Raw genomic sequence first — 54,615 nt, forward strand, 5'->3', positions numbered from 1 at the left:
GGGCCGTCCGGGGCGCCGCGCAGGGCCAGTTCGAGCGTCGTGCCGCCGGTGCCGGCCAGCAGCGGCAGCGGTCCGCGCAGCGGGTCCACCGGGCGGCCGCCGACCTCCAGGAACTCGTCGCCGTCCCGCACGCCCTGGGCGGCGAGCGGGGCGCGGGCGCGCGGGTCGGAGGTCTCGCCGGGCAGCACCCGGTCGACCAGCCAGCGGCCGTCGGGGGAGCGGTGGGCGTTGGCGCCGAGCAGGCCGAGCGGCTGCTGGGCGAGCACCGGGCCCTCGGCGCGCCGGGAGGGGGTGACGTAGGCGTGCGAGGTGCCGAGTTCGCCGAGGAGTTCGCGCAGCAGGTCGGCGAAGTCGTCGGGGGAGCAGACCCGGTCCAGCAGCGGCTCGTACTGGGCGACCAGTGCGGGCCAGTCCAGGCCGGACATCCGCTCGTCCCAGAACTGGTCCCGGACGATCCGGGCCGCCTCGTGGTAGGCCTGGCGCCACTCGGCGGCCGGGTGCACGGTGTGGGTGATCCGGCGCAGGTCGACGGTGGTGCCGGCGGCGGGGGCGGCGACCGGGACCACCCGCAGCGTCCCGGCCGAGTAGACCGCGATCGAGCCGCCGTCCCCGGAGACCGCGTAGCCGTCCAGCTTGTCGACCAGCGTGCTGCGGGTGCCCCGGGCCAGGTCGAAGTGCTCCAGCGAGGGGCGCCCCGAGGTGTCCTCCGGGCTGGCGAAGGTCTGCCCGAGGGTGCCGGAGATCGGCCAGCGCAGCCAGACCAGCCCGCCGCGCACCGCGTCGGTGGCCGAGTACTTGGAGGCGATCACCGGGAACTGGAGCAGCCGCTCGCCGATGCCCTCCGGGTCGACCCGGACGGTGCCGTCGCCGCCGTCGCCGTGCGCGGCGCCGTCCTCGGGCGGGGCGGTGAACGGTGAGGGGGTGTCGGCGGCGAGCGGGACGAGGTACGGGCGGCAGCCGAGGGGGAAGGAGAGGTCGCCGGTGTGCACGTCGTGGACCGGGTCGAAGCCGCGCCAGGACAGGAAGGCCAGGTAGCGGCCGTCCCGGGTGAACACCGGCTGCTCGTCCTCGAACCGGCCGTCGGTGACGTCGGTGGTCGCCGCGGACGCGTCGGCGCGGGTGAGCCGGATGCGGCGCAGCGAGCGCCCGGCGACCGGCTCGGACCAGGCGGTCCAGTGCGAGTCGGGGGAGAAGCGGGCGCCGGTGACCGGCCCGTAGCCGGAGGCGGCCAGTTCGCGCACCCCGCCGTCGGCGGCGGAGACCAGCAGCAGCCGCCCGTCCGAGGTGGTGGCGGCGAGCCGGCTGCCGTCGGGGGAGGCGGTGAGCTCCAGGACGCGGCCGATCCGCCCGGCGGCGAGCACCCGGTGGCGGTGCTGCTCCGAGCGGGGGTGCCCCGGCAGCGGCACCACCTCGATCGCGTCGGCGCCCTCGGCGTCGGTGACCCAGGCCGCCTCGCCGGTGTGCCCGAGCACCACCGGCAGCCGGGTGCGCACCCCGGGGGTGTCGGCGAGCGCCCGGGCCGGGCCGTCCTTGTGGGTGAGCCAGTACTGGCTGCCGCGCACGGTGACCACCCCGGCCCGGCCGGTCTGGTCGCAGGCGAGGTCCTTGACCTGGCCGGCGGCGCTGACCTGGTACGGGCGGCGGCCGGCCCGGGCGCCGCCGAGCGGGACGTGCAGCCGGCGCGGGGCGGGGGCGGCCAGGTCGTCCAGCAGCCAGAGGTCGCCGGCGTGCTGGTAGACGATCCGGGTGCCGTCGGTGGCGGCCTCGCGGGCGTAGTAGGAGGCGTGGTCGGTGTGCCGGCGCAGGTCGGTGCCGTCCGGGCGGCAGGAGTAGACGTTGCCGATGCCCTCGTGGTCGGAGAGGAAGGCGATCCGGTCGCCGAGCGGGCCGCCGACCGGCATCGGCGCGGCGAGGTGCCCGGTGTGCCCGGGCAGGATCCGGTCGCCGTCCACCCAGAGCCGGCCGGTGGCGCCGCCCCGGTAGCGCTTCCAGGCGGCCGGCCCGTGCGGGGCGGCGCCGGTGAGCAGCACGGTCCGCTCGCGGCTCATCTGGGCGTCGCCGACCGGCCCCCAGGGCATCCGGCGGCCGGGGGAGCCGTCCGGCGGCAGGGCGTGCGCCCAGGTGTAGTGGCCGAAGGGCTCGTGGTAGGAGGTGACGGCCAGCACCTCGCCGTCCGGCAGCCAGCCGCGCACCCGGGTGTCCTGGCTGCCCCAGAAGCTGAGCCGGTCCGCCGGGCCGCCCTCGACCGGGGCGGTCCACACCTCGGGGGTCAGGGCGAGCCAGCTGGTCCAGGCGAGGGTGGTGCCGTCGGGGGAGAAGCGGGGGTGGCTGACCCGGGTGCGGTCGCAGCCGACCCGCCAGGCCCGGCCGGTGCCGCCGCCGTCGGCGTCCAGCGGGGCGATCCAGACGTCGTCCTCGGCGGTGAAGGTGAGCAGGCCGCCGTGCAGGTGGGGGTGGCGGAGGTAGCCGGGCGGGGTCACGCCTCCATCCTTCGACGGGGTGTCACCTCCGGCAACCGGAGGCAACCGGGGGTGGCCGGGGGCGGCCGGGGGCCGGTGGGCCGGGGCCGTCCGAACCGGTCTGGACCATTGACACCTCCCGGCCGGATCCACTTCAGTGGTCTAGTCCAACTTGGGTGCCAGGCCGGGCCGTTCCCCCCACTGGCCCGTGCTCCGGCGTGCCCTCGGACGTCCCCCACGACCGCGCCATCGCAGGAGCACCCGCATGCGCAGAACCCTTCCCGGACAACGCCGCGCCACCATCGCGGCCGGCACCGCCTCCGCCGTCGCCGCGGCCACGCTGGTCGGCGTCACACTCGGCCTGGCGCCCACCGCCTCGGCCGGCGAGTTCCTGGTCAACGGCGGCTTCGAGTCCGGCTCACTCGGCCCCTGGAGCTGCTCCGGCAACTCCGGCAGCGTCGTCACCAGCCCGGTGCACGGCGGCGGTCGCGCGCTCGCCGCGGCCGCCACGGCCGGCGACACCGCCCAGTGCGGCCAGACCGTCACCGTCGCCCCGAACACCACCTACACGCTCAGCGCCTACGTCAACGGCTCGTACGTCTACCTGGGCGTGGACGGCGGCGGCCCGAGCACCTGGACCCCGGGCACCGGCGGCTCGTACCAGAAGCTCAGCCTCAGCTTCACCACCGGCGCCACCCAGACCAGCGCCACCGTCTACACCCACGGCTGGTACGGCCAGGGCACCTACTACGCGGACGACATCTCGCTGGACGGGCCGGGCGCGCCCAGCCCGACGCCCACGCCCACCGGGACGGCCTCGCCGACCGCTTCGCCGACCGGGACGCCCACGGGCTCGCCCACCGGCACCCCGACCGGCACGCCCACGGGCACCCCCACGGGGACGCCCACCAGCCCGCCCGCCGGCAGCCACGCCCTGGTCGGCTACCTGCACGCGAGCTTCGCCAACGGCGCCGGCTACACCCGGATGGCCGACGTCCCGAACTCCTGGGACTTCATCAACCTGTCCTTCGGCGAGCCCACCTCCGTCACCTCCGGCGACATCCGCTTCAACCGCTGCCCGGCCACCGAGTGCCCGACCGTCGAGTCGGACGACGAGTTCAAGGCCGCCATCGCCGCCAAGCGGGCCCAGGGCAAGAAGGTGCTGATCTCGATCGGCGGCCAGAACGGCCAGGTCCAGCTGACCAGCACCGCCGCCCGGGACACCTTCGTCAGCTCGGTCTCGGCGATCATCGACAAGTGGGGCCTGGACGGCCTGGACATCGACTTCGAGGGCCACTCGCTCTCCCTCAACACCGGTGACACCGACTTCAGGAACCCGACCAGCCCGGTCATCGTCAACCTGATCTCCGCGGTGAAGACCCTCAAGGCCAAGTACGGCCCGGGCTTCGTGCTGACCATGGCGCCGGAGACCTTCTTCGTCCAACTCGGCTACCAGTACTACGGATCCGGCCCCTGGGGCGGCCAGGACCCGCGCGCCGGGGCGTACCTGCCGGTCATCCACGCGCTGCGCGACGACCTCACCCTGCTGCACGTCCAGGACTACAACTCCGGCTCCATCATGGGCCTGGACAACCAGTACCACTCGATGGGCGGCGCCGACTTCCACGTCGCGATGACCGACATGCTGCTCAAGGGCTTCCCGGTGGCGGGCAACGCGAACAACGTGTTCCCGGCGCTGCCCGCCTCCAAGGTCGCCATCGGCATGCCGGCCACCACCAACGCGGGCAACGGCTACGTCGCCCCGGCCGAGGTGAACAAGGCGCTCGACTGCCTCACCAAGCTGGCCAACTGCGGGACCTACGTGCCGCGTTCGGGCGCGCAGCCGAACCTGCGGGGGCTGATGACCTGGTCGATCAACTGGGACCGGTTCGGCGGCCAGGAGTTCTCCAAGAACTTCAACGGCTACTTCGGCCGCTGAGCAGCCGAGTCCCGGGCCGGCTGATCAGCTGACCCGACCGCCCGCGGGACCGTGCTTGAATCTGACACCGGTGTGAGGTCCAAGCATGGTCCCCATGGCGACCACACAGCTCACCACCCCGGTACCCCCCAAGCCCTTCCCGCTCCCCGCCCTGCTCGCCCTGGCCACCGCCGTCTTCGTCACCGGCCTCACCGAGAACCTGCCCGCCGGGGTGCTGCCCGGGATGAGCGAGGCGCTCGGGGTCAGCGAGTCCGCGGCCGGGCAGACCGTCACCGTCTACGCGATCGGCTCCGCCGTCACCGCGATCCCGCTCAGCGCGGCCACCGCCGGCTGGGGCCGCAAGCGGCTGCTGCTCACCGCGATGGCGGGCTTCGCGGTGGCCAACACCGTCACCGCGGTCTCCACCAACTACCCGCTCACGCTCGCCGCCCGCTTCCTCGCGGGCGTCGCGGCCGGCCTCGCCTGGGCCCTGCTGGCGGGGTACGCGCGCCGGCTGGTGCCGGTCGACCAGCAGGGCCGGGCCATGGCGGTGGCGATGGCGGGCGTGCCGGTCGCGCTGTCGCTGGGAGTGCCGGTCGGCACCTTCCTCGGGCAGGTGCTCGCCTGGTGGGTGCCCTTCCTGGCCATGACGGCACTGGCGGTCGCCGTGATCGGCTGGATCGCGGCACTGCTGCCGGACCAGCCCGGGCAGCCGGCCGGTGAGCGCGTTCCGGTCCGGGACGCGCTCACCGTGCCCGGCGTCCGGCCGGTGCTCACCGTGACGGTGCTCTGGGTGCTCGCGCACACCATCCTGTTCACCTACATCGCGCCCTTCCTGGACCGGGCCGGCCTCGGCGGCGCCACCGGCACCGTGCTGCTGGTCTTCGGGCTGGCCTCGCTGGCGAGCGTCTGGCTGGTCGGCGCCCACATCCACCGCCGGCTGCGGCAGCTGACGATCGGCGGCGCGCTGCTGGTCGCCGTGACCGCGGCCGTCCTCGCGGTGGCGTCCGGCAGCACGCCGCTGGTGTACGCCGCGGCGCTGTTCTGGGGCCTCGGCTGGGGCGGCGCCCCGACCCTGCTCCAGACCGCCCTCGGCGACGCGGGCGGGGAGCGGGCGGACGCCGCCCAGGCCGTCCTGGTGACCCTGTGGAACGCCGCGATGGCGGGCGGCGGCGTGCTCGGCGGCCTGGTCCTGAGCGGCCTGGGCACCGGCGCCCTGCCCTGGACGGTGCTCGCGCTGATGCTCCCCGTCCTCGCCGTGGCCACCGCCGCCCGCCGGCACGCCTTCCCGTCGGTGCGGGGTTAGCCCCGCATCAGCCGGTTCACCTCCTCGACCACCTCGGGGGACGCCTTCGCGAGCGCGCCGGAGTCGTACGGCGGCTGGGGGTCGTACTCGATCAGCAGCTGGATCGCCTGGGCGACGGTGTCCCCGGCGATCCGGCCGGCCAGCGTCAGCGCGAGGTCGATCCCGGCCGAGACCCCGGCGGCGATGGCGTACTTGCCGTCGATGACGACCCGCTCCGTCCCGGTCGGCTCCGCCCCGTACCCGGGCAGCCGGTCGAGGACGCCCCAGTGGGAGGTGGCCCGGCGGCCCTCCAGCAGCCCGGCGGCGCCCAGGATCAGCGAGCCGGAGCAGACCGAGGTGGTCCAGGTGGTGGTCGCGTCGATCCGGCGCACCCAGTCGAGCACGGCCCGGTCCTTCAGCTGGGCCTCCGTCCCGGGCCCGCCGGGCACCAGCAGCAGGTCGGCCGAGTCGACCTCGTCCAGGGCGGCGTCCGCGGTGAGCGCCAGGCTGTGCACGTCGTTGCGGACCGGCCCGCGTTCGGCGGCGGCGAACACCACCTCGGCGCCGGGGAGCCGGGACAGCACCTCGTACGGGCCGACCGCGTCCAGGGTGGTGAACTCGGGGTAGAGCAGGATGGCGATGCGCATCAGTGACCTCCAGTGGGTTCGGGTCGGAAGCGGCGTCGGTACTCGGCGGGCGGGGCGGCCAGGGCCCGGACGAAGGCGCGCCGCATCGCCTCCGGGGTGCCGTAGCCGCAGGAGCGCGCGATCTCCTCGATGCCGTGGTCGGTGTCCTCCAGCAGCCGCCGGGCGGCCTCCAGCCGGACCCCGTCCACGTACCGGCCCGGGGTCACCCCCACCTCGGCGGCGAAGGCCCGGGCGAAGTGCCGCGGCGACAGCGCCGACCGGTCGGCCAGCGCCTCGACCGAGAGGTCGGCCTCCGGGTGCTCGGCGATCCACCGCTGCACCTCGCGCAGCGGCTGCCGGGCCGCCACCTGGGCGGCCAGCTGGGTGCTGAACTGGGCCTGGTTGCCCGGCCGGCGCAGGAAGACCACCAGGTGGCGGGCGACCAGCAGGGCCGTCTCGCGCCCGAGGTCCTCCTCGACCAGGGCCAGCGCCAGGTCGATCCCGGCGGTGACCCCGGCCGAGGTGGCGATCCGCCCGTCCCGGACGTGGATCGGGTCCGGGTCCACCTCGACGTCCGGGAACCGCCGGGCCAGCTCCTCGCCGTAGGCCCAGTGGGTGGTCGCCCGGCGCCCGGCCAGCAGACCGGCCTCGGCGAGCAGGAAGGCCCCGGTGCACACCGACACCACCCGCTCGGCCGCTCCGGCCAGCTCCCGGATCCGCTCCACCAGGGCCGGGTCCGGGCGCCCGGTGTCCATCCCGCCGGGAACCAGCAGGGTGTCCACCGGCCCGACCCCGGCCAGGTCCGCGTCCGGCAGCAGCCGCAGTCCGCTGTGGCTGCGCACCGGCCCGCCGCCGGGGGAGGCGGTGGTGACCCGGTAGGCCGCGGGCTGCCCGGCGGCCCGGCCCGCCCCCGCGAACACCTCCAGGGGGCCGGTCACATCGAGGCTCTGCACGCCCTCGAAGAGGACGATGACCACGCTGTGCGCTCTCATACGGCCAGCCTCCCAACGGGGAGCGGTGGCAGCAATGACCTGCTTCCCACCTTTCCTGCCATCCGGCGCGTGCGGGGGCGAGGGCGGGGGCGCGTGCGGCGGCGCGGGACCGGAGGGGCGCGCGGGCGGACGGCGGGACCCGTACGGGCGTACGGCGGAAACCGCGCGGGCGTACGCCGAAACGCCGGAAGGCCCCCCGCTCTCGCGAAGGGCCTTCCGGCTGTCTGTGCGCCGCCAGGGACTCGAACCCCGGACCCGCTGATTAAGAGTCAGCTGCTCTAACCAACTGAGCTAGCGGCGCCTGCTGACGTGGAGAACATTACCTGGTCAGCGGCTGAAACTCACAATCGGCCCGGGGTGGGGAGCCCGGCGCGCTCACATGGTCAGCACCACCTTGCCCCGGACGTGCCCGGAGCCGACCAGCCGGTGGGCCTGGGCGACCCGCTCGATCGGGAACGACTCCTCGACCTCCAGCCGCAGTGCGCCGGCCTCCCAGAGCTTCACCAGCTCGGCCAGCCGCCCGGCCGTCCGCTCGCCCCGCAGCGCCCGGACGCCCAGCCGCTCGGCGCCCGGGTAGTCGACCACGGTGCCGATCCGGTCCCGGTCGGCGACCAGTTCGACGGAGGCCTCCAGGGCGCCCCGCCCGGCGGCGTCGAAGGCCGCGGTCACCCCCTGCGGCGCCGCCGCCCGGACCCGCTCCACCAGCCCCTCGCCGTACGTGACCGGTTCCGCGCCCAGTTCCCGCAGGTACGCGTGGTTGCGCTCGCTCGCGGTGCCGACCACGGTGGCGCCCCAGGCGCGGGCCAGCTGGACGGCGACCGTGCCGACCCCGCCCGCGGCGCCGTGGACCAGCACGGTGTCGCCCGGGCCGACGCCCAGCTCGGTGAGCGCCAGGTGCGCGGTCTGGCCGGAGGCGGAGAGCGAGCCGGCCTGCTCCCAGGGCATCCCGGCGGGCTTGGCGACCAGCCGGCCGGCGTCGACCACGACCCGGTCGGCCTGGCAGCCCAGCACCCGGAAGCCCAGCACCTCGTCCCCGACCCGCCAGTCGCCGGCGTCCGGACCGAGGGCGTCCACCACCCCGGCGAACTCGTTGCCGAGGACGAACGGCGGCTCGACCGCCAGGCCCGGCGGACGGAACCCCTCCCGGATCGCGAGGTCCACCGGCTGCACCCCGGCCGTGTACACCCGTACCCGTACCTCGCCCGGCCCGGGCTCCGGGTCGGGCACCTCGGCGACCCGTAGGACCTCAGGACCGCCGCTCCCCGTCACGGTGACCGCTTTCATGCCTTTTCCCGCCCCTTCTCGATCCTTCTCGAACCTTCGTGAGCCTTCTTGATCCATCCGTTGTCGACGATCCTCGGGCCTGAAGTGCGCTTGAGGTCAAGCTTTTGTTCAGCGTGTCGACACTGATGGGCGCATTGTCAGATTTATCCTGGACGGCGCTCAGCCGTCCGTCGTCGAGAGGAACCTCCCCGTGGGCCAGCTGCCCCTGTTCTTCCTGGTGCTGCTCGCCTCCGTGGTGACCATGCCGCTCGGTCGGAAGACCGGAGTGCCACAACCGGTGCTGATGACCCTGCTCGGCATCGTCATGGCGCTCGTCCCGCAGATCCCGGACGTCAGCATCGAACCCGAGCTGATCCTCCCGCTGGTCCTGCCGCCGCTGATCTTCGCGGTGGCCCGGCGCTCCTCGGTGCGCTACTTCAAGGCCAACGCCCGCTCGATCCTGCTGCTGGCGATCGGCCTGGTGGTGGTCACCACGGTCGCCGTGGCCGGTGCCGTGCACTGGCTGCTGCCCGCCCTGCCGCTGGCCGCCGCCATCGCGGTCGGCGCGCTGGTCTCCCCGCCCGACCCGGTCGCCGCCGTCGCGGTGGCCGGCAGCGTCGGGCTGCCCCGCCGCCTGGTGGCGATCCTGGAGAGCGAGGGGCTGTTCAACGACGTCACCGCGATCGTCATCTACTCGCTGTCCATCGAGGCCATGGTCAGCGGCGACTTCTCGGGCGGCGACGCGGTGCTGCGCTTCGTGCTGTCCGCGGTGCTGGCCGTGGTGGTCGGCGTCGCGCTCGGCTGGGTCAACACCAAGCTCGCCGAGCGCCTGGACGACCCGACCCAGCAGGTCGCGCTCAACCTGCTGGTGCCCTTCGCCGCGTACACCCTGGCCGAGGAGATCCACGGCTCCGGCGTGCTCGCCGTCGTGGTCTGCGCGCTCTACCTCGCCGAGCGCGCCTCCGACGCGGACGCCGTCGCCTACCGGCTGGTCGGCAACGCCTTCTGGGAGGTGGTCGAGATCCTGATCACCGGCGTCGCCTTCGGACTGATCGGCCTGGAGCTGGCCACCGTGCTCAAGGAGGCCGGCCGCGGCTGGACCGGCTTCATCGGCGACGCCGCCGTGGTCATCGCGGTGGTCGTGGCGGTCCGGCTGCTCTGGCTGCTGCCGGCCGGCTGGCTGTCGAAGCGGCTGCGCTCCGGCGACGAGGAGGACACGCCGTTCAGCTGGAAGGAGAGCGTGATCCTCTGGTGGTCCGGCATGCGCGGCGTGGCCACCGTCGCCCTGGCGCTCGCCATCCCGCTCACCCTGCACTCCGGCGAGGACTTCCCCGAGCGCGGCCGACTGGTCTTCATCGCCTTCAGCGTGGTGCTCTTCACCCTGTTGGTGCAGGGCCTCACCCTGCCCTGGCTGGCCAAGCGGTTCGAGCTGGACATCGACCAGGACAAGCACGAGCAGGCGGTGCGCCAGCTCTGGTGGCGGGCCGCCAAGGCCGGGCTCAACCGGCTCGGCGAACTGGAGGAGCAGGACCGGCTGCCCGCCGAGGTCGCCGACCGCCTGCGGGACCGTCAGCACGACCGGCTGGCCCGGCTCTGCCCGGAGAACTACGCCGAGGAGGAGGCCGCCGAGGCCAAGCTGCGGATGGCCCAGTGGCGGGCCGCCCGGGACGTCGAGCAGGAGATGATCGCCGCCTCCCGCCGCGAGATGCTCGCCGCCCGCAGCGAGCCCGGCGCCGATCCGGAGCTGGTCGACGAGGTGCTGCGCGGACTCGACCTGCGCTCCGAACGGAAGTGACGGGGCGGCAGTCGGGGCCGGGCGGAATGCGCACGACCGGCCCCGGGGTTGCATAGGCTGAACCCGGGCAGGCCGTCAACGGAGTCGGCGCACCACCAGTACCCGCACGACCTCGGCGAACCCTCACGCCTGGCCCTGCCGGTTTCTGCACCCAGATGAATCGAGGACCCACCGATGTCGGAGACCCGCGCCGACGCCCGCACCCCGCTCGACCGCACCCCGCAGTGGGCCGCCCTGGCCAAGCACCGGACCGAACTGGGCGCCACCCACCTGCGCGAGCTGTTCGCCGCCGACCCGGAGCGCGGCCGCCGCTACACCCTCCAGGTCGGCGACCTGCACGTGGACTACGCCAAGCACCTGGTCACCGACGAGACGCTGGGACTGCTGCGCGAGCTGGCCGCCGCCACCGGTGTCGCCGAGCTGCGGGACGCGATGTTCCGCGGCGAGAAGATCAACAACACCGAGCACCGGGCGGTCCTGCATACGGCGCTGCGCGCCCCGCGCGGCGCCGTGGTCGAGGTCGACGGCGAGAACGTGGTGCCCGCGGTGCACGCCGTCCTCGACAAGATGGCCGCCTTCGCCGACCGGGTCCGCAGCGGCGAGTGGAAGGGCCACACCGGCAAGCCGATCCGCACCGTCGTCAACATCGGCATCGGCGGCTCCGACCTCGGCCCGGCGATGGCCTACGAGGTGCTCCGCTCGTACAGCAAGCGCGACCTCGACGTCCGCTTCGTCTCCAACGTGGACGGCGCCGACCTGCACGAGGCGGTCCGCGACCTCGACCCGGCCGAGACGCTGTTCATCGTCGCCTCGAAGACCTTCACCACCATCGAGACCATCACCAACGCGGTCTCCGCCCGGGACTGGCTGCTCGGCGGCCTGGACGCCGGCACCGAGGCGGTGGCCAAGCACTTCGTCGCGCTGTCCACCAACGCCCGGGGCGTGCAGGACTTCGGCATCGACACGGCCAACATGTTCGAGTTCTGGGACTGGGTGGGCGGCCGCTACTCCTACGACTCGGCGATCGGCCTCTCGCTGATGACCGCCATCGGCCCGGACGCCTTCCGCGAGATGCTGGACGGCTTCCACCTGGTCGACGAGCACTTCCGCACCGCCCCGCCGGAGCAGAACGTCCCGCTGCTGCTCGGCCTGCTCGGCGTCTGGTACGGCGCGTTCTTCGACGCCCAGGCGCACGCGGTGCTGCCCTACTCGCACTACCTGTCCAAGTTCACCGCGTACCTCCAGCAGCTGGACATGGAGTCCAACGGCAAGTCGGTGACCCGCGACGGCACCCCGGTGGACTGGCAGACCGGCCCGGTGGTCTGGGGCACCCCCGGCACCAACGGCCAGCACGCCTACTACCAGCTGCTGCACCAGGGCACCAAGGTCATCCCGGCCGACTTCATCGGCTTCGCCAAGCCGGTCGCCGACCTGCCCGCCGGCCTGGTCGCCCAGCACGACCTGCTGCTGGCCAACTTCTTCGCCCAGACCCAGGCGCTGGCCTTCGGCAAGACCCCGGAGGAGGTCGCGGCCGAGGGCGTGCCCGCCGAGCTCGTCCCGCACAAGACCTTCCAGGGCAACCACCCGACCACCACCCTCCTGGCCGGTGAGCTCACGCCCTCGGTGCTCGGCCAGCTGGTCGCCCTCTACGAGCACAAGGTGTTCGTCCAGGGCGCGATCTGGAACATCGACTCCTTCGACCAGTGGGGCGTCGAGCTGGGCAAGGTGCTCGCCAAGCGGATCGAGCCGGTGCTGCTCACCGGCGAGGGCACCGAGCAGCTGGACAGCTCCACCGCCGAGCTGGTCGCCCGCTACCGCGTGCTGCGCGGCCGCTGAGCCCGTCGTCCCGGGCCGTCCGCTCCGGCGGGCGGCCCGGGACGCTCCTCCGGCCGTGGAAACCCGGAACGCCGGAAACCCGGAACGCCGGAGCGTTGAGACGCCGAAACGCCGGAAGGCCCTTCGCTCTCGCGAAGGGCCTTCCGGCTGTCTGTGCGCCGCCAGGGACTCGAACCCCGGACCCGCTGATTAAGAGTCAGCTGCTCTAACCAACTGAGCTAGCGGCGCCTGCTGACAAAGAAGACTCTAGCAGCGCCGTGCGGCCGAGCCAAAATCGAATAACGGCCGCCCCGCGTTCACCCCCCGGTCACGACGGCCGCCCCGGCGGGAACCGGCGCGCCCGGCTCGCGCGCCGCCCGGACGCAGGCCCACAGCACCACCGCGGCGCCGGGCAGCCGGGGGTCGCGCCGCTCCGGCGCGACGATCCACCGGCCGGCGCCCTGCCCGGGGGAGTCCGGGCTGTTCACCATCCGCTGCAGGGGCGGCACGGTCACCGCGTCCCCCTTGCCGTGGCACAGCAGCGGCGGCACGTCCCGGGCCCACTCCTCCCAGGCCAGCAGCCGGCGCAGCCGGGGCGCCGCGCCCGGCTGGACGAACAGCAGCAGCCGCCCCCGGTGGACGGCCACCGGCCCGCAGCCAGGCCCGGACGCCCACAGCTCGTCCAGCACCCGGCGGCCGAACAGCGCCGGCATGCTGATCACGTCGAAGGCGCGCCCGCAGGGCAGTACCGAGGGCGCCCAGGGGCGGCTCTCCCACAGGGCGCGCATGCTGCGCGGGTACTCGCTGGCGGAAGCGAGCCAGGCCTCCCCGGCCGCGCCGACGCACTCCACCGACGGGTGCATCACCGACGGGTACGACACCGACTGCTGCGTCACCGATTGCTGCGTCCAGATCTCCACGGAGAGCAGCCTGTGCGGCGCACGCCCCCGGTGCGACGGAAAGCGCGGTTCGCCGGACAGCGCGGCGGGGGACGGCGTACCCTTCCCCGCCGCGCATATGCCAGGGGCCCGTGTCCGGCCGCGGGCGCTCAGTCCTCGTGCCGGCGCGGCTGGAGCAGGGTGCGGCCGTACTCGATCATCTTCGCGGCGTAGTCCGGGGTCCAGTCCGCCCGCCGGGCGACCTCGGCGTCGGACAGCGCGTCGAACCGGCGCGGGTCGGCGAGCTGCGCGGCGGCGACCGCCTGGAAGTCCGTGGCCCGCTCGGCGGCGGCCCGGAAGGCCAGGGCCAGCTCCGTGGAGCGGCGCAGCAGCTCCGCCGGGTCCTCGATCGACTCCAGGTCGAAGAATCGTTCCGGCTCGGGTTCGGCGGACTGCGGCTCGAACAGCAGCTGCACCGGACGCAGGCGCCTGGTGGGCTCGGACGACTCTGGGGAGTCGGGCATGGACGGACACCTCCGGGTTTCGGGTGGGGGTGGGGGAAATCTGCTCCGGGCTGCGCCGCCCGGTCGTGGCCGCCGTCCATTGTCTCGCGGCGGGGGCCCGTAGCGGAACGGTGCGCACGCGAGCGCTATTCCCCGGCGCACGCCGGGCGCGCGACTCGTGCGCCGCGCTTCCGGATCGCATGCGAACCGGTTGTCCGGGTGCGCCCGGTGCACCCGGTGCGCCCGGGCTGCCCGACGAAGCCGAGGCAGCCGACGAAGCCGATGAAGCCGACGAACCGGAGAGAACCCCCATGCGTGTGAGAAGAGGCCTGACGGCCCTCGCCCTGTCCGTCCTGTCCCTGCTGGGCGCCCTGCTCGCGGTCGCCGCCTCCGTCGCCCCGCCCGCCGCGGCCGCCGAGACGGCGCTGGTGGTCACCGGGGAACCGAGCGCCCCCGGCGGCGCCTCGACGGCGACCTGCCCGGCCGGCACCCACCTGACCGGCGGCGGCTACCGGCTCCAGCCCGACGCGGACGGTCCGGTACGCGCCGACGGCCCCACCGCCGACGCGCGCGGCTGGAGCGCGCGGGCGGAGCGGGGGTCGGTGGTGGCCTACGCCGTCTGCGAGACCGAGGACTGACCCCGGCGGCCGGCCGGACGGGCCTCAGCGCAGGTGGACCCGGTGGCGGCTCAGGTGCTCCAGCACCTGGTGGTTGGCCTCCCAGCCGTCCGGAAAGGCCACCGGGACGCCCAGCTGCACCGGCTCGGTCGCGGGGTGCTCGTCCAGCAGCTCGGCGATCCCGGCCCGGGCCACCACGATGCAGGCGTGCCGGTGCCGGGAGGCGAGCACGCAGAGCCGGCCGGTCTCCAGGTGGAAGGCGGTCGCGTCGGGGCGCCCGGAGAGCGGGTGCAGCACCACGGTGACGTCGTACTCGCGGCCCTGCAGGCGGTTGGCGGTGTCCACCGTGACGGCCGGACCGGCCGCGCCGTCCACCGGCACGCCCGCCTTGAGCAGGGCCGCGCGCACGGCCGCCGCCTGGTCCCGGTGGGCGGTGCCGACGGCGACCCGGTCCGCGGTGAGCGGGGCCTCGCCCTGCTCGGAGTGGGCGGTCAGCCCCCGCTCCAGCAGCCGGCGGACGGTGGCCGCGACGGCCGCCACGGCCTGCGGGTCGGTCCGTACGGTGTGCCGGGCGGGCAGTTCCAGCAGGGCCCAGCCGTGCTCGGCGGCCCGGTCGATCACCGCGTCCAGCGCCGAGCCGTCCGGGCGGACGGCGGCCGTCAGCCGGCGGTCGTCCGGGCCGGTGCCGGAGCGGAACGGCGTGTACGGGTAGAAGGCCCGCGAGATCAGCGGCGCGGCGCTGGCGGGCAGCCGCCAGGAGACCGGCAGCCGGTGCGGCTCGATCTCCGGGTTGTGCGCCAGCATGGTGACCACCGCGCTGCCGGACGGGTCGTACGACAGCCCGGCCCACTGCTCGGTGCCGACCACGGTGAACGGGTCCAGCTGGCCCGGGTCGCCGACGAACAGCGCCCGCTCGAACAGCCGGGCCACCGCGAGCAGGGCGTCCGAGCGCATCTGGTACGCCTCGTCGACGATCGCGTGCCGCCAGGGCGCCTCCGTCCGCACCCACTGCCACTTGGCCGAGGTGGAGATCACCACGTCGTGCTCGACCAGGTCGGCGACCTTGTCGGAGGGCGTGACGTTGGCGTGCTTCAGCACCTCCGGGCCGGGCCGGGAGTCCGCGGCGTGCAGCCGGCCGATCGTCAACTCCGGTGCCTTCTCGGCCAGTCGGCCCACCAGGTCGTCCACCTGGCCGTTGGTCTGGGCGACGATCATCAGCCGCTCGCCGGCGCCGACCAGCTCGCGGGCGGCCCGCACCACGAGCGTCGACTTCCCGGCGCCGGGCGGGGAGTCCACCACCACGCCGCGCGGGGCGCCGGCCGGCGGACGGACGGTGGCCGCCAGGATCCGGGCCACCGCGGCGTCGGCGGCCGCGCCCGGGGCCTGCTCGGGGATCGAGGCGGTCATCACTCCCACTCCTCGGAGACGGACGGGGCGGGTACGGGCGCGGCGCCGGGCGGGCCGCCGTGGGTCCAGGGGGTGTCGTCCGGCTCGGGCAGCGGCGCGGACTGGCGCACCGTCAGCTCGAACAGGGTGAAGGTGACCGGCTCGCCGGGCTCGGGCAGGCTGCCCGGCTCCGGCTCCTTCCTGCGGCCCATGCCGGAGAGCACCCGCAGGGTGAGGGTGCCCTCGGCGGTGTCCACCGCGACGATCTCGGCCTTCTGCGGGCTCGGGCCGTGCACCCGGTGCACCTCCCGGCCGAGGTCCGCGTGCGGGCGGTCGGCGGTGCGCAGGGTGACCAGCGGGCGCGGCTTGGGGGAGCGGCCGGTGGTGTCCCAGTCCGGCACCACCTCCGTCACCACACCGCTGAACGCCTCGCCGGACAGCCGGTGCTCGGCCATCGCCAGCGGGTCGTCCAGCGCCTCCTGGACGTCCAGGCGGGCCTGCTCGCGCTCGCGCTGGGCGAGCTTGCGGGCGGCGGTGACGGCGTCGTCCTGCCGGGGCTGCGGCGGCTCGCCGGCCGCCAGCCGGTCCCGGTGGCCGGTGTAGGACCAGCGGTCGCCCGTCCAGCGCTCCGCCAGGTGACCGGCCGGCGGCAGGGCGCGCAGCAGGTCCAGGCCCTGCCAGACGTCCCGCCAGGTGGGCAGCAGGACCGACGCCAGCGCCTCCTCCAGCGCCGTCACCGCCGCCCGCACGGCCGTCCGGGCGCGCGCGGCGGCGGCCTCGTCGCGCTGCTCGGCGCTGTGCTGCAGGGCGCCCACGGCGGAGTCGTAGCGGGTGATCGCCGGGGCCAGCACGAACTCGTCGAAGCGCGGGTCGGTGGCCGGGCCGGCCGGCGGGTGCAGCAGCTGCCCCCGGTCGTCCCGGGCGGACTCGGCCAGCTCGGCCGCCCGCGCGCCGGTCAGGCCGTCCGGCGGGCGGTGCCAGGCGAGCCGGGCCGCCAGGTGCTGGTCCTCCAGGTGGCTGTGGCCGGTCGCCCAGTGCCGGGCCAGCAGGCCGGTCATCGGCAGCAGCAGCGAGGAGCCGGGCACCTGGGCGCGGTCGGTGAGGTGGGTCAGCCAGCGGCCGAGCAGCGGCACCCGGACCGGCGCCGGGTACGGGCCCGGCTCCTCGTCCTCGGCGGTGCGGCGGAAGCGGGTCGAGCGGCCGATCAGGGCGAGGTGGTGCACGCCCGCGCCGTTCGGCACCACCAGCTGCGGGGCGTCCGCGCACAGCTCGCGGAACACCTGGGTCTTCTCGCCGGTCTCCGGGTCCTTCTCGGAGCCCTCGATCTGCTCGACGTCCTCGGCGAAGGACTCCAGGTAGGGCAGCAGGTCGGCGGCCAGCTCGGCCAGGAAGTCGAACCGCAGGGTGCGGTTGAGCGGCTGCGGCACCAGGTGCAGCCGGGGCGCGTCCCGGTCGGTGCCGAGCATCACCGCGAGCGGCGCGCCGGACTCGCCGGCGGCCGTCAGCGGGACCAGCACCATCGGGCGGTCGGACAGGTGCCGGTGGCGGACGGTGGCCAGCGGCTCGGCCCGGCCGCTGCGGACGGCCTCCAGCCGGGCGAGGGTGGTGAGCAGGCTCATGCGCGAGCCCCTTGGGTTTCCGCCCCCACGGCGCCGGCGCCCAGGGCTTCGGCGCGCAGGGCGGCCGCGTAGGCCAGGCGCTCGGCGGCGTCGTCCGCGCCGTCCAGGTCCTCGCTCTTGGTGCCGGCGGCGGCCAGCGCCTCGGCGACCGTACGGATGCTGCCCAGCTCGCCGCGCACGCCCCGGCCGAGCTGCTCGACCCGGTCGTCGCAGCGGGCCCGGGCGCGGCAGTGGAAGCCGAGTTCGCAGGTGGAGAGGCAGTCCGGGCTGTAGGCGGCGGGCACCGCCTCGACCGAGGCGGCCAGCTGTTCGGTGGTCCGGGCCGGCGCGCCGTCCTCGTCGGCGGCCAGGTCGAAGTCGGCGTCCGCCGGCAGCGCCGCCAGCAGCCGGCCGATGCCGGTCATCCGGCCCAGCTGGCGGCGGGTGGTGGCCAGTTCGCGGCGGACGTCCACGGCGACCGCGGTCGGCCGGTTGCCGAAGTCCTTCGGGCAGACCAGCAGCACGCTGGTGCGCGGGCTGCCCGGCAGCCGCTGCTCGGTGTACGGGTCCTCGGCGAGCGGCCGCCCGGCCGCCGCGGCGGCGAGCCGCTGGAGCGCCAGCACGTACACGGCGGCCTGCCGGGCGGCGGCGCCGACCTTGGCCGGGTCCGCGCCGCCGTCCAGCACCGGGAAGGACTTGATCTCGACCACGGTGCACCGCCCGCCGTGCACCACCAGCGCGTCCGGCTCCAGGTAGGCGGTGCTGCCGGCCACCCCCAGGCGCAGCATCGGGTGGTCCAGCAGCGTCCAGGCCTCCGGGTCGGCGGCGGCCAGGGCCAGCGCCTCGGCCGTCCGGTCGGCGCGCACGGCCGGGCCCGAGCGGTGCAGCAGGTCCGGCACCAGGAGCGGGGCGTGGCCGTCCACCGGGAGGCCCAGGTGGTGGCGGAGCGGCTCCAGCAGCGGGGCGTAGCCGTCGGCCTTCAGCCGGGACTCGAAGATCACGCCGCGGGCGATGGCGAAGGGGGACTGCCCGAAGGGGGCCGGGCGGCCGAGCCGGGCCGCCAACACCGACTTGTCCACCCCGGCCGCGTCGAGCACGGCGCGGCGGTGGCAGCCCGGGTTGGCGGCCAGCGCGGCGAGGGAGCGGGCGTTCAGACTGCGCTGCGGGGCCGGTCCGCGCAGCTCCGCGAGCCGCTGGGCGAGCGGCTCAGCGGGCCCGCGCGGCGGGACGTTCGTCGAGACGTTCATGGTGCGGCCCAGTGTCGCATCCGGGTCCGACAACGCGGTGCGGACCGGCCGTTGGAGAGGCGGTCCGCGGCCGGAACCGGACGTCCGCCGCCCCCGGTCCGCGGCCGGAACCGGACGCCCGCCGCCCCCGGTCCGCGGCCGCCGGGACGGGCCCCTCGATCGTGGTCGCCGCCCGGGTGGGGGATCATGGAGCCCGGTGCTCAATGGTGAGACCGACCGACCGTTGCCACCGCCCCGTCGCTAGGAGTCCCCATGCCCGCCCGCATCGTGCTGGTCCGCCACGGCGAGACCGAGTGGTCCGCCACCGGCCGCCACACCGGCCGCACCGACATCCCGCTGACCGAGGAGGGCCGGGCGATGGCCCGGGCCCTCGGCGCCCGCCTCGCCAAGGCCCCCTGGAACGGGCTGCCGGACGCGCTCGTCTACACCAGCCCGCTCGGCCGGGCCAAGGAGACCTGCGAGCTGGCCGGCTTCGGCGACCGCGCGGTGGAGCGTCCGGAGCTGATGGAGTGGGACTACGGCCGGTACGAGGGCCGCACCGGCGCGGACATCCGCTCCAGCGACCAGCCCGGCTGGCTGATCTGGCGCGACGGGGTGCCCGGCGGCGAGAAGCTCTCCGAGGTGGCCGCCCGGGTGGACGCCTTCCTGGCCGGCCTCAACGAGGAGCACGGCGTCCCCGCCCCGGACACCACCGTGATGCACTGCGCCGACCGGGACGTGATCCTGTTCGCCCACGGCCACCTGCTGCGCATCCTCACCGCCCGCTGGCTGGGCCTGCCGCCCGAGTACGCCCAGCGGTTCAAGCTCGGTACGGCCGCGCTGTGCGTGCTGTCCTGGGAGTACGGCGCCCCGGCGGTGGAGGTCTGGAACGACCTGTCCCACCTGGAGGGCCTGGCCGCCGGGCACTGAGCCGGCTGTGCCGGGCGGCTCCGGGACCCGTCGCGGCCAAGCCCGGCGGCGGGGCTCAGGCGGCCGCCGCCCGGTCGTAGTCGGTCAGGAACCGGCGCACCTCGGGCACCGCGACGTGCGGGCGCAGCCGCCCGGCGGTGTCCGCGAGCATGCTCCGGATCCGGGCCGAGCGGACGGCGCCGAACAGCGCGACGGCGGCCGAGCCGTGGTGCGCCGCCCCCGCCAGGTCCCCGCGGCCGAGCCGGTCGTGGGCCAGCTCGGCGGTGTACAGCACCCGGTTGCGGACGAAGTGCGGCTTCTGGAGCGCTATCGCCAGCCCGGCCTGCTCGCTGGCGCGGTCCCAGTCGCCGAGCGCCGACCAGCACTGCGACTGGAGGCCGGCGATCTCGGCCTCGCCGAAGAAGGACATCCACTCCGGGTCCCGCCCGCCGGGGCCCCGGTCGAAGAGGGCGTACGCCCGGCCGAGCGCGCGCTCGCAGGAGACGCGGTCCTGGAGCAGCGCCCAGGCGCCGGCCTCGCGCATGGCCAGCAGGGCGAGCAGCCGCTCGGAGCCCAGGCCCCGGGCGGCGACCTGCCCGGCCTGGGCGGCGCGCAGCGCCTCGCGCGGGCGGCCGGCGTCCCGGGCCAGGAAGGCGCTGTTGCAGAAGACGTGCGCCTCCAGGGCGGAGTCCCCGGCCATCCGGGCGGTGGCGAGCGCCTCGGAGTAGAACGAGCGGGCGTCCGCGAGCCGGTTCGAGTCGTGGGCCAACCAGCCGACGGAGATGGCGAGTTCGCCCGCCCCGGTCTGCAGCCGGCGTTCCGTCTCCGGGCTGTACTCGCACTCGTTGAGCAGCACGTACGCGTTGCGCAGCGACCGCCCGGCGAGCTCGTACAGGGCGTCGGCGCCGTGCGCGTCGTCGGCCAGCCGGATCTCCCGGACGGCCTGTTCCACGCCGAGCACCTCGGCGGCGCCGACCCGGCGCAGCGGCCCCACCGGCCCGGGCCGGCCGGGCACCAGCGGTTCGCCGCCGAGCAGCGACGGCGCGGTGAACTCCGCACCGGGGAAGGCGCCTTGGCCGGCGAGCGCACCGGGGGCGCCGTCGGCGCCGGCCTGCCGGCCGGCCGCCGAGGCCGGTCGGTCGATGCCGATCACGGAGGCCAGCGCGGTGGTGCCGCCGGCCAGGAACGTACGGCGACGCACGTCGTCGTTCTCCTCGTCGAGATTGGGCGATCCATCGGGCCCCCTGGGCACCGTCCCGCGGCTCGGCCACGGGGGCCCGTCCGGTGCGGCTGGATCCGTGTACGGCGAGGCAGCGTACGGGAGTTGAGTGGAGAGAGGTGAGCGCGGGGCGGGCGGGGGCGGGAACGTCGGGTGGAGCGGAGGGGGTTCGTTCCACCCGACGGACCGGTCCGCCGGGCGGCGGCGGACGGAGGTCCGGGGGGCGAAGCCGAGGTCGGTGAGCGCGCGGTCCGGCCACATGTGCCGGAACACCCGCTCGTAGGCGTAGTTGGGGCAGCGGATCTCACCGGACTCGACCCGCCCGACGTACCGGGCGTCGCAGGACACGTGCTCGCCGATCTCGCGGGCGGCCCTGCGGACGGCCGTGGCGAACTCGCCGGGAGAGCGGTCGCCGCGCAGTGCGCGCATCACGGCGTTGGGGGACGGACGGTTCGGCTCGGCCGGTGGGGTGGCTGCCATGGCGCCGAGAGTACTCGGAGTCACCGAGCGAACACATTCGGTTGGTGGGACATTTCGTGTCAATCCCGGGTAAAAAGGGCGATGTTGCGGGGTATCCGCCATGAAATGCCATGCCTTGCTGTAATGCGCCCCGTGGCCTGCGCCACGACCCCCGCGTTGTCCTGGTACGAGGAAGAAGCCCACGCCGTCGCCCGGCCCGTCCCAGCCGGGTGGCCCCTCCCAACGGCTGTGCTTCCGGACCCGACGAGGTACAGGAGAGCCCATGATGGCCACCGGACTGCCGCAGTACCGACCCGTCCCCGGGGGAGTGCTCGCCGGCGCGGCCCCCGCCCTGCTCCCCGAACCCGCCGACGACCGGCTCTCCGGCCGGGGACCGGTCGAAGGCGGCCGCCTCCCCCGCGGCGGCCACCGGCGCGAGCGCACCGTCCCCGAGGAGGGCGCCGTCGTCAGCGCCTGCGACACCGTGACCGTCGCCCTGCGGCACGGCCTGGAGGCCGTCGACATCCTGAGACTGCGCCGCGCCTGCGGAGTCGTCCTGCAGAGCCGCAACGGCAGCACCGTCTCCTTCCTCGTCCCGGCCGGCACCTGGGAGACCTGGCACCTGCCCGGCAGCTCCTGTACCGCGGGCGCCCTGCTGCCCGCCGCCACCGACCCGCGCTGGGTGATCCCGCCCTCCGGCACCGGCCGCACCGCCCGCCCCACCGACGCCTGGGTCCTCCGATCCGCCCTCTGCGAGGCCGCCTGCACACTCACCGCGGGCGGCCTCGGCCCGTTCTAGCGGGCGTGCCGCGCGGACCCCGCCGGGCCAGTCGACCTCCGGCCGGGCCCCCGTGGCACGCCCCTGACCAGCGGACGTCCCCCGGCGGCGGCGATAATGGCCGCCATGGGACGAAGCAGCAGAGCCGCACGCGGACCGGAACCCGAGGCCACCACCGGACCGGGCGGACGCACCCACGCCCAGGGCCCGCTCAGCCGCCCCGTCGGCTCCGGCCTCGCCGAGCTGCGCCCCGACCGCGACCGCCCCGCCGCCTGGTCGCTGCTGATCGACGGCGCCCCGCAGTCCCTCGTCGACCTCGCCGACCCCACCCGCCTCGGCTTCGAGTACCAGCGCCGGCTCGGCCACCTGATCGACCTGGTCGCCCCGCCCGGCCGCCCGCTCACCGTCCTGCACCTCGGCGGCGGCGCCCTCACCCTCGCCCGCTACACCGCCGCGACCCGGCCGCGCTCCCGCCAGCAGGTCGCCGAGATCGACACCGCGCTCACCGAACTCGTCCGCGCCGAACTCCCCCTGGAACGCGGCTGGCAGATCAAGGTGCGCGGCGCGGACGCCCGCGGCGTGCTGGAACGCACCCCCGAGGACAGCGTCGACCTGGTGATCACCGACGTCTTCTCCGGGGCCCGCACCCCGGCCCACTGCACCACCGTCGAGTTCACCACCCTCGCCGCCCGCGCCCTCGCCCCCGGCGGCTGGTACGCCGCCAACATCGCCGACGGCGGCGCCCTGCCCTTCGCCCGCTCCCAGGTCGCCACCCTCGCCGCGGTCTTCCCCGAGCTCTGCCTGATCGCCGACCCCGCCGTGCTGCGCGGCAAGCGCTTCGGCAACCTCGTCCTGGCCGCCGCCCACACCCCGCTGCCGATCGCCGAACTCACCCGCCGCGCCGCCTCCGACCCCGCCCACGCCCGGGTCGAACACGGCCGCGCCCTCACCGACTTCGCGGCCGGCGCCGTCCCGGCGACGGACGCCACGGCGGCCCCGTCCCCGGAACCGCCGCCGGGGGTGTTCCGCTGACGGGCCGCTCGTCGCGGTAGGGGGTTCGGCGGTCCTGTGGGTGCTTCTCCGCACCGCTTCTCCGCACCCGCTCCGTCGGCCGTAAAACCGTTTGCCGACGACCGAGTCGCGGTCGACAATGGCGCTGCCGTCCGGCCAGCGACCCGAGGGGGCGTCATGGAGATCAGACCGGCCCAGCCGGAGGAGGCCGGGCTGCTCACCGGCATCGCGCTGCGGTCCAAGGCGTACTGGGGCTACGACGAGGCGTTCATGGCCGCCTGCCGGGCGGAGCTGACGGTGGACGCCGGTGTGATCGAGCGGTCGGCCACGGCGGTGGCCGAGGACGACGGGCGGGTCCTGGGCTTCGTCTCGCTCTCCGGGGCGCCGCCGACCGGGTCGCTGGACCTGCTCTTCATCGAGCCCGAGTCGATCGGCCGTGGCGTCGGCCGCGCGCTGTTCGAGCGGGCGAGGGGCCTGGCCGTGGCACTCGGCCTGTCTCGGCTCATCATCGAATCCGACCCGAACGCCGAGCCGTTCTACCTCGCGATGGGCGCCATCCGGATCGGCGCCGTCCCGTCCGGTTCGATCCCGGGGCGCGAACTCCCGCTGCTGGCCGTGGAGCTGGCCACGCCTTAGGCGGGGGCGGAGCGCTGCCGTCCGGCCCTGGGCCCGGTGATCGGAGGCGTCCCGCCGCCTTCTCGCGGCTGCGCAGCGTCCCCATGCCTACGGGGCGGTCCGCCGCGGCCGGGGCCGCTCAGTGGCCGCGTGGCAGTCCGCGGTGCTTGCACATGGCCGCTCCGGTGAGCAGGAGTCCGGCGGCGATGGGGACGAGGACGGCGGTCGCGGTGGCGGAGCCGTCTCCGGAGCCGGCCGCCGTGGCGGTGTCGGCGATGGCCGTCGTCTCGGGCGTGTTGCCGTGGTCCGGCGCGGGGGTGGCGGTGGAGTCCGCCGTGCTGCCGGCTTCGGCGGTGGGTCCGCCCTCGTCGACGGCGGTGGCCGCCTCCTGGAGCAGGGGTTCCGTCGCGGCCTCGCGCTGCCGGGGGACGGTGGAGAGGGCGCCGCCGCGGTGCCGGGTGGCGGAGGGCGGGTCGGCGGGTTCGCCCTCGCGGGAGGCGCGGGGGCCGTCGGGCCGGGCCTGGGCGGGGACGGTGCCGAGCAGGCCGGAGGCGAGCGCGAAGGCGTCGGGGACGGCTGCCCGCTGGCCGGGCAGGGGCAGGCCGCCGGCCCGGATGCGTTCCTGGAGGGCGCCGCCGACGGCTCCGGCGACGCCGGTGATCCCGCTGGTGGGGCCGTTGCCGGTCGGCTCCCCGGCGGGCCCGGGGGAGCGGCCCGGCGGTCCGGACCCGACGGGACGTTCGGCTGACTGTCCGTCGAGGGCGGGTCCGTCGAGCACCGGCCTGTCGAGCACCGGCCGGTCGAGTGCCGGTGCGGCCTGCAGCGCGCGGCGGACGGTGGGCCGGGCCGGGTCCGGTACCGGGTCGGCGGTGGCCGCGTACGCCCCGGGGGCGCCGAATCCCCAGAGCTGTGCGAGCAGGGCCCCGGCGGCCGCGAGGACCCGGGGGCGGGGCAGCCGCCGGGCGATCCCGCGGCGGGCGCCGGCGACGCCGCGCGGGGCGCCGCGGGGGACGGGTTCCTGGGGCTTGGTCGCGTGATTGGCTCGCACGTGAATCGAGAACGAGCGGCCGGGCGGTGAGGTCACGCCCGCCGTCACGGACAGTCATCGTACGGGTGGCCCCGGGCCTGTTCTCCCGGGGCCACCGACCGGGTGGCGGTCAGGAGTTGGGGCGCAGGGTCCAGGTGACCGTCATCACGCCGGTGACGGCTCCGTCGGCGCGGGTGATCTCGACGGTGACCGGGAACTCGGGGCGGCCGCCGGCGTCCAGCTCGGCGACGACCTCGGCGGCCGGGCGGCCGAGCAGTGCGGTGGCGGTGACCTCGCCCATGGCCAGCTTCTTGTACGCGATCTCGGCGTTCACGGCGAGCGGCACGGCCCGGGACAGCTGGTCGCCGAAGGCGGCGAGCACGATGCAGCCGCTGGCGGACTCGGCCAGCGTGAACATCGCGCCGGCGTGCGGGCCGCCGACGTGGTTGTGGTACGCGGGCTGGTCCGGGAGGCGGAGCACGGCGCGCTCCGGGGTGGTCTCCAGGTACTCCAGCTTGAGGGTGTGCGCCATCGGCACGGTGGAGTCGAGCATCTGGCCGATCGTGGGAGTGGTCATGGCGACGATGTTACTAGTCGGTAGCTTCCGAGGGCAGGGGTCGCCGCAAAGCCGATCCGGCGGGCGCGTGTGAGGGAGCGCACACGCGGACGAGGGGGCGCGTGCGCAGCTGAGGCCGTGTCCGGCTGAGGCGGTGTTCGACCGGGGCCGTGTTTGCCGAGGGGGGCGAAAACGCCTGAGGGGCCGATCTCTTGAAGAGATCGGCCCCTCAGGCTCTGGGGTGAGTGACGGGACTCGAACCCGCGGCCACCTGGACCACAACCAGGTGCTCTACCAACTGAGCTACACCCACCATCTGTCCGGCCCGTTCCCGCTCTCGCGTTCCCGTTCCGACAGGAAGAACTCTACAGGATCCGAGAGGGTGCTCGCGCCAGGGTTTCGCTCCGGCGAACGCGGGCACCTTCCCGGTCCCTCCGACAGGGGTCCGCCGGGCGGTTCCGGGCGGTTCCGGGGTGGGCCGCCCCGGAACCGCCCGGGCTCAGCCCGCCGGGGCCTGGTACTTCCCGGCGATCGCCCGCGCGGTGTCGGCGTCCGGGCCGGGCTGCGGGACGAACACCGCCTCGCGGTAGTACCGCAGTTCGTCGATGCTCTCCCGGATGTCGGCGAGCGCCCGGTGGTTGCCGCCCTTCTGCGGGCTGTTGTAGTACGCCTTCGGGTACCAGCGGCGGGCCAGCTCCTTGATCGAGGAGACGTCCACGATCCGGTAGTGCAGGTGCTTCTCCAGGGCCGGCATGTCCCGGGCCAGGAAGCCGCGGTCGGTGGCCACCGAGTTGCCGCACAGCGGGGTCTTCCCGGCCTCCGGCACGTGCTCGCGCACGTAGGCGAGCACCCGCTCCTCGGCCTCGGCCAGGGTCACGCCCTGCTCCAGCTCCTCCAGCAGCCCGGAGGCGGTGTGCATCTCGCGCACCACCTCGGGCATGTTCGCCAGCGCCTCGGCCGGCGGCCGGATGATGACGTCCACGCCCTCGCCGAGGATGTTCAGCTCGGAGTCCGTCACCAGCACCGCGACCTCGACCAGGGCGTCCTGGTCGAGGTCGAGGCCGGTCATCTCACAGTCGATCCATACCAAACGGTCATTCACACAACTCACCCTACGGCGCGATCACGCGCCGCGGGGACCGGTGGAGCCGAGCGGGGTGCCTCGGCCTGGTGCTCCTCCGGCCCGTCGTGCGTGCCGTGGCCGTCCGGGTGCTCGCCCTCCCGGCCGGTCAGGACCGTGTGGCCGTCCCGTCCGGTCCGGACCTCGCGCGCCGCCCGGGCGCCCTCGGGCGCGGGCCGGCCGGCCTGGCCGCGGACCTGCGGAGCCCGGGCCTGGCGGCCGCGGAGCTCGCCCGGGCCGGAGCCCGGCTGCCCGGCGGGGGCCGGCATCCGTCCGGTGGCCGCGCCGTGGCCGCGCCCGGCCGAACCGGGGTCGTCCGCGGGCCGCTCGGCCGCGCTCCGGTGCCCCTGGCCCTGACCGCGCACCCCCGGCTGGGGGAGGCCGTCCTCCGCCGCCGCGTGCTCGGCGGTGCGCGGCGGACGACCGGTCCCCGACCCGGCCTGCGGCGGAACCACCGGCGGCCGCAGCGGACCGCGCCCAGCCGCACCCTGCTGCCCGGGGTGCGACTGCTGCGAGGCCTGCTGGTGCGGGTACGGCTGACCGCCGCGGGCGTGGAAGGCCTGGCCGGTCGGCGTCCCGACCTGGCCCGGACCGAACCCGCCGGGCTGGCCGTGGCCGCCCGGCTGCCCGTGCTGGCCGTGCGGCACCGGCTGCCCGTGCGAACCGACCGGGAGCGGCGCGCCCGGACCGGCCGGGAACGGCTGCCCCGACGGCATGCCGTGGGCCCCGCCGAACAGCGGACCGCCCGCCGGGACGACCGCGCCCGCCGGGTGCGGGATCGCTCCGGACAGCCGCAGGTCGCCGAGCGCACCGGCCGGCGCGGTCGGCTGCTGACCGGGACGGCGGGCCCGGTAGCTGGTCCGGTACGCGGCCGGGGAGACCCCGAGCTGGCGGCGGAAGTGCCCGCGCAGCGCCACCGGCGAACGGAACCCGCACCGGCGCGCGACGTCGTCCACCGACAGTTCCGAGGTCTCCAGCAGCCGCTGCGCCTGGAGCACCCGCTGGGTGATCAGCCACTGCAACGGCGCGCTGCCGGTGAGCGTGCGGAACCGCCGGTCGAAGGTGCGCCGGCTCATGTACGCGCGAGCCGCCAGCACCTCGACGTCGAACTGCTGGTTGAGGTTCTCCAGCGCCCAGGTGACCACCTCGGCCAGCGGGTCGTTGCCGATCTCTTCAGGTAAAGACTGATCGATGTACTGGGCCTGTCCTCCGCCGCCGCGGCGGCTCGGCACCACCAGGCGCCGGGCCAGCGCGTTGGCCGCCTCGGCGCCGTGGTCGCTGCGCACCACGTGCAGGCACAGGTCGATGCCGGCGGCGGTACCGGCCGAGGTGAGCACGTCGCCGTCGTCGACGAACAGCTCGCGCGGGTCGACGTGGACCCGCGGGTAGCGCTTGGCCAGCGTCGGCGCGTACATCCAGTGGGTGGTCGCCGGGCGGCCGTCGAGCAGGCCGGCGGCGGCCAGTACGAAGGCGCCGGTGCAGAGCCCGATGATCCGGGCGCCCTCGTGGTGGGCCTTGCGCAGGGCGGTGATCGCCTCGACCGGCGGGGGCTGGGAGATCGAGCGCCAGGCCGGTACGACGATCGTGCCGGCCCGGGCGAGCGCCTCCAGGCCGTACGGCGCGGAGAGGGTCAGTCCGCCGGTGGTGGCCAGCGGGCCCTCCTCACCGGCGCAGACCAGCAGGCGGTAGCGGGGCACCCCGGCGTCCTGGCGGTCCACGCCGAAGACGGAGAGCGGGATGGAGCTCTCGAAGATCGGGGCGCCGCCGAAGATCAGCACCGCGACGGTCTCCCGGCGGCGCCGGCCGGACAGCTTGCGCGGGGCGGAGGCCGTCACCGGGGTCGGGGAGCCGTTCGCGCCGGGCCCGCCGTGGCCCAGCGGGCCGTGGCCGGAGCCGAGCGCGAGGCCGCCGAGCGGACCGCCGCCCGGCCCGGCGGCGACGGTGCCGCCGCCGTTCGGGCCCGGGGTGCCGCCGCCGTAGCCGGGGTGGCCGGAATGACCGGGGTGACCGAGCTGGCCGCCGTAGCCCGGGTGGCCGGAATGGCCGGGGTGGGCCGGATGTCCCGGGTGGCTGGAATGGCCCGGGTGCTCGCCGCCGTAGGTCTGGCCGGGACTGACGGGTCCTCGGCTGACGGGTTGTCCGCCGAAGGACTGTCCGCCGAAGGCCGACTGGCCCCCGTAGGCGGGCTGTCCTCCGTAGGGTGCCGCCGCGCCGTGGTCCGCCGTGGCCGGCGCCGCGCCGGGGCCGATGCCGGTGCCCGCCCCGGGGGAGGGCACCGCGGAGTACGAGGAGTGCGAGGCGGCGCCCGGGGTGCCGGAGGTGCGGGTGGTGGCGATCGCGGCGGTGCCAGTGCTTCTCGCGGACCGACCCGAGCTGCCGGCCGCCGCCTGGCCGCTGTCAGGACCCGCGTCGCTCCTGCTCACCCTGCTCAAGGCGCTCAAGCCCCCTCGGTGGTGTGGTGTGGGTGGTGCGGCACTGCTGGCCAAGATCGAAATCTATCGGGTGGACCATTGCCGTTGTGACAAGTTCACCATCCGACGCTATGTCGACATGGCAATTTGGCGTGATGCATTCGATCACGAAGCGTGGCACCCGTCGACCTTTCTGGGAAGAGGGCCGGGGCAACGGTGGCTGGTTGTCGCGGGACGGTTCCTGGGGCGTCCGGCTCCGGTGCGCCCGGCCGGCTGGTCTGGGCTGCGGATTTGCCCAAGCGGGAGGGATCGGCGCGAAATTGACCGAAAATCGGCGGTGCACGAGGGGGCGCACGGGGAGAAGTCGTGCGCCTCCCAGGCTTCATCCGGCCAAGCCTGGGACGGCGGAACCGGGAACCGGAGCACCGGGTTACGGTCCTGCCGTGAACACCAACAGCCGGCTCGAACGGGCCAACGACAACGCCGCCGCCTTCTGGCTCGCCCAAGCCCGCGTCCACGGCTGGCAGTCCCGCACCCGCCCGGGGCTGACCGCGGTCCGGTGCGCCCGGACCCCGGACGACGCGCACCGCATCGTGGTGACCCGCCCCTACGACGAACCGGCCGCCGTGGAGCAGGAGTTGGCGGAGCTGATGGCCGATTGGTCGACCATACGCTGCACCGTGGAGGACCCGTACGACGGGCTCGACCTCACCGGCCTCGGCGCCACCCGGATGCCGCTCATGCCGGTGATGGTCCGGGATCCGGGACCGGTCGAGGGAGCGACCACCGACCTGCCCGTGGTCTCGGAGGCGCACGGGGGCGGCGTCCTGACGGTCGATGAGGCGCGGGACGGCGACAGCTTCGCCCTGGTCGAGCGGACGATCGTGGAGGGCTTCCCGCTGCCCGCCCGACAGCCCTGGGTCCGGGGCGAGGCCCTCCCGGAGCGACTGCTGGACGTACCCGGCTGGCGGGGCTGGCTCGGCCGCGTCGACGGCGCGGTGGCGGGCACCTGCCTCACCTATGACGACGGCCAGGCAACCGGCGTGTACTGGGTCGCCACCCTGCCCGACCGGCGCGGCCGGGGCGCGGCCCGCGCCGTCCTCCGGACCGCCCTGGCCCACGCGCACCCGGACCGCCCGGCCACCCTGGTCGCCACCGCGCTCGGCGAACCGCTCTACCGCAAGCTCGGGTTCGTCGAGCAGGCCCGCACCTGCTGGTGGACCCGTACAGCGGTGGCGGCGACGGCGTAGCCGGGGCGGCGGGTGGAGTCGGTGGGGCGGGCGAACGGCTGACGGCGGCGCGGGGGCGGGCAGGGGGGCGGCAGGGGCGGTGGGGGAGCGGGGCCGGAGCGGGGCAGGGAAGTAGGGGGCGGGGAAGCGGAGGGGGCTCGGGCGGGGTGTGGCCGAGGCGTTACCGGGCGGCCGCCACGGCGGCCGCGGACGAGGCCGCAGGGGGCACGGCGGCGAAGGAGGTCCGGGCGGGGACGGCGCCGTCGGGCCCGCTGCCGAGGGGCTTCGGACGGACGGCTCCGGCCGTGACGTTGGCCGCGGCGCCGGCCGCGGTCGGCGCGGGGCGGAGGCCGTCCGCGGCCGGACCCGGTCTGCTCCCTGCCCTGGTCCCGGAGCCCGGGCCGGTCTCCGGACGGGCCTCGGCGATCAGGGCAAACCCGCCGGATCGGTTTCGGACACCCGGCCCACCTGCGGCGGTGGCCTGGCCGGCGGTCCCGGCGGTCGCGGGAACGGATGCACTCGGGCCGTCCACGGCGGCCACCGCGGGACGTGCGCCGGACCGTGCGCCGACCAGCGCCGTCGCGTGAACCGGTGCTCCCGCCGCGGCCTTCCGGAGCGGCCCGCCGGAGCGGACGTCCGGCCGCGGCGAGGGCGCGTTCCGCGCGGCGAGGACCTGGCCGACGGCCTCCGGCAGACCGGCCGCCTTCAGCGTCGGCCGGTAGCCGCTCTCCGCCCACGGTCGGCCGTGGTGCAGCCAGACGCTGCGCAGTCCGGTGAGTTCGGCACCGGCGATGTCGGCGGGCGCGTGGTCCCCGATCATCCAGGTGTGCTCGGCCCAGTCCCCGGTGGGGGCGATGCCGCACCGCTGAGCCGCCATCTCGAAGATCAGCGGGTCCGGTTTGACGCAGTCGGCCTCTTCGGAGATGACCCAGCCGTCGACCAGGGGGCCGAGCCCGGTCCGCCGGATCTTCTCCAACTGCGGCCGGGTGCCGCCGTTGCTGACGATCCCCAGCGTCCACCCGGCGGCCCGGGCGACCCGGAGCGCCTCGATGTGCCGGGGCGGGCAGTGGATGTGGGAGTTGATGCCGCGTCGGTAGTGAGCGGTCAGGAAGTCGGCGGAGACGTCCAGCCCGTAGCGCCGCCGGACCGCCGACAGTACGGTGCTGCGCGGTACGTAGCCGCCGCCGTCGAGGGTGACGAACCAGTCGAGGTCGACCGGCGGGAGGTCGTGCTCGGACAGGAAGTCCTGCGCCCAGGCCCGGTAGGCGGCGTCCCGGGGCAGCAGGGTGTTGTCGAGGTCGAACAGGAGCAGGGACATGCCGAGCATGGTGCCAGCGGCCGCGCCTATGCATATGGCAAATGCCAGACGGCGTCGCGAAGCCGTACGGAGTGGCTGAAACGGCCTCCGCACCCCCGTGGCGGGCGGTGAGGCGCGGGTTCACCGGGACTGTCGGGGCAGGTCGGACGTCACGGTTCGCGACGCGCCGCAACGGATCGTCGCCGATCCATGACAGTCCGGTCACGGTGTCCCGTGGGGCTGTTGCGCCGCCCGGTCCGCTCAGTCAAGCTCCAGGGAACCTCCTTTCCGGAGGGGGCGCGATCGCCTGTGGGCGGGGCGCACAGCCTCGGCGGGCGCATCCCCCTTTCGCGGGAACAACGTCGCTCCGGGGCTTCCTCGCTGGGCGGGGCCCCAAGCCCGTCGTACTCTGAAAGGAACAGGTCACATACGGTGCTGCGCGGCGCAGACCGACGTCATCCCGTGGGCGGGCCTGCTGCCCGGGCAGCGTTGTCCTCCTCTCCTGTCGGCCCCTCTCCATCGAAGAGCCGTGAGCCATGGCTGGTTTTGAGCCTCCCCGACCGGTTGAACCGGACACGTCCCGCAGCGTGGACCCGGCCCGCGGGCCTGCCGCCGATCGTTCCGACGGCCGCGCCGAGCTGTGCGCCGACCAGCGCGGCGAGGACGGCCGTGACCACTACAGTGACCGCCTCGGCGACGACCACGACGATCACGACGACCAGGACGGCAGTCACGGTAGTTACGGCAGCCACGGCGACGAACGCGACCGTGGCCATGGCGGCGAACGCGACGGAGGCCGCGGGGACGACAGCGCGGGCGGGTCTGTCGACGGGCCTGCCGACACTGCCGGCGAACGAGCCGACGCGCGCGCCGAGGCCTCGGGCCGCATCCCGGGCGTGCGGACGGGCCACGAGCGGGTCGACGACGGCGGCGTCGCCGACGACGCGGAAGGGTTCGAGGCGGCCGGAGCGGCCCGCGCGGCCCGGCCGGCGGCCGACGTGCCACAGCCCGCGGAGCCAGGGGAGCCCGGCCCCGGGCGCGACGGCCCGCTGGGCTTCGCGCGCGCTCTGCGCGGCCTCGCCCGCCGGGGCAGCCTCGCCCGCCGTGACCGCCCGGGGCCCCGCCAGCGGCGTGGCGAGCCTCCGGCCGACCCCGCCGGGGTTCCGGTGACGGGCCGCCTGGGCCCGGGTGCCGAGTACCCGGAGGCGGCTTCCGGCGCGGCCGGCCCACTGGGCGGGCCCACCGAGCCGTCCGGGCAGGACACCCCGGCGCCGTCCCTCGACCCGGTGTTCCAGCACGGTGTGGTGGTCGGCTTCGACGGCTCGCTGTCGAGCGAGCGCGCCCTCGCCTACGCCGTCGGCATGGCGCGCCGCTCGCAGTGCGGCCTGGTGATCGTGCACGTCGCCAACCGCCTGCCCGCCACGGTCTGGGCGGGCTGCGAGCCGCCCGTCTTCGTCGACCTCCCCGACCACCGGACCGAGGTCCTCGGCCTGGAGCTCGCCTGCGCGGACTTCCTCACCGGGGTGCCGTGGATCCTGGTCGAGCGCGGAGGGGACATCTGCCACGAGATCGAGGAGGTCGGCCGTGAGTACGCCGCCGACGCGATCGTCGTCGGCACGACGCACGGCCTTCTCGGCAAGATCTTCGGCTCGGTCTCCGGACGGCTGGCGCGGCGGGCCAACCGCCCGGTGATCGTGATCCCCTGAGGCCCTGTTCCGGCGGCTTCTCCCGAAGCCGCCGCGACACCTCCTCCTACGCCTCCTCCTGCTGTTTCCTCCTGGCGCCTTCCCCTGACGCCTCCTTCGCCGTGGCGCTCCCCAACTCTCGTCGCGGAGCGGTGTGTTGACCGGTGTGCCGGCCCGGTGGGCGTGGCTCAGGAGGCGACCGTCAGGATGCGGTCGTCACGAACCGACGCCGAGCTCCCGGGCGATGAGCATGCGCTGGACCTCAGACGTGCCCTCCCCGATTTCCAGGATCTTGCAGTCGCGCCAGAAGCGGGCGACCGGGAATTCGTTCATGAAGCCGTACCCGCCGTGGATCTGGGTCGCCTCGCGGGCGTTGTCGACGGCGGCCTCGGACGAGTACAGCTTCGCGATCGCGGCCTCCTTCTTGAACGGTTCGCCGTGCAGCAGCCGGGAAGCGGCGTCCCGCCAGGCCAGGCGGGAGGTGTGGGCGCGCAGCTCCATGTCGGCAAGCTTGAACTGGATGGCCTGGTTGGCGCCGATCGGCCGGCCGAAGGCCCGGCGCTCGCCGGAGTACTTCACGGACTCGTCGACGCAGCCCTGGGCCAGGCCGGTGGCCAGGGCCGCGATCGCGATGCGGCCCTCGTCGAGGATCCGCAGGAACTGGGCGTAGCCTCGGCCACGCTCGCCCAGCAGGTTGGCCGCGGGAACGCGGCAGTCGGTAAAGGACAGTTCGCGGGTGTCGGATGCGTTCCACCCGACCTTCGAGTACTTCTTCGAGACCTGGAAGCCGGGGGTCCCGGTGGGCACGATGATGGAGGAGATCTCCCGTGCAGGCGAGCGGAATTCGCCCTCTTCACTCGAACGAGCGATCGGTTCGGTGAGCGCGGTGACGGTGACCAGGCCGGTGATGTCGGTGCCGGAGTTGGTGATGAAGCACTTGGTCCCGTTGATGACCCACTCGTCGGTGGCCTCGTCGTACCGCGCCGTGGTCCGGGTGGCCCCCGCGTCCGACCCGCCCTCCGGCTCGGTGAGGCCGAAGGCGCCGAGGAGTTCGCCCGAGGTCAGCCGGGGCAGCCACTCGCGCTTCTGCTCCTCGGTGCCGAACCGGTAGATCGGCATCGCGCCGAGCGAGACGGCGGCCTCCAGGGTGATCGCCACCGAGGAGTCCACGCGGGCGAGTTCCTCCAGGGCGAGGCCGAGGGCGAAGTAGTCGCCGCCCATGCCGCCGTACTCCTCCGGGAAGGGCAGGCCGAAGAGGCCCATCCGCCCCATCTCCCGGACGATCTCGTACGGGAACTCCTCCCGCTCGTAGAACTCGCCGATCTTCGGCGCCACCACGTCCTGGGCGAACTCGGCGACGGTGCGCCGCAGTTCCTCGTACTCGCTGCTGAGCCTGTGGTCGAACACGGTGATCCTCCTGGCGCCCGGCCGGGTCGGCCGCGGACGTGAGCGGGGTGACCGGCGTCCGTCGGACGGTGTGACGGTCGCACGGTGCGATTGAGGGATGGACTGTCGATCGGTGCGGGTGGTGCGGGGCGTCGGCCGGATGGTGCGGGCGGCCGGCGCCGGGGACGGGAGCGGGTGGTCAGCCCCCGGCGGAGCCGAGCAGGGCCTGGACGGTGCGGGACGGGCTCGGGCGGCCGAGGCGCCCGGCCATCCACCCGCTGGTCGCGACGAGGGAGCGCAGGTCGACGCCGGTCCGGATGCCGAGCCCGTGCAGCATCCAGACCAGGTCCTCGGTGGCCAGGTTGCCGGTGGCGCTCTTCGCGTACGGGCAGCCGCCCAGGCCGCCCGCCGAGGCGTCCACCGTGGTGACGCCCTCGCGCAGGGCCGCCAGGGTGTTGCTGAGCGCCTGGCCGTAGGTGTCGTGGAAGTGCACGGCGAGCCGGTCGACCGGGACGCCGGCCCGCGCGAAACCTGCCAGCAGGGCGGTGACCTGGCCCGGGGTGGCGACCCCGATGGTGTCGCCGAGGCTCAGCTCCGCGCAGCCCAGCTCCAGCAACCGCACGCCGTACCGGACCACCTGGTCGACCGGGACGGGGCCCTCCCACGGGTCGCCGAAGCACATCGAGAGGTAGCCGCGGACCGCGACCCCGGCCTCGGTGGCCCGGCCCACGACCGGGCGGAACATCGCCATGGCCTCGTCCGCAGAGCGGTTGAGGTTGCGGCGGGCGAAGGTCTCGGTGGCGCTGGCGAACACCGCGATGTCGGCGGCGTGGTGGGCGAGCGCGCGGTCCAGGCCGCGCTCGTTGGGCACCAGCACCGGCAGCCGCAGGCCGGGGTGGAGCTCCGGCAGACCGGCGAGCCGGGGGACCAGCTCCTCGGCGTCGGCCAGCTGCGGTACCCATTTCGGGTGAACGAAGCTGGTGGCCTCGACGGTGCGCAGCCCGGCGGCCGCGAGCCGGGCGATGAACTCGGCCTTGACCTCGACCGGTACCAGCGACTTCTCGTTCTGCAGGCCGTCGCGCGGTCCGACCTCGTGGATCCGGACCTCCTCGGGCAGGCCGGGGGCGCGGACCGGATCGGGCAGGCCCAGGTCGAGGGCGTCGGGCTCGCGGGCGGGGGCGGAGGCGGTCACGACCGCACCTCCGCGGGCCCGGCGGGGACGGTGGCGGCGGCCGGCCCGGCCGGGGCGCCCTCGACCGACGCGTCCTCGACCGGGGTGACCACGACCAGCAGGTCCTCCATCGCGACGGTGGCGCCGGCGGTGGCCCGCAGCTCGGCCACCACGCCGTCGTGCGGTGCGGCGATCACGTGTTCCATCTTCATGGCCTCCAGCACGAGCAGGGGCTGTCCCTTGCGGACCGTCTCGCCCGCCGTGGTCTTGACGACGGTGACGGTGCCGGGCATCGGGGCGGTCAGGGCGCCGTGGTGCGCGCCGGCCCCGGTGGCGCTCTCGACGACCGGATCGTAGGCGTGCAGCGGCCAGGCGTCGCCCTCGACGCCGAGCCAGGTCGCCGGTCCGGCGGCGGGGCCGGGGGTGGCGTCGGTGGCCAGCGAGAACGTGGTCCGGAGGCCGTCGACGGTCAGGTGCAGCCGGTCGCCGGCCAGGCTCGCGCGGGCGCGGTGCGCGGGGCCCCCGTCGAGCCGGAGCTCCAGCTCGCGGACGGGCCCGGCGGAATTGTCAGTGGCATCGGCTACGTTGCCCGCAGTGATCGGACGGATGCTCACCGCCACCGGGTCCTGGCCGGGGGTGCGGAGTCGGTGGGTGGTCCAGGCAGGGGTGCCGCCCAGGCGCCAGCCGGAGGGAAGGGAGAACGGGTCGGTCCAGCCGCCGGGATCGGCGGGCGGAGTGAGTTCCAGGTGCCGTGCCAGCGCGGCCGCGTAGTAGAGGAGGTGAGCGGGCGACGGCGGTTCGGCCGCCGAGGCCGCGTCGGGGTCGGCCGCGTCCGGGTCGGTCGCGTTCGTGGGGGAGTACGGCGAGGTGAGCAGGGCCGGCTGCTCCTGGGCCGTCCGCTCCACGAGGCCGGTGTCCAGCCGGCCGGCGGCGACCTCGGGGTGGGCGAGCAGTCGGCGCAGGAAGCCGGTGTTGGTGGTGACACCCAGGATGCGGGTGTCGGCCAGCGCCGCGCGGAGCCGGCGCAGCGCGGTCGGGCGGTCGGGCCCGTACGCGATGACCTTGGCGAGCATGGGGTCGTAGGCGCTGGTGACGACGGTTCCGGGGGCGACCCCGGAGTCGACGCGGATGCCCTCGCCCCGGGGCTCGTCCAGGGTGAGGATGCGGCCGCCGGTGGGCAGGAAGTCCCGTTCCGGGTCCTCGGCGCAGATGCGGGCCTCGATGGCGTGGCCCAGGAAGGAGATGTCGGACTGGGCGAAGGAGAGCGCTTCGCCGGCGGCGACGCGCACCTGCCACTCGACCAGGTCGAGCCGGGCCGCGTCCGCGCCGACGGCGACGGCGAGCTCGGTGACGGGGTGTTCCACCTGGAGGCGGGTGTTCATCTCCATGAAGAAGAAGTCCCGCACCCCCTCGGCGGCGGAGGCGGGGGCGTCCGGGTCGATGCCGGGAACGATGAACTCCACGGTGCCGGCACCGGTGTAGCCGCAGGACTCCGCGGCGCGGACGGCCGCGGCGCCCATCGCGGCACGGGTCTCGGCGTTGAGGAGAACGGAGGGAGCCTCTTCGATCAGTTTCTGGTGGCGGCGCTGCAGGCTGCACTCGCGCTCGCCGAGGTGGACGGTGGTGCCGTGGGCGTCGGCGAGCACCTGCACCTCGATGTGGCGCGGCCGGTCGACCCAGCGCTCCAGCAGCAGGGTGTCGTCGCCGAAGGCGGTGCGGGCGACGCGGCGGGCGGCGGCGATCTCGGTGGGCAGGTCAGCGCGGTCCCGCACGAGGCGCATGCCCTTGCCGCCACCGCCGGCGGACGGCTTGAGCAGCACCGGGTAGCCGATCTCGTCGGCGGCGGCGACGAGGTCCTCGTCGGTGGGCGCGGTGGCCTGGCTGCCGGGGACCACCGGGACGCCGGCGGCCCGGACGGCCTCCTTGGCGTTGATCTTGTCGCCCATCAGCTCAACCGCACCGGGAGGTGGTCCGATGAAGACGAGGCCCGCGTCGGCGCAGGCGCGGGCGAAGCCGGCGTTCTCGGCGAGGAAGCCGTAGCCGGGGTGGACGGCCTGGGCGCCGGTGCGGCGGGCGGCGGCCAGGATCTGGTCGGTCCGCAGGTACGTCTCGGTCGCCGAGCTGTCGCTGCGGTCGGCCGGGCCGAGCCGGACCGCGACGTCGGCCTCGCGGACGTGCGGCGCGTCGGCGTCCGCGTCGCTGAACACGGCGACCGAACGGACGCCGAGCCGCCGCAGGGTGCGGATCACCCGCAGGGCGATCTCGCCGCGGTTGGCGACCAGAACTGTGTCGAACATGGGAGGCGTTCCTCCGGGTCGAGGGGAGCCGTACGAAGGAGGTGGCGGTGGGCGGTCGGGCGCCGGCCCGGGTGGGCCGGCGCCGTGGGGAGTCACACCCGGAAGGGAGGATTCACGGACGCGGGGGTGACACGAGGAGGCGTCACATGCGGAAGACGCCGTACGGAGCGGGCGGCGCCAGTGGGGCGTTGGCGCAGGCGGTGAGGGCGAGACCGACGACGGTGCGGGTGTCCATCGGGTCGATCACGCCGTCGTCCCAGAGCCGGGCGGTGGCGTAGTAGGCGTTGCCCTGGCGCTCGTACTGCTCGCGGACGGGGCGCTTGAACTCCTCCTCCGCCTCGGTCGGCCACTGCTCGCCGTGCGCCTCCAACTGGTCGCGGCGGACGGTGGCGAGGACGGAGGCCGCCTGCTCGCCGCCCATCACGGAGATCTTGGCGCCCGGCCACATCCACAGGAAGCGGGGTGAGTAGGCCCGGCCGCACATCGAGTAGTTGCCGGCTCCGTACGATCCGCCGATCACCACGGTCAGCTTCGGGACGCGGGTGCAGGCGACGGCGTTGACCATCTTGGCGCCGTGCTTGGCGATGCCGCCCGCCTCGTACTGCCGGCCGACCATGAACCCGGTGATGTTCTGGAGGAAGAGGAGGGGGATGCCGCGCTGGTCGCACAACTCGATGAAGTGGGCGCCCTTGAGGGCGGACTCGGCGAACAGCACGCCGTTGTTGGCGACGATGCCGACCGGGTGGCCGTGGATCCGGGCGAAGCCGGTGACCAGGGTGGCGCCGTACTCGGCCTTGAACTCGGCGAACCGGCTGCCGTCCACCAGCCGGGCGATCACCTCGCGCACGTCGTAGGGCGTGCGCGGGTCGACCGGCACGGCGCCGTACAGGCCGGCCGGGTCGACGGCCGGCGGCTCGACCGGGGTGAGCGGCCACGGCCTGGCCTCGCGCGGGCCGAGCCCGGCCACGATCGTGCGGACGATGGAGAGGGCGTGGGTGTCGTCCTCGGCCAGGTGGTCCGTCACGCCCGAGGTGCGGGAGTGCAGCTCGCCGCCGCCCAGCTCCTCGGCGGTGACCACCTCACCGGTGGCGGCCTTCACCAGTGGCGGACCGCCCAGGAAGATCGTGCCCTGGTTGCGGACGATCACGGCCTGGTCGCTCATCGCCGGGACGTACGCGCCGCCGGCCGTGCACGAGCCGAGCACGGCGGCGATCTGCGGGATGCCCGCGGCGGAGAGCTTGGCCTGGTTGTAGAAGATCCGGCCGAAGTGGTCGCGGTCCGGGAAGACCTCGTCCTGCATCGGGAGGAAGGCGCCGCCGGAGTCCACCAGGTAGACGCAGGGCAGCCGGTTCTCCAGCGCGACCTCCTGGGCGCGCAGGTGCTTCTTCACCGTCATCGGGTAGTAGGTGCCGCCCTTGACGGTGGCGTCGTTGGCGACCACCACCACCTCGCGCCCGGCGACCCGGCCGATGCCGGCGATCACTCCGGCTGCGGGGGCCGCGCCGTCGTACATCCCGTCGGCGGCCAGCGGGGCCAGCTCCAGGAAGGGGGAGGCCGGGTCGAGCAGGGTGTCCACGCGGTCGCGGGGCAGCAGCTTGCCGCGTGAGGTGTGCCGGGCGCGGGCCTTGGCGCCGCCGCCCAGGGCGGCCGCGTCGAGCTTCGCGCGCAGCTCGGCGACCAGGGCGCGGTGCGCCTCGGTGTTGGCGCGGTACGCCTCGGAGCCCGGGTCGGCGGAGCTGCCGAGCCGGGGTGCCGGTGCGGCTGCCGCGGCCGGGGCAGCGCCGGGCGCCGCCGCCGTGCCGGTCGCTGCGACAAGCCGGACGCCGGTGGGTGTGCCGGCGGTTGAGTTGACCATTCCCAAGAGCTCCCTTGCCCTCGGACCAGGTGGGCAGCCGGGTGCGGTCCGCCCGTGATCGCCACGTTAATTAACGTTAACTTACGCGCCCAGGTTAACGGCCGATAACCCGACTGTCTACGATGGACGGCATGCCCAACGTCCCCGCCGCCTCCGCGCTCCCCCGCCGTGACCAGATCCGCCGGGAGGCCGCGAGGCTGTTCGCCGCCCGGGGCTTCCTCGGCGTGGGCGTGGACGAGATCGGCAAGGCCGTCGGCATCAGCGGCCCCGCGCTCTACCGCCACTTCGCCGGCAAGGACGCGATGCTCGCGGACCTGCTGATCGGCATCAGCGAGCGCCTGCTGGACGAGGGGCGCCGCCGCGCGGGCGGCGGCGAGGGCCCGGCCGCCACGCTGGACGCGCTGATCAGCGGCCACGTCGACTTCGCGCTGGGCGACCGGGACCTGATCACCCTGCACGACCGCGAGCTGCTGAACCTCAAGGAGGAGGACCGGCGCACCGTCCGCCGGCTCCAGCGCGGCTACGTCGAACTGTGGGTGGACGTGGTCCGGCAGGCCTACCCGCCGCTGGCCGACCCCGCCGCCGAGCCGGTGGCCCGGGCCGCCGTGCACGCCGTCTTCGGCCTGATCAACTCGACCCCGCACAGCCTCGGCCCGAACCCCGACCAGGGCGAGCGCGCCGCCCTCCAGCGCGACGGCATGGCCGCCCTGCTCCACGCCCTCGCCCACGGCGCGTTCGCGGCGGCCGCGGGCTCGGCCGGCGGCCCCGGCGGCCCTACCGTCCCCGGCTCCGCTGTCGCTCCCGTCGGCGATTCGGCGGCTGCGGAGGCCTGAGCCCGCATCCCCGGCTCCGGCCCCGGCTCTGCTCCCGGCTTCGGCTCCGGCCCAGGTTCCGTCCTCGGCTCCGTTCCCGGCTTCGTTCCCGGCTTCGTTTTCGACGAAGAGCGGCCCGGCGGAGAATGGTCGGGAGCGAAGGTCTGCCGGTGAACGCCCCCATCGGTAGCCCGCCCGGAGCCCGCCCGCAGCCCGCCGTTGGCCCGTCCGGAGGCCTAGTCCCAAAGGACGGCGCCCGTCCGCCCGTGGCCGCTGGGTGTCGCGAGGGTCGTCGGCGACTCTGGAAATGGCCCGGGCGGAGTGGGCCATGCGAGTGTTCGGCCGGGAATCACCGCAGGCCATCGACTGTTGGCGAGTCCGCCGGACCGGATGATCCGGGCTGTCAGGGCCCGTTCCGAACCCGCCCGGGGCGGAAAACGCCGTGGCGACCACCCGACGAAATGGTTAGCATCCCTAAATATGCCTGAGACTCACGGATCCACGGTGGAGCAATCCCCGAGCGGCCCCCCGGCCCCCGGCACGACCCCGGAGGCCCCCGTCGACAGCCCGCAGGCCGCCGTCGGGAACACCGGACCGGCCGCCGAAGACGCCGAGCCCGCCCCCGACAACGTCCGGCCCGCCGCCAAGAGCGCCGAGGCTTCTGAGCCCGCCCCCGAGAGCGCCGCCGAGTCGGCCGGCTGGCTCAGCCGCCTGGTCGGCTACAGCTGGCGGTCCCGCCGCAGCCTGCTCTTCGCCTTCGGAGCCTCGCTCCTCGGCATGGCCGTCACCGCGCTGGTGCCGCTGGTCACCAAGCTGATCATCGACGACGTCATCGTCGCCCGCACCCGTTCGCTGGCCCCCTGGGCGGTGGTGCTGCTGCTCGCGGCCCTCGTGGTCTTCGGCTGCACCCAGGTCCGCCGCTACTACGGCGGCCAGCTCGCGGTGGACGTCCAGCACGAGATGCGCAGCGACCTGTTCCGCTCGCTCGGACGGCTGGACGGCCACCGCCAGGACCGGTTGGACACCGGGCAGGTGGTGGGGCGCGCGACCTCCGACCTCCAACTGGTCAACGGCCTGCTCTCGATGCTGCCGATGATGACCGGCTACCTGCTGATGTTCGTCATGTCGCTGGTCGTGATGGTCTGGCTGTCCCCGCCGCTCACCCTGATCACCGTGGTCATGGCCCCCGCGCTGTGGTGGGTCTCGGCGTTCAGCCGCAAGCGCCTCTTCCCCGCCACCTGGGCCGCCCAGCAGGAGGCGGCGGCCGTCGCGGGCGTGGTGGACGGCGCGATCGGCGGCGTCCGCGTCGTCAAGGGCTTCGGCCAGGAGGCCCAGGAGCTCGACAAGCTGGAGACGGCCTCCCGCAACCTCTTCGCGGCCCGGCTCCGGTCGATCCGGCTCAACGCCCGCTACAACCCGGCGATGCAGGCGATCCCGGCGCTCGCCCAGGTCGGCGTCCTGGCCTTCGGCGGCTGGCTGGCCGTCGACGGCAGGGTCACCCTCGGGACCTTCGTCGCCTTCTCCACGTACGTCGCCCAGATGACCGGCCCGGTGCGGATGCTGACCATGGTCATCACCGTCGGCCAGCAGGCCCGGGCCGGGGTGGAGCGCGTCCTGCAGCTGATCGACGAGCGCCCGCTGGTCCAGGAGCGCCCGGACGCCCGCACCCTGGACCTCGCGCACGGCGAGAGCCCGGAGAGCGCGCCGCAGAGCACTCCGGGAGGAGCGCTCGTCGGCCCGCGGACCCCCGACATCGCCCTGGAGTTCGACCGGGTCGAGTTCCGCTACGACCCCGAGCACCCCGCCCCCGTCCTGCACGGCCTCAGCCTGAAGCTGGCCCCCGGCGAGACCCTCGCCCTGGTCGGCGCCTCCGGCTCCGGCAAGTCGACGGTGGCCCAGCTGGTGCCCCGTTTCTACGACCCGGCCGCCGGCACCGTCCGCCTGTACGGCCACGACCTGCGCGACCTCACCCTGGACTCGGTCCGCGCGACGGTCGGCATCGTCCCCGAGGAGAGCTTCCTCTTCTCCGAGACGGTCCGCACCAACATCGCCTACGGCCGCCCGGACGCGACGGACGAGCAGGTGGTCGCCGCCGCCCGCGCCGCCCAGGCCGACGAGTTCGTCCGCGCGCTGCCGGACGGCTACGACACCAAGGTCGGCGAGCAGGGCCTGACGCTCTCCGGCGGCCAGCGCCAGCGCATCGCGCTGGCCCGGGCGATCCTCACCGACCCCCGGATCCTGCTGCTGGACGACGCCACCTCGGCGGTCGACCCGCAGATCGAGGCGGAGATCCACGACGCGCTGCGCTCGGTGATGACCGGCCGCACCACGCTGCTGATCGCCCACCGCCGCTCGACCCTCCAACTCGCCGACCGGATCGCCGTGCTGGAGCGCGGCCGGCTGCTGGACCTCGGAACGCACGAGGAACTCGAAGCCCGATGTCCCCAGTACCGGGCCCTGATCACCGATCCCGAGGCCGGTCACGCCGACCGGCAGTCCGCTCCCGAACCGGCGTCCGACGAACCGGCGTCCGCAGAGGCACCCGGAACCCCCGTAGCCGGCGGAGCCAGCGCAACCGCCGCAACCAGCGCAACCCCCGGAACCCCGGCGACCCCGGCCGCCCCCGTCCTCCCCACCCCCGCCCTGGCCAAGGCCGCCCGCACCGCCGACCCCGACCTGCTGGACAAGGTCGCGGCCCTCCCGCCCGCCTCCGACGTCCCGGCCGTCCCCCGCGCCGAGGCCGAGGCCGGTGACCCCGACTTCAGCCTGAGCCGCCTGCTGCGCCCCTTCCGCACCCCGCTGCTCATCGCCCTCCTGCTGGTCGCCCTGGACGCGGCGGCCGGGCTGGTGCTGCCGGTGCTGATCCGGCACGGCATCGACGAAGGCGTCCGCAAGGGCCTGATGTCCGGCGTCGCGGTGGCCTCGCTCGCCGCTCTCGTCGTGGTCCTGCTGGACTGGGTGGTGCAGAGCGCCGAGAACCGGGTCAGCGGCCGTACCGGCGAGCGGGTCCTCTACACGCTCCGGCTCAAGATCTTCGCCCACCTCAACCGGCTCGGCCTGGACTACTACGAGCGCGAGCTGACCGGCCGGATCATGACCCGGATGACCACCGACCTGGACTCGCTGACCTCCTTCCTCCAGACCGGCATGGTCACCGCCGTGGTCAGCCTGCTGACCTTCGCCGGGATCTTCGCCGCCCTGCTGATCATCGACGCCGGCCTGGCCCTGGTGGTCTTCGCGGTCCTGCCGCTGCTGGTGATCGCCACCCTGGTGTTCCGCAAGAAGTCCAAGGACCAGTACGAGCGCTCCCGCGACCTGATCAGCACCGTCAACGCCGACCTCCAGGAGAACGTGGCCGGCATGCGGATCGTCCAGGCCTTCCGCCGCCTGGACACCAACACCGACCGCTTCGTGGCCCGCGGCATCGCCTACCGCGAGGCCCGGGTCCGGGCCCAGCTCTACATCTCGCTGTACTTCCCGTTCGTCCAGTTCCTCTCCAGCGTGGCCGCCGCGCTGGTGCTGATCGTCGGCGCTGCCCGGGTCGACGCCGGGACGCTGACGGTCGGTGCGCTGGTCGCGTACCTGCTCTACATCGACCTGTTCTTCGCGCCGGTCAACCAGCTGTCCCAGGTGTTCGACGGGTACCAGCAGGCCTCGGTGGGCCTCGGCCGCATCCGCGAGCTGCTGCGCACCCCGACCGCCACCGCCGAGGCGGCCGACCCGGTCCCGGTGGCCGGGGGCCTGCGCGGCGAGATCTCCTTCGAGGGGGTCGGCTTCGCCTACAACGGCGGCGCGGACGGCGCCCCGACCGTGCTGAGCGGCGTGGACCTGCACATCCCGGCCGGGCAGACGGTGGCGCTGGTCGGCGAGACCGGCGCCGGCAAGTCGACGCTGGTGAAGCTGGTCGCCCGGTTCTACGACGCGACGGAGGGCACCGTCCGGGTGGACGGGGTCGACCTCACCCGCTACGACCTGGCGCAGTACCGCCACCGCCTGGGCGTGGTGCCGCAGGAGGCGTACCTCTTCGCGGGCACGGTCCGCGAGGCGATCGCCTACGGCCGGCCGGGCGCCTCGGCGGCCGAGGTGGAGGCGGCGGCCCGGGCGGTCGGCGCGCACGACATGATCGTCCGGCTCTCGGACGGCTACGACCACGAGGTGGCCGGCCGCGGGCGCAACCTCTCGGCGGGCCAGCGCCAGCTGATCGCGCTGGCCCGGGCCGAACTGGTCGACCCGGACATCCTGCTGCTCGACGAGGCCACGGCGGCGCTCGACCTGGCCACCGAGGCGGCCGTCAACCAGGCCGCGGACCGGCTCAGCGGCGGCCGGACCACCCTGGTCATCGCCCACCGCCTGACCACCGCCGAGCGCGCCGACCGGGTGGTCGTGCTGGACCACGGCCGGGTGGTCGAGGACGGCACGCACACCGAACTGCTCGCCCGGGGCGGCACCTACAGCCGGCTCTGGCAGGCGTTCATCGCCGACGGCCACCCGGCGGCCGAGGCCGTCGCCGCCGGATAGGGCGGCCCCGCACCCGGAGCCCCGCACGCGTGGCCCCGAACCCGGAGCCCGAACACTCCGAGCCGCCTGACGGTCCCTCCCGCGCGGACCGTCAGGCAGTCAGGCGGTGATCAGCGCGGCCAGCAGCTCCGAGGCGTCGATCCCGCGCGGCAGGTCGCTCACCTGCCCGTCCCCGACCTCGACCACCCGCCAGCCGGAGCCGTCCGCCCGGCTGGCGAGGTCGGTGGTCACGAAGCGGCAGCCGAGCCGGCGGACCAGCGCCGGGACGTCGGTGAGGTCGGGCTCGACGGCCCGGCGCGGGGCGTCCGGGTGCGGCCCGACCAGGACGGGCCGGCCGTCCAGCCACCACACCCGGGCCTCCACGGCACCCTCGCCGCTCCCCGGCGCGCCGCCGTCCGCCCGCTCCGGCCCGGCCGCACCAGCCGTACAGGCAGCACCGCCCGTACGGCTCGCACCGTTCACGCCGACCGGTCCCGCCGCCGGGAGGTCCGCGCCCTCGAACTCCTCGTACCGCCGCAGCACCACGCCGCCCGCCAGGAACTCGCCCTGCAGTTCGACGAACCGTCCGACCACCCGGCCGACGGCCGCCAGGTCGGCCAACTCGGGCACGTAGCAGGCCTCGTACCACTCGTGCTTGCGCGACTTCACGTAGTCCTTGACGATCGCCGGCCCGCGCCCGCCGAGCCGGGCCGCGGCCTCCGCCAGCTCCGCCGGCCCGGGCGCCACCGGTCCCTCGGACGGGATCCACGCGCTGGCCGGGGTCGCGCCCTCGAACACGCCGTACCAGCCGGGCAGTTCATGGGCGGCCGCGTACCCGGGCGCGCTGGTCAGCAGGGTGCCGCCGCGGGCGGTGAGCGCGGCGGCGAAGTCGGCGTACCGGGCGGAGGGCAGCATCCAACCCCGGTACCAGAGCGGGCCGCTGTCCCGCGGCACCCGCAGCACGGCCTCCTCGGCCCGCCCGGCGAGCAGCCCGTCGTGGTCGACCAGGTGCAGCTCGCCGCCCAACTCCCGCAGGGTCCTGGCCTCCCAGGCGAAGTGCGGGTCGGGCCGGCGCGGGTTGAGCGGATCGGCGGGGAAGATGATCGCGGGTGCGGGCATGGCCGTCAGGGTACGGCGGACCGGTGGGCCCGGCGCCCGCCACGACGGACCGGCCGGCTCGTGCACCCGACCGGAGTGCCGAAACCGCTCGACGGCCCCGGACGGTCGCTGGGAGAGTGACCCGATGCGAAATCTGCTGCGCCCCCGCAAACGCAGGCCGAGGCAGGCCGCCCGCACGGTGGTCCTGGACGGGAACGGATCGGTCTTCCTGCTCCGTTCGGACAACGACGAGGTCGGCGTGCACTGGACCATGCCGGGAGGCGGCCTGGAACCGGGCGAGACCCCGTGGGACGGCGCCCGGCGCGAGCTGTGGGAGGAGACGGGCTGGAGCGACCTCGAACCCGGCCCGCTGCTCTGCACCTGGGAGCACGACTTCACCTGGCACGGCACCCCGGTCCGCCAGCACGAGCACATCTACCTCACCGGCGGCCCGCACCGCGGTCCGGTCGGCGACGTCAGCGCGGTGCACGCCGTCGACCGGATCCTGGACTGGCGCTGGTGGACCCCGGCCGACCTCGCCGACGAGAACGCCGACGCGCTCTGGCCGCCGGCGCTGCCGGAACTGCTGGACGCGGTCCGTACGGGCTGGGCCGTGGACGGGCGGCCGCCGGTGCCCGTCGACCTCGGGTACATCCCGAACGCCCCGGCCACCCGCTAGGCCCGCCGAGTCCGCCGAGTCCGCCAGACCTGCTCGGCCCACCAGACCCACCAGGCCGGCCAAGCCCGCCAGGCCCGCTCGGCCAGTCGCCGAACGGGCCCGGCGGAGCGGTCAGGTGCGCCCGCCGCGCCGGGGCCGCCCGGCCGGACCGGGTTCCCAGCCGTGCAGCTCCAGCTCCCGGTCGTGCAGTGCGGCGGGGTTCATCAGCACCGTCAGCTGGGCGCCGGCCAGCTGCTCGAGGTCGAGCCCGGTGGCGGACAGCAGCTGCTCGGTCGGCACCGAGACGGCGATGGCGGGCCGCCAGGAGGGCAGTACCACCAGGCAGGTGCCGCGGCCGACCCGGATCGGCTGGGCCGCCACGCGGACCGGTGCGCGCTCCTCCGGTCGGCCGAGGGCCTCGGCGGGCCCGGGGCTGCCGCCGATCAGGATGCCGAGCGGCGGTTCGGCCCACGAGACCGCTGCGGCGGACCCGACGGCACCGGTGTCGACAGCAGAAGGGGCGACAGCGCCGGCCCCATCCCCGATGCCGGCCCCGGCCCCGAACGACGGCGTCCGCGCCGCCACTTCCGCCGCATCGGCGGGTTCGCCCACCCGTCCGGTAGCCCCCGGCAGGCCCGGCCCGGTCGGGCCGGACGCGGCCGTCTCCCGTGCGGTCGCCTCCTGCCCTGTCCGGGAGGCCTGCGGGTGCATCCGGCGCAGGCGCCGGGAGGGTGACGGCCGCCGGGATCCCAGGATCCGCGGCCCCTCGTGCGCCGGGCGCTGCGCCGGGACGGACGGGCCGCCCTCCGCCGTTGCGGTGGCGGGCCCGAACCGGACGAACCCGTCCTCGGCCTCCGCGTCGAGGCCGAGCAGGGCCCGCACCTCCGCGACCGGTCGGCGGCACGCGGCCGCCAGCTCGGCGACGGAGCGGCCCTGGAAGTGCGCGGCCCGCAGCCGCTCGGCGAACGCCGCCCGCAGCCGTGCCGTGGTCGGATCATCGTCATGCGGGTCGCCGTCCGTCCGGTCGCCGTCCGCCGGTCCGCCACCGGCCTCCGGAGCGGCCGCGGGCAGGACGGGCGGCGCCTCCGCGTCGTACCGGCTGCGCGGCTGCGGCACCGAGTCGGGGCGGGCCGTCGCCTCCGGGCTGCCGGGCGCGGCCGCACCGGGCTCGGTGGCGGTCGCGATCGAGCACATCGGCACGGCCGAGCCGGGCGAGCCGGTCGGGGCGGGCGGGGGCGAGGATCCGGCGCTGTCCCGGGGCGGGCCGGGCAGGGACGGGTCGGTTGCGGAGGGGTGGAGCGAGGTCATCTGCGGGCCCTTCGGGAAACGGTCCCGACGATCCTCCCGCACCACGCGATCAGCTCCAAGCGTCCAACCCGGTGGTGTGCGCGATACCACCGCGACACCGCCGCGATACCACCACGGAATCACCCGGGGACCGTCGCGGGCCCACCCGGGGATCGCCCAAGACGGCGCCGGGCGGGCACTGTTGCCGTACGACCGGAACGCCGCCCCGTTCCGCCCGCCGACGCCGACCAGGCCCGGCTGGCCGGGTTCACTCCGGGCTCACACCCGGGCTCACCCGACGGACTCACCCGGCGGATTCACCTGCCTGGCTCAACTACCGGGTGCGACAAAGCCCTTGAGGTCGTTGAGCACCACGTTCGCCGCCATGACGCCGAGCCCGAGGAACCAGGTCTCGTCCGAAACCGGCCGGGCCTGACCGGACTTGACCGCACCGAGCGTCTTCCAGAGCGCGCCGCCGAGCACCGCGTCCTGGTTGGTCGAGCTGGGGCTGCCGTACACGCCGTAGAAGATCCAGTCGGCGTCGGCCTTGTCGATCTGCTCCGGGCTGACCTCCACCGCGAGCTCCTTGACCTGCTCGATCGCGGGCTGCGGCAGCGGCACGTCGGTGAGGATGGTGCCGATGAAGGAGAGCTCCGCGTAGAGCCGGGTGCGGCCCGGCATGAAGCGCAGCGGGGTGATGGTGGGCCGCTTGTCGCCGAGCTTCGCGCCGATCGCCGCGGCGGCCGCCTGGTACGCGTCGAGCTGGGTCTTGGCCTCGGCCTCCAGGCCGAAGGCGCTCGCGTTGAGCAGGAAGTTCTGCTTCCACGGGTAGCCGGGGCGCAGCGAGAAGACGGTCGGCGCGATCTTGGAGAGCTGCGCGTACTGGTCCTGGGCGCGCAGCTGGCTGCCGAGGATCAGGTCCGGCTTGAGCGCGGCGATGGCCTCCAGGTTGAGGCTGTTGATGGTGCCGACGGCGGCGGGGCTGCCGGCCTTGTCCTTGAGGTAGGACGGCAGGGACTTGGAGCCGTCGGTGTACACGATGCCGACCGGCTGGATGCCGAGGGCGACGACGTTGTCGAGCTCGCCGGTGTCCAGCACCACGACCCGGGTGGGCCTGGCCGGGAGCACCGTCTCGCCCATCGCGTGCCTGAGGGTGCGCGGGTAGACGCCGGGGGCGGCGTCGGTGCCGAAGCCCTTCATCTTCTCGATCACGGCGGCGTAGTCGTCCCCGCCCTGCTTGACCGACTTCTGGTTCGGGGAGGAGCCGCCGCCGGCCGGGGTCGAACCGCTACTGCCGCCCGATCCACCGGATCCGCCGGAGCCGCAGGCGGTGAGCAGTCCGCCGAGGCCGAGCACCGCCCCGCCGGCGATCCCGGCGGTGAGGAACCGGCGACGGCCGGAGGTGCGGGGGGAGAGGACCGGGTCGTCGGAGGTGGGGGGCACGCGACGCTCCTTTCACGATCGAAATTAGGTTAGGCAAACCTATCCGACTCGGGGAGCGGTGGGGGGAGCGGCCTGTCCGGGCCGGGGGGCAAACCTGGTCGAACCTTGGCAAAAGGGAGAAATTTTCTTGGCCCAACTCCTTTGAAACAAAGGTACATGGGTTAACAAGCCGTAAATACATCCACCCGAACAGCCGTCACGAGAACGAATCGAAGCAAGTGGTTTAGATCACCAAGGGTTGGTCTACTCAACCTTCCATGCCCGCCTCTAGGGTGCGCTGGTGTTTGATCAGCAGCTCTCAGAGCACACGAGCAGCGGCCGGGCAATGGCGCCCGGCGCTCCGCAGGGTGCCCCGGTCAGTGGCATCAGTGGTGGGGTCCCCGTCGATCAGGGGACCGCTGGGGGAGCGGGGGACAAGGGTCTACGGGGCGGTTCCGTCGGCCTGCTGAGCAGTGTGGTGCTGGGCGTCTCGACGGTCGCCCCGGTCTACTGCCTGACCGCCACACTCGGCCCGACCGTCACCGCGGTCGGGGTGCAGATGCCGGCGGTGTTCCTGGCCGGCTTCCTGCCGATGCTGCTCGTCGCGTTCGCGTACAAGGAGCTGAACAAGGACTTCCCGGACTGCGGCACGTCCTTCACCTGGGGCGTCCGGGCCTTCGGTCCCCGGGTCGGCTGGATGGCCGGGTGGGGCCTGACGGTGGCGACCATCATCGTGCTCTCCAACCTGGCCGGGGTCGCGACCGACTTCCTGTACCTGATGCTCGGGGAGATGACCGGCAGCAGCTGGGTCACCGAACTCGACCAGAACAAGGCCGTCCACCTGCTCACCGTGGTCCTGCTGATCGCCGGCGCCACCGCGATGAGCTACCGGGGGATGACCGCGACCAAGTGGTTCCAGTACAGCCTGGTCGGCCTCCAGCTGGCCGTGCTGCTGCTCTTCTCCGTCATCGCCATCGGGAAGGCCGCCTCGGGCGACCTGCCCGACTCGATCGGCTTCTCCTTCTCCTGGCTCAACCCGCTCGACGTCAGCTCGTTCAGCGCGTTCACCGCCGGGCTGTCGCTGTCGATCTTCATGTACTGGGGCTGGGACACCTGCCTGACCATGAACGAGGAGACCCAGGGCAGCGCCAAGACCCCCGGTCGCGCCGCGATGATCTCCATGGTCACCCTGGTCGGCTCGTACCTGCTGGTCGCGATCGCCTCCCAGATGTTCGCGGGCGTCGGCAGCACCGGCAACGGCCTCGGCAACCCGGCCACCGCCGACAACGTCTTCTCCGCGCTGGCCCGTCCGGTGCTCGGCTCGCCGTGGAGCATCCTGCTCTTCCTGGCCGTCGTCGCCAGCGCCGCCGCCAGCCTGCAGACCACCTTCATCCCGGTGGCCCGCACCCTGCTCGCGATGAGCGCCTACCGCGCCGTGCCGCCGCGCTTCGGCGCCGTCCACCCGCGCTTCCGCACCCCCGGCTACGCCACCGTCGCGGCGGGCATCGCCACCGCGGTCTTCTACGTCGGGATGAGCCTGATCAGCGAGAACGTCGTCCAGGACACCATCCTGGCGCTCGGTCTGATGATCTGCTTCTACTACGCACTGACCGCCTTCGCCTGCGTCTGGTACTTCCGCCGTTCGCTGGGCACCGGTGTCCGCGCGCTGCTGCTCAAGGGCGTCGCCCCGTTCGTCGGCGGCGTGCTGCTCACCGCGGTCTTCCTCCAGACCCTCACCGACGCCTGGGCCCCCGACTACGGCAGCGGTTCGGTCTTCGGCATCGGCTCGGTCTTCGTGATCGGCGTCGGCATCCTGCTGCTCGGCGCGGGCCTGATGACCTGGTACGGCTTCATCCGGCCGGAGTTCTTCCGCGGCGAGACGCTGCACAAGGACACCCCGGCACTGGTCGTGGAGGACTGACTGCCGCTACCGTGGGGCGCATGAAGCGCTTCATCGGCCTGTGCTGGTGGCCGTCCTAGGACGGCCACACCACTCGCCTGAGCAGGGCCGTCCGGGATGGACGGCCCTGCTGCGTTTTCCGTAGGACGGGCCCCTCGCCCCGGACGGCCGCCACCACCGCCGTACCGAGGAGAGACACCTTGACCACCGCCACCGCCACCGTCCCCACCGCCACCGTCCCCACCACTGCCGGTCCCGCCGCTGCCGCGGCCACCGCCGTCGCCGCCGCGTCCGTCCTGTCCGACGACCCGGCAGCCCACCGCGTCCTCACCGGGGACCGCCCCACCGGACCGCTCCACCTCGGCCACTACTTCGGCACCCTGCGCAACCGGGTCCGGCTCCAGGACCAGGGCGTCGAGATGTTCGTCGTGGTCGCCGACTACCAGGTCATCACCGACCGCGACCTCGCCGACCGGCTCGCCGAGCACACCGAGAACCTCGTCCTCGACTACCTCGCCGCCGGCCTCGACCCCGAGCGGGCGACGATCTTCCCGCACAGCGCCGTCCCCGCCCTCAACCAGCTGCTGCTCCCCTTCCTCAGCCTGGTCAGCGTCGCCGAGCTGGGCCGCAACCCCACCGTCAAGGACGAGATCACCCACTCCCGGCAGTCCGCCGTCAGCGGGCTGATGTTCACCTACCCCGTCCACCAGGCCGCCGACATCCTCTTCTGCAAGGCCGACCTGGTCCCGGTCGGCCAGGACCAGCTGCCCCATCTCGAAGTCGCCCGCACCGTCGCCCGCCGCTTCAACGAGCGCTACCCGCACGCCGACGGCAGCGCCGTCTTCCCCCGCCCGCAGGCCCTGCTCTCCGAAGCCCCGATGCTGCTCGGCACCGACGGCGGAAAGATGAGCAAGAGCCGGGGCAACGCCGTCGCCCTCGGCGCCACCGAGGACGAGACCGCCCGGATCATCCGCGGCGCCAGGACCGACGCCGACCGCCGGATCGGCTACGACCCGGTCGACCGGCCCGAGGTCTCCAGCCTCGTCCTGCTCGCCGCCCTCTGCCAGGACCGGGCCCCCGAGGCCGTCGCCGAGGAGATCGGCGACGGCGGCGCCGCCGCGCTCAAGCGCACCGTCACGGAGTCCGTCAACGAGTTCCTCCGCCCGCTGCGCGCCCGCCGCGCCGAACTCGCCGCCGACCGGGGCCACCTGCGGCAGGTCCTGCGCGACGGCGCCGAGCGGGCCAACGCCGTCGCCGACGCCACCCTCGCCGAGGTGCGGGAGGTGATGGGGGCGGCGATCTGAAGAGCCCTCACGCCGGCCGGCGGACATCGGCCGGTCGGCACGGGGCATATCGTCACCGGGCGGTCGCGGCCACGGCGCGACCGCCCGAACCCCGCTTCCGCGTCCGAAAGGTGGCCCGGCCCATGGACCAGCACCCGACCACACCCGGCCAGGGGCTGACCCGCCCGCCGCACCTGCGCCCCGGCGACCACGTCGCCGTCGTCGCCCCCAGCGGTCCCGTCGACGCCGAACGTCTCACCGCCGGGTGCGCGATCCTCCGCTCCTGGGGGCTCCGCGTGACCGTCGCCCCGCACGTCCTCGACACCCACCCCACCCTCGGCTACCTGGCCGGCACCGACGCCGACCGCGCCGCCGACCTCCAGACCGCCTGGCTCGACCCCGCCGTCGACGCCGTCATCTGCGCCCGCGGCGGGTACGGCGTGCACCGCATCGTCGACCTGCTCGACTGGACCGCGATGCGCGCCGCCGCCCCCAAGCCCTTCATCGGCTTCAGCGACGTCAGCTCCCTGCACGAGGCCTTCGCCCGGCGGCTCGGCCTCGCCACCCTGTACGGACCGCTGGCCGCCGGCGCCTCCTTCGTCTCCGACGGCCCGACCGCCGAGCACCTGCGCCGCACCCTCTTCGACCCCGCCGCCGTCACCGTCCTCACCTCGCCCACCGCCGCCCCGCTCGTCCCCGGCCGCGCCCGCGGCGTCACGGCCGGCGGCTGCCTCCACGTCCTCACCGCCGAGCGCGGCACGCCCGCCGCCCGTCCCTCGTACGAGGGCGCCGTCCTGCTGCTCGAAGACGTGAACGAGCACCCCTACCAACTCGACCGGCTGCTGACCCAGCTCCTGCGCTCCGGAGCCCTCGACGGCGTGGCCGGCCTGGCCCTCGGCTCCTGGGAGGGCTGCGGACGGCCCCAGCGGGTCCGGGACGTGATGCTCGACCGGCTCGGCGGGCTCGGCGTCCCCGTGCTCTGGGAACTGGGCTTCGGCCACTGCCCCTCCACCCTCACCGTCCCGCTCGGCGTGCCCGCCCTGCTTGACGCCGACGCCGGCACCCTCACCCTGGACCTGCCCGCCCTCGCCGACCGCTGAGCAAAGCCGACCGCCGAGCGAAGAGGTTCACTGAGCAAAGAGGCGCACTGAACAGGAGGCGCGCGCTGAGTAGGGTGCGGCCATGAACGAGGACCGCCTCACCGCCCTTGCCCTCGGCTTCCTCCGAGGCCCGGGCAGCAACGCCCGTACGATCCTCGGACTTGCCGGCCCGCCCGGCGCCGGCAAGTCCACCCTGGCCCGCCACCTGGTCGCCGAGGTCGAGCGGGCCGAAGGCCCCGGCACCGCCGCCTACGTCCCGCTCGACGGCTTCCACCTCTCCGGCGCCCAGCTCGACCGCCTCGGCCTGACCCACCGCAAGGGCGCCCCGGCGACCTTCGACGCCCACGGCTACGTCGCCCTGCTGCGCCGGATCGCCGGCGACCGGTTCCAGGACATCTACGTCCCGGACTTCGACCGCACCCTGGACGAGCCGGTCGCCGCCCGCCACGTGGTCCGCCCGCGGACCCGGCTCGTCATCACCGAGGGCAACTACCTCGCCTCCGCCGAAACCCCTTGGCCCGACGCCCGCCGCCTGCTGCACGAGCTCTGGTACGTCCACGCCGAGGACGAGGTCCGCGAGGAGCGCCTGCTCCGGCGGCATCGCGACGGCGGCCGTGACGAGGCCACCGCCCGCCACTGGGTCACCGGCAACGACCACCCCAACGGCGAGTACGTGAAGCCGGGCCGGGCGCTCTGCACCCGCACCGTCTCCGGGACGGGTTTGCCTCCGACGCCGGACAGGGGTAGTGTTTCCTAGTCGCTCGGCAGGGAGCACCGGACACGCGTCTGCGCGGACGGTCCCGGAGCGGCCAATCCTCTGAAACACCACTTCCGGTTCGTGCCGGTCGTTTGCGCTTTTCGGCGCTGTGACCTGGTGCTTATTCGGCGTGCTCGTTTTATCGGGTTGCGGTCGGATTCGCTTTTCGGAGCGGGGATCGGCTAGAGTTTGAAACGTCGGACAGGGCGTCAAACCCCGGAAGACACCGGCGAGTTGGATGAACGAAGCCCCGGAAACGGAGTGGAAAACATCTGATAAGCTGGAAACACGAAAGAACGAAGCCCGGAGGGTCCGCTGGAAGGCGGTCCGAAGGAAGCGTCCGTTCCTTGAGAACTCAACAGCGTGCCAAAAGTCAACGCCAGATATGTTGACATCCCCGGCCTCAGGGTTTCCT

The 54,615-nt window shown here is 74.6% G+C and carries 40 protein-coding genes, 3 tRNA genes and 1 pseudogene (1 of these 44 running past the window's edge); 18 read left to right on the forward strand and 26 right to left on the reverse strand.

Features of this window, described 5'->3' with window-relative positions; all coding sequences use genetic code 11:
- Positions 1-2,480, reverse strand: partial view of a S41 family peptidase gene (locus ACFVXH_RS25920; RefSeq protein WP_387827524.1) — the 5' portion only. Its footprint begins 739 nt before the window's first position; 2,480 of the gene's 3,219 nt are visible here — the first part of the coding sequence; its start codon is at positions 2,478-2,480; its stop codon lies off the left edge, out of view.
- 244 nt (positions 2,481-2,724) lie between these two features.
- Between ACFVXH_RS25920 and ACFVXH_RS25925 the strand changes: the two genes are divergently transcribed.
- Positions 2,725-4,398 carry a chitinase gene (locus tag ACFVXH_RS25925; RefSeq protein WP_387827527.1) on the forward strand — a complete coding sequence of 558 codons (1,674 nt, stop codon included), beginning with the start codon at positions 2,725-2,727 and terminating at the stop codon, positions 4,396-4,398.
- Between the two features lie 94 nt (positions 4,399-4,492).
- Positions 4,493-5,683 carry an MFS transporter gene (locus tag ACFVXH_RS25930; RefSeq protein ID WP_079272666.1) on the forward strand — a complete coding sequence of 397 codons (1,191 nt, stop codon included), beginning with the start codon at positions 4,493-4,495 and terminating at the stop codon, positions 5,681-5,683.
- Here the strand turns inward: ACFVXH_RS25930 and ACFVXH_RS25935 are convergent.
- The 4 genes from ACFVXH_RS25935 to ACFVXH_RS25950 form a co-directional block, all read right to left on the reverse strand.
- Positions 5,680-6,309 (reverse strand): DJ-1/PfpI family protein, encoded by a 630-nt coding sequence (locus tag ACFVXH_RS25935; RefSeq protein WP_049651943.1) that lies wholly within the window; start codon positions 6,307-6,309, stop codon positions 5,680-5,682. The two genes, ACFVXH_RS25930 and ACFVXH_RS25935, sit on opposite strands and share 4 nt — an antisense overlap.
- Positions 6,309-7,280 carry a GlxA family transcriptional regulator gene (locus tag ACFVXH_RS25940; RefSeq protein WP_049651944.1) on the reverse strand — a complete coding sequence of 324 codons (972 nt, stop codon included), beginning with the start codon at positions 7,278-7,280 and terminating at the stop codon, positions 6,309-6,311. Before ACFVXH_RS25940 ends, ACFVXH_RS25935 begins: the two co-directional genes overlap by 1 nt.
- A gap of 227 nt (positions 7,281-7,507) precedes the next feature.
- A tRNA-Lys gene (locus ACFVXH_RS25945) sits at positions 7,508-7,581 on the reverse strand.
- 74 nt (positions 7,582-7,655) lie between these two features.
- Entirely contained in the window at positions 7,656-8,564 is a 909-nt protein-coding gene (locus ACFVXH_RS25950; RefSeq protein ID WP_387827532.1) for an NADP-dependent oxidoreductase, read from the reverse strand.
- Between the two features lie 190 nt (positions 8,565-8,754).
- Here ACFVXH_RS25950 and ACFVXH_RS25955 point away from each other — a divergent pair, with 190 nt between their 5' ends.
- Both ACFVXH_RS25955 and pgi read left to right on the forward strand, forming a co-directional pair.
- Positions 8,755-10,338, forward strand: coding sequence for a Na+/H+ antiporter (locus tag ACFVXH_RS25955; protein WP_074005109.1), 1,584 nt, complete (start codon positions 8,755-8,757; stop codon positions 10,336-10,338).
- Between the two features lie 174 nt (positions 10,339-10,512).
- A complete protein-coding gene (gene pgi, locus ACFVXH_RS25960; RefSeq protein ID WP_387827536.1) occupies positions 10,513-12,174 on the forward strand; it encodes a glucose-6-phosphate isomerase in 1,662 nt (553 codons plus the stop codon).
- Between the two features lie 154 nt (positions 12,175-12,328).
- Here pgi and ACFVXH_RS25965 read toward each other — a convergent pair.
- The 3 genes from ACFVXH_RS25965 to ACFVXH_RS25975 all read right to left on the reverse strand — a co-directional run bounded on the left by ACFVXH_RS25965 (position 12,329) and on the right by ACFVXH_RS25975 (position 13,555).
- Positions 12,329-12,402: transfer RNA gene (locus ACFVXH_RS25965), tRNA-Lys, on the reverse strand.
- Positions 12,403-12,470: 68 nt separating this feature from the next.
- Positions 12,471-13,016: a bifunctional DNA primase/polymerase gene (locus ACFVXH_RS25970; protein WP_049651953.1), complete on the reverse strand. Its 546-nt coding sequence runs from the start codon at positions 13,014-13,016 to the stop codon at positions 12,471-12,473.
- A 185-nt stretch (positions 13,017-13,201) separates the two neighbouring features.
- A complete protein-coding gene (locus ACFVXH_RS25975; RefSeq protein ID WP_074005111.1) occupies positions 13,202-13,555 on the reverse strand; it encodes a hypothetical protein in 354 nt (117 codons plus the stop codon).
- A gap of 290 nt (positions 13,556-13,845) precedes the next feature.
- Between ACFVXH_RS25975 and ACFVXH_RS25980 the strand changes: the two genes are divergently transcribed.
- Positions 13,846-14,172, forward strand: a complete 327-nt coding sequence (locus ACFVXH_RS25980; protein ID WP_387827539.1) for a hypothetical protein — start codon at positions 13,846-13,848, stop codon at positions 14,170-14,172.
- 24 nt (positions 14,173-14,196) lie between these two features.
- On the opposite strand, the gene ACFVXH_RS25985 is transcribed toward ACFVXH_RS25980, so the two are convergent.
- The 3 genes from ACFVXH_RS25985 to ACFVXH_RS25995 are packed head-to-tail and all read right to left on the reverse strand — an operon-like array spanning position 14,197 to position 18,382.
- Positions 14,197-15,558: an AAA family ATPase gene (locus ACFVXH_RS25985; RefSeq protein WP_375877328.1), complete on the reverse strand. Its 1,362-nt coding sequence runs from the start codon at positions 15,556-15,558 to the stop codon at positions 14,197-14,199.
- Complete coding sequence (locus tag ACFVXH_RS25990) at positions 15,558-17,156, reverse strand: hypothetical protein (protein ID WP_387827542.1); 1,599 nt, start codon at positions 17,154-17,156, stop codon at positions 15,558-15,560. Before ACFVXH_RS25990 ends, ACFVXH_RS25985 begins: the two co-directional genes overlap by 1 nt.
- The gene (locus ACFVXH_RS25995; RefSeq protein WP_387827545.1) at positions 17,153-18,382 is read right to left on the reverse strand and encodes a hypothetical protein; all 1,230 of its coding nucleotides are present in this window, start codon (positions 18,380-18,382) and stop codon (positions 17,153-17,155) included. Before ACFVXH_RS25995 ends, ACFVXH_RS25990 begins: the two co-directional genes overlap by 4 nt.
- 252 nt (positions 18,383-18,634) lie before the next feature.
- Here ACFVXH_RS25995 and ACFVXH_RS26000 point away from each other — a divergent pair, with 252 nt between their 5' ends.
- The gene (locus ACFVXH_RS26000) at positions 18,635-19,291 is read left to right on the forward strand and encodes a histidine phosphatase family protein (protein WP_074005115.1); all 657 of its coding nucleotides are present in this window, start codon (positions 18,635-18,637) and stop codon (positions 19,289-19,291) included.
- 55 nt (positions 19,292-19,346) lie between these two features.
- Here ACFVXH_RS26000 and ACFVXH_RS26005 read toward each other — a convergent pair whose 3' ends face one another.
- Positions 19,347-20,969, reverse strand: a complete 1,623-nt coding sequence (locus ACFVXH_RS26005) for a tetratricopeptide repeat protein (RefSeq protein WP_375877331.1) — start codon at positions 20,967-20,969, stop codon at positions 19,347-19,349.
- A gap of 262 nt (positions 20,970-21,231) precedes the next feature.
- Here ACFVXH_RS26005 and ACFVXH_RS26010 point away from each other — a divergent pair, with 262 nt between their 5' ends.
- From ACFVXH_RS26010 to ACFVXH_RS26020, 3 genes are all read left to right on the forward strand, one after another.
- Complete coding sequence (locus ACFVXH_RS26010; RefSeq protein ID WP_310593138.1) at positions 21,232-21,747, forward strand: hypothetical protein; 516 nt, start codon at positions 21,232-21,234, stop codon at positions 21,745-21,747.
- Positions 21,748-21,852: 105 nt separating this feature from the next.
- Positions 21,853-22,758, forward strand: coding sequence for a spermidine synthase (locus tag ACFVXH_RS26015; protein WP_049657326.1), 906 nt, complete (start codon positions 21,853-21,855; stop codon positions 22,756-22,758).
- Positions 22,759-22,914: 156 nt separating this feature from the next.
- Positions 22,915-23,373 carry a GNAT family N-acetyltransferase gene (locus ACFVXH_RS26020; protein WP_387827550.1) on the forward strand — a complete coding sequence of 153 codons (459 nt, stop codon included), beginning with the start codon at positions 22,915-22,917 and terminating at the stop codon, positions 23,371-23,373.
- Positions 23,374-23,491: 118 nt separating this feature from the next.
- Here the strand turns inward: ACFVXH_RS26020 and ACFVXH_RS26025 are convergent, their stop codons facing one another.
- The 5 genes and pseudogenes from ACFVXH_RS26025 to ACFVXH_RS26045 form a co-directional block, all read right to left on the reverse strand.
- The gene (locus tag ACFVXH_RS26025) at positions 23,492-24,400 is read right to left on the reverse strand and encodes a hypothetical protein (RefSeq protein ID WP_387827551.1); all 909 of its coding nucleotides are present in this window, start codon (positions 24,398-24,400) and stop codon (positions 23,492-23,494) included.
- 109 nt (positions 24,401-24,509) lie between these two features.
- Positions 24,510-24,956: a DUF4442 domain-containing protein gene (locus ACFVXH_RS26030; protein ID WP_049660764.1), complete on the reverse strand. Its 447-nt coding sequence runs from the start codon at positions 24,954-24,956 to the stop codon at positions 24,510-24,512.
- A gap of 216 nt (positions 24,957-25,172) precedes the next feature.
- Positions 25,173-25,248: transfer RNA gene (locus tag ACFVXH_RS26035), tRNA-His, on the reverse strand.
- A gap of 186 nt (positions 25,249-25,434) precedes the next feature.
- Positions 25,435-26,037 (reverse strand): oligoribonuclease, encoded by a 603-nt coding sequence (gene orn / locus ACFVXH_RS26040; RefSeq protein WP_049660762.1) that lies wholly within the window; start codon positions 26,035-26,037, stop codon positions 25,435-25,437.
- A 557-nt stretch (positions 26,038-26,594) separates the two neighbouring features.
- Positions 26,595-27,890, reverse strand: a pseudogene (locus ACFVXH_RS26045) (helix-turn-helix domain-containing protein); the annotation flags it as partial.
- A gap of 1,019 nt (positions 27,891-28,909) precedes the next feature.
- Here ACFVXH_RS26045 and ACFVXH_RS26050 point away from each other — a divergent pair.
- Positions 28,910-29,716: a GNAT family N-acetyltransferase gene (locus ACFVXH_RS26050; protein ID WP_074005120.1), complete on the forward strand. Its 807-nt coding sequence runs from the start codon at positions 28,910-28,912 to the stop codon at positions 29,714-29,716.
- A gap of 160 nt (positions 29,717-29,876) precedes the next feature.
- On the opposite strand, the gene ACFVXH_RS26055 is transcribed toward ACFVXH_RS26050, so the two are convergent.
- Positions 29,877-31,013 (reverse strand): HAD family hydrolase, encoded by a 1,137-nt coding sequence (locus ACFVXH_RS26055; protein WP_387827554.1) that lies wholly within the window; start codon positions 31,011-31,013, stop codon positions 29,877-29,879.
- Positions 31,014-31,447: 434 nt separating this feature from the next.
- Positions 31,448-31,768: a hypothetical protein gene (locus ACFVXH_RS26060; RefSeq protein WP_380741415.1), complete on the reverse strand. Its 321-nt coding sequence runs from the start codon at positions 31,766-31,768 to the stop codon at positions 31,448-31,450.
- 453 nt (positions 31,769-32,221) lie between these two features.
- On the opposite strand from ACFVXH_RS26060, the gene ACFVXH_RS26065 reads away from it, so the two are divergent.
- On the forward strand, positions 32,222-32,698 hold the full coding sequence (locus tag ACFVXH_RS26065) for a universal stress protein (protein ID WP_049653914.1): 477 nt from the start codon (positions 32,222-32,224) through the stop codon (positions 32,696-32,698).
- Between the two features lie 195 nt (positions 32,699-32,893).
- Here ACFVXH_RS26065 and ACFVXH_RS26070 read toward each other — a convergent pair whose 3' ends face one another.
- The 4 genes from ACFVXH_RS26070 to ACFVXH_RS26085 all read right to left on the reverse strand — a co-directional run bounded on the left by ACFVXH_RS26070 (position 32,894) and on the right by ACFVXH_RS26085 (position 39,386).
- Entirely contained in the window at positions 32,894-34,084 is a 1,191-nt protein-coding gene (locus ACFVXH_RS26070) for an acyl-CoA dehydrogenase family protein (RefSeq protein WP_387827556.1), read from the reverse strand.
- A 178-nt stretch (positions 34,085-34,262) separates the two neighbouring features.
- The gene (locus ACFVXH_RS26075) at positions 34,263-35,255 is read right to left on the reverse strand and encodes a hydroxymethylglutaryl-CoA lyase (RefSeq protein WP_387827559.1); all 993 of its coding nucleotides are present in this window, start codon (positions 35,253-35,255) and stop codon (positions 34,263-34,265) included.
- The gene (locus ACFVXH_RS26080; protein ID WP_074005123.1) at positions 35,252-37,531 is read right to left on the reverse strand and encodes a biotin carboxylase N-terminal domain-containing protein; all 2,280 of its coding nucleotides are present in this window, start codon (positions 37,529-37,531) and stop codon (positions 35,252-35,254) included. Before ACFVXH_RS26080 ends, ACFVXH_RS26075 begins: the two co-directional genes overlap by 4 nt.
- Before the next feature lie 142 nt (positions 37,532-37,673).
- A complete protein-coding gene (locus ACFVXH_RS26085; RefSeq protein ID WP_387827563.1) occupies positions 37,674-39,386 on the reverse strand; it encodes a carboxyl transferase domain-containing protein in 1,713 nt (570 codons plus the stop codon).
- A 131-nt stretch (positions 39,387-39,517) separates the two neighbouring features.
- On the opposite strand from ACFVXH_RS26085, the gene ACFVXH_RS26090 reads away from it, so the two are divergent.
- Both ACFVXH_RS26090 and ACFVXH_RS26095 read left to right on the forward strand, forming a co-directional pair.
- Complete coding sequence (locus ACFVXH_RS26090; protein WP_387827566.1) at positions 39,518-40,219, forward strand: TetR/AcrR family transcriptional regulator; 702 nt, start codon at positions 39,518-39,520, stop codon at positions 40,217-40,219.
- 459 nt (positions 40,220-40,678) lie between these two features.
- Entirely contained in the window at positions 40,679-44,716 is a 4,038-nt protein-coding gene (locus tag ACFVXH_RS26095; RefSeq protein ID WP_387827569.1) for an ABC transporter transmembrane domain-containing protein, read from the forward strand.
- Between the two features lie 99 nt (positions 44,717-44,815).
- Here the strand turns inward: ACFVXH_RS26095 and ACFVXH_RS26100 are convergent, their stop codons facing one another.
- Positions 44,816-45,814, reverse strand: a complete 999-nt coding sequence (locus ACFVXH_RS26100) for an ATP-grasp domain-containing protein (RefSeq protein ID WP_387827572.1) — start codon at positions 45,812-45,814, stop codon at positions 44,816-44,818.
- 124 nt (positions 45,815-45,938) lie between these two features.
- Between ACFVXH_RS26100 and ACFVXH_RS26105 the strand changes: the two genes are divergently transcribed.
- Positions 45,939-46,472: an NUDIX hydrolase gene (locus tag ACFVXH_RS26105; protein WP_049660777.1), complete on the forward strand. Its 534-nt coding sequence runs from the start codon at positions 45,939-45,941 to the stop codon at positions 46,470-46,472.
- Positions 46,473-46,583: 111 nt separating this feature from the next.
- Here ACFVXH_RS26105 and ACFVXH_RS26110 read toward each other — a convergent pair whose 3' ends face one another.
- Positions 46,584-47,759 carry a hypothetical protein gene (locus ACFVXH_RS26110; RefSeq protein ID WP_387827575.1) on the reverse strand — a complete coding sequence of 392 codons (1,176 nt, stop codon included), beginning with the start codon at positions 47,757-47,759 and terminating at the stop codon, positions 46,584-46,586.
- A 309-nt stretch (positions 47,760-48,068) separates the two neighbouring features.
- Entirely contained in the window at positions 48,069-49,181 is a 1,113-nt protein-coding gene (locus ACFVXH_RS26115) for an ABC transporter substrate-binding protein (RefSeq protein ID WP_387827578.1), read from the reverse strand.
- Between the two features lie 325 nt (positions 49,182-49,506).
- Between ACFVXH_RS26115 and ACFVXH_RS26120 the strand changes: the two genes are divergently transcribed.
- The 4 genes from ACFVXH_RS26120 to ACFVXH_RS26135 all read left to right on the forward strand — a co-directional run bounded on the left by ACFVXH_RS26120 (position 49,507) and on the right by ACFVXH_RS26135 (position 54,200).
- Positions 49,507-51,081, forward strand: a complete 1,575-nt coding sequence (locus ACFVXH_RS26120) for an APC family permease (protein ID WP_387827609.1) — start codon at positions 49,507-49,509, stop codon at positions 51,079-51,081.
- Positions 51,082-51,356: 275 nt separating this feature from the next.
- Positions 51,357-52,364: a tryptophan--tRNA ligase gene (gene trpS, locus ACFVXH_RS26125; RefSeq protein WP_234348619.1), complete on the forward strand. Its 1,008-nt coding sequence runs from the start codon at positions 51,357-51,359 to the stop codon at positions 52,362-52,364.
- 122 nt (positions 52,365-52,486) lie between these two features.
- Positions 52,487-53,443 carry an LD-carboxypeptidase gene (locus ACFVXH_RS26130; protein WP_049657995.1) on the forward strand — a complete coding sequence of 319 codons (957 nt, stop codon included), beginning with the start codon at positions 52,487-52,489 and terminating at the stop codon, positions 53,441-53,443.
- Between the two features lie 82 nt (positions 53,444-53,525).
- Positions 53,526-54,200 carry a nucleoside/nucleotide kinase family protein gene (locus tag ACFVXH_RS26135; protein WP_074005128.1) on the forward strand — a complete coding sequence of 225 codons (675 nt, stop codon included), beginning with the start codon at positions 53,526-53,528 and terminating at the stop codon, positions 54,198-54,200.
- Positions 54,201-54,615 lie beyond the last annotated feature (415 nt).

Origin of the sequence: Kitasatospora sp. NPDC058184, assembly GCF_042883725.1 — a bacterium.
Taxonomy (GTDB): domain Bacteria; phylum Actinomycetota; class Actinomycetes; order Streptomycetales; family Streptomycetaceae; genus Kitasatospora.

Bases quoted from the DNA above. Each gene is read 5' to 3' on its own strand.
- ACFVXH_RS25925 (WP_387827527.1), top strand. From the start codon at position 2,725: ATGCGCAGAACCCTTCCCGGACAACGCCGCGCCACCATCGCGGCCGGC.
- ACFVXH_RS25930 (WP_079272666.1), top strand. From the start codon at position 4,493: ATGGCGACCACACAGCTCACCACCCCGGTACCCCCCAAGCCCTTCCCG.
- ACFVXH_RS25935 (WP_049651943.1), bottom strand. From the start codon at position 6,309: ATGCGCATCGCCATCCTGCTCTACCCCGAGTTCACCACCCTGGACGCG.
- ACFVXH_RS25940 (WP_049651944.1), bottom strand. From the start codon at position 7,280: ATGAGAGCGCACAGCGTGGTCATCGTCCTCTTCGAGGGCGTGCAGAGC.
- ACFVXH_RS25950 (WP_387827532.1), bottom strand. From the start codon at position 8,564: ATGAAAGCGGTCACCGTGACGGGGAGCGGCGGTCCTGAGGTCCTACGG.
- pgi (WP_387827536.1), top strand. From the start codon at position 10,513: ATGTCGGAGACCCGCGCCGACGCCCGCACCCCGCTCGACCGCACCCCG.
- ACFVXH_RS25970 (WP_049651953.1), bottom strand. From the start codon at position 13,016: ATGCACCCGTCGGTGGAGTGCGTCGGCGCGGCCGGGGAGGCCTGGCTC.
- ACFVXH_RS25975 (WP_074005111.1), bottom strand. From the start codon at position 13,555: ATGCCCGACTCCCCAGAGTCGTCCGAGCCCACCAGGCGCCTGCGTCCG.
- ACFVXH_RS25980 (WP_387827539.1), top strand. From the start codon at position 13,846: ATGCGTGTGAGAAGAGGCCTGACGGCCCTCGCCCTGTCCGTCCTGTCC.
- ACFVXH_RS25985 (WP_375877328.1), bottom strand. From the start codon at position 15,558: ATGACCGCCTCGATCCCCGAGCAGGCCCCGGGCGCGGCCGCCGACGCC.
- ACFVXH_RS25990 (WP_387827542.1), bottom strand. From the start codon at position 17,156: ATGAGCCTGCTCACCACCCTCGCCCGGCTGGAGGCCGTCCGCAGCGGC.
- ACFVXH_RS25995 (WP_387827545.1), bottom strand. From the start codon at position 18,382: ATGAACGTCTCGACGAACGTCCCGCCGCGCGGGCCCGCTGAGCCGCTC.
- ACFVXH_RS26000 (WP_074005115.1), top strand. From the start codon at position 18,635: ATGCCCGCCCGCATCGTGCTGGTCCGCCACGGCGAGACCGAGTGGTCC.
- ACFVXH_RS26005 (WP_375877331.1), bottom strand. From the start codon at position 20,969: ATGGCAGCCACCCCACCGGCCGAGCCGAACCGTCCGTCCCCCAACGCC.
- ACFVXH_RS26010 (WP_310593138.1), top strand. From the start codon at position 21,232: ATGATGGCCACCGGACTGCCGCAGTACCGACCCGTCCCCGGGGGAGTG.
- ACFVXH_RS26015 (WP_049657326.1), top strand. From the start codon at position 21,853: ATGGGACGAAGCAGCAGAGCCGCACGCGGACCGGAACCCGAGGCCACC.
- ACFVXH_RS26020 (WP_387827550.1), top strand. From the start codon at position 22,915: ATGGAGATCAGACCGGCCCAGCCGGAGGAGGCCGGGCTGCTCACCGGC.
- ACFVXH_RS26030 (WP_049660764.1), bottom strand. From the start codon at position 24,956: ATGACCACTCCCACGATCGGCCAGATGCTCGACTCCACCGTGCCGATG.
- ACFVXH_RS26055 (WP_387827554.1), bottom strand. From the start codon at position 31,013: ATGTCCCTGCTCCTGTTCGACCTCGACAACACCCTGCTGCCCCGGGAC.
- ACFVXH_RS26060 (WP_380741415.1), bottom strand. From the start codon at position 31,768: ATGGCCACGGTCGCGTTCGTCGCCGTGGCTGCCGTAACTACCGTGACT.
- ACFVXH_RS26080 (WP_074005123.1), bottom strand. From the start codon at position 37,531: ATGTTCGACACAGTTCTGGTCGCCAACCGCGGCGAGATCGCCCTGCGG.
- ACFVXH_RS26085 (WP_387827563.1), bottom strand. From the start codon at position 39,386: ATGGTCAACTCAACCGCCGGCACACCCACCGGCGTCCGGCTTGTCGCA.
- ACFVXH_RS26090 (WP_387827566.1), top strand. From the start codon at position 39,518: ATGCCCAACGTCCCCGCCGCCTCCGCGCTCCCCCGCCGTGACCAGATC.
- ACFVXH_RS26095 (WP_387827569.1), top strand. From the start codon at position 40,679: ATGCCTGAGACTCACGGATCCACGGTGGAGCAATCCCCGAGCGGCCCC.
- ACFVXH_RS26100 (WP_387827572.1), bottom strand. From the start codon at position 45,814: ATGCCCGCACCCGCGATCATCTTCCCCGCCGATCCGCTCAACCCGCGC.
- ACFVXH_RS26105 (WP_049660777.1), top strand. From the start codon at position 45,939: ATGCGAAATCTGCTGCGCCCCCGCAAACGCAGGCCGAGGCAGGCCGCC.
- ACFVXH_RS26110 (WP_387827575.1), bottom strand. From the start codon at position 47,759: ATGACCTCGCTCCACCCCTCCGCAACCGACCCGTCCCTGCCCGGCCCG.
- ACFVXH_RS26120 (WP_387827609.1), top strand. From the start codon at position 49,507: ATGGCGCCCGGCGCTCCGCAGGGTGCCCCGGTCAGTGGCATCAGTGGT.
- ACFVXH_RS26130 (WP_049657995.1), top strand. From the start codon at position 52,487: ATGGACCAGCACCCGACCACACCCGGCCAGGGGCTGACCCGCCCGCCG.
- ACFVXH_RS26135 (WP_074005128.1), top strand. From the start codon at position 53,526: ATGAACGAGGACCGCCTCACCGCCCTTGCCCTCGGCTTCCTCCGAGGC.